Source organism: Bacteroides sp. D22, assembly GCF_000163675.1.
GTDB classification, from domain to species: domain Bacteria; phylum Bacteroidota; class Bacteroidia; order Bacteroidales; family Bacteroidaceae; genus Bacteroides; species Bacteroides xylanisolvens.
The window spans coordinates 19,408-73,807 of record NZ_GG774824.1 but is presented as its reverse complement, the minus strand read 5'-3'; the positions used below and the strand labels follow the sequence as shown (position 1 = coordinate 73,807).

61 protein-coding genes and 1 pseudogene are annotated in these 54,400 nt (G+C 43.3%); 32 read left to right on the top strand and 30 right to left on the bottom strand.

Annotated features, from left to right (window positions below; translation table 11 throughout):
* Nucleotides 1–255: 255 nt before the first annotated feature.
* Nucleotides 256–4,293 (bottom strand): N-6 DNA methylase, encoded by a 4,038-nt coding sequence (locus tag HMPREF0106_RS02965; RefSeq protein ID WP_009041000.1) that lies wholly within the window; start codon nucleotides 4,291–4,293, stop codon nucleotides 256–258.
* A 539-nt stretch (nucleotides 4,294–4,832) separates the two neighbouring features.
* Between HMPREF0106_RS02965 and HMPREF0106_RS02970 the strand changes: the two genes are divergently transcribed.
* From HMPREF0106_RS02970 to HMPREF0106_RS28360, 3 genes are read left to right on the top strand one after another with little or no spacing between them, the layout of a single operon-like run.
* Entirely contained in the window at nucleotides 4,833–5,390 is a 558-nt protein-coding gene (locus HMPREF0106_RS02970) for a Panacea domain-containing protein (RefSeq protein ID WP_004308669.1), read from the top strand.
* Nucleotides 5,391–5,395: 5 nt separating this feature from the next.
* Nucleotides 5,396–5,881: a hypothetical protein gene (locus tag HMPREF0106_RS02975; RefSeq protein ID WP_004308670.1), complete on the top strand. Its 486-nt coding sequence runs from the start codon at nucleotides 5,396–5,398 to the stop codon at nucleotides 5,879–5,881.
* A 19-nt stretch (nucleotides 5,882–5,900) separates the two neighbouring features.
* The gene (locus HMPREF0106_RS28360; RefSeq protein ID WP_004323416.1) at nucleotides 5,901–6,254 is read left to right on the top strand and encodes a hypothetical protein; all 354 of its coding nucleotides are present in this window, start codon (nucleotides 5,901–5,903) and stop codon (nucleotides 6,252–6,254) included.
* Nucleotides 6,255–6,393: 139 nt separating this feature from the next.
* Here HMPREF0106_RS28360 and HMPREF0106_RS02980 read toward each other — a convergent pair whose 3' ends face one another.
* Nucleotides 6,394–6,966 (bottom strand): hypothetical protein, encoded by a 573-nt coding sequence (locus HMPREF0106_RS02980; protein ID WP_008640399.1) that lies wholly within the window; start codon nucleotides 6,964–6,966, stop codon nucleotides 6,394–6,396.
* A gap of 12 nt (nucleotides 6,967–6,978) precedes the next feature.
* Nucleotides 6,979–7,200, bottom strand: coding sequence for a hypothetical protein (locus HMPREF0106_RS02985; RefSeq protein WP_005777269.1), 222 nt, complete (start codon nucleotides 7,198–7,200; stop codon nucleotides 6,979–6,981).
* Between the two features lie 472 nt (nucleotides 7,201–7,672).
* On the opposite strand from HMPREF0106_RS02985, the gene HMPREF0106_RS02990 reads away from it, so the two are divergent.
* Together HMPREF0106_RS02990 and HMPREF0106_RS02995 are read left to right on the top strand one after the other, a co-directional pair.
* The gene (locus HMPREF0106_RS02990; protein WP_008640400.1) at nucleotides 7,673–7,873 is read left to right on the top strand and encodes a hypothetical protein; all 201 of its coding nucleotides are present in this window, start codon (nucleotides 7,673–7,675) and stop codon (nucleotides 7,871–7,873) included.
* 179 nt (nucleotides 7,874–8,052) lie between these two features.
* Nucleotides 8,053–8,538 carry a dihydrofolate reductase family protein gene (locus HMPREF0106_RS02995; RefSeq protein ID WP_004308674.1) on the top strand — a complete coding sequence of 162 codons (486 nt, stop codon included), beginning with the start codon at nucleotides 8,053–8,055 and terminating at the stop codon, nucleotides 8,536–8,538.
* 340 nt (nucleotides 8,539–8,878) lie between these two features.
* Here the strand turns inward: HMPREF0106_RS02995 and HMPREF0106_RS03000 are convergent, their stop codons facing one another.
* The 3 genes from HMPREF0106_RS03000 to HMPREF0106_RS26390 form a co-directional block, all read right to left on the bottom strand.
* Complete coding sequence (locus HMPREF0106_RS03000) at nucleotides 8,879–9,382, bottom strand: SLOG family protein (protein WP_009040999.1); 504 nt, start codon at nucleotides 9,380–9,382, stop codon at nucleotides 8,879–8,881.
* Nucleotide 9,383: 1 nt separating this feature from the next.
* Nucleotides 9,384–9,950, bottom strand: coding sequence for a ribonucleotide-diphosphate reductase subunit alpha (locus tag HMPREF0106_RS03005; RefSeq protein ID WP_008640403.1), 567 nt, complete (start codon nucleotides 9,948–9,950; stop codon nucleotides 9,384–9,386).
* Between the two features lie 460 nt (nucleotides 9,951–10,410).
* On the bottom strand, nucleotides 10,411–10,641 hold the full coding sequence (locus HMPREF0106_RS26390) for a hypothetical protein (RefSeq protein WP_008776190.1): 231 nt from the start codon (nucleotides 10,639–10,641) through the stop codon (nucleotides 10,411–10,413).
* 305 nt (nucleotides 10,642–10,946) lie between these two features.
* Between HMPREF0106_RS26390 and HMPREF0106_RS03010 the strand changes: the two genes are divergently transcribed.
* Nucleotides 10,947–11,783, top strand: coding sequence for a phosphoribosyltransferase family protein (locus HMPREF0106_RS03010; protein WP_004308677.1), 837 nt, complete (start codon nucleotides 10,947–10,949; stop codon nucleotides 11,781–11,783).
* Between the two features lie 32 nt (nucleotides 11,784–11,815).
* Here HMPREF0106_RS03010 and HMPREF0106_RS03015 read toward each other — a convergent pair whose 3' ends face one another.
* Nucleotides 11,816–12,475: a M23 family metallopeptidase gene (locus HMPREF0106_RS03015; RefSeq protein WP_004323419.1), complete on the bottom strand. Its 660-nt coding sequence runs from the start codon at nucleotides 12,473–12,475 to the stop codon at nucleotides 11,816–11,818.
* A 221-nt stretch (nucleotides 12,476–12,696) separates the two neighbouring features.
* Here HMPREF0106_RS03015 and HMPREF0106_RS03020 point away from each other — a divergent pair, with 221 nt between their 5' ends.
* The 16 genes from HMPREF0106_RS03020 (at nucleotide 12,697) to HMPREF0106_RS03085 (ending at nucleotide 28,897) form a co-directional block, all read left to right on the top strand.
* Nucleotides 12,697–13,455, top strand: coding sequence for a DUF4099 domain-containing protein (locus tag HMPREF0106_RS03020; RefSeq protein WP_009040997.1), 759 nt, complete (start codon nucleotides 12,697–12,699; stop codon nucleotides 13,453–13,455).
* A 20-nt stretch (nucleotides 13,456–13,475) separates the two neighbouring features.
* A complete protein-coding gene (locus HMPREF0106_RS03025; protein ID WP_005836766.1) occupies nucleotides 13,476–13,700 on the top strand; it encodes a hypothetical protein in 225 nt (74 codons plus the stop codon).
* Between the two features lie 25 nt (nucleotides 13,701–13,725).
* Entirely contained in the window at nucleotides 13,726–15,294 is a 1,569-nt protein-coding gene (locus HMPREF0106_RS03030) for a hypothetical protein (RefSeq protein ID WP_009040996.1), read from the top strand.
* 4 nt (nucleotides 15,295–15,298) lie between these two features.
* The gene (locus HMPREF0106_RS03035; RefSeq protein ID WP_009040995.1) at nucleotides 15,299–16,990 is read left to right on the top strand and encodes a toprim domain-containing protein; all 1,692 of its coding nucleotides are present in this window, start codon (nucleotides 15,299–15,301) and stop codon (nucleotides 16,988–16,990) included.
* 12 nt (nucleotides 16,991–17,002) lie between these two features.
* The gene (locus HMPREF0106_RS03040; RefSeq protein ID WP_004313632.1) at nucleotides 17,003–17,488 is read left to right on the top strand and encodes a PH domain-containing protein; all 486 of its coding nucleotides are present in this window, start codon (nucleotides 17,003–17,005) and stop codon (nucleotides 17,486–17,488) included.
* Nucleotides 17,469–18,164: a hypothetical protein gene (locus HMPREF0106_RS03045; protein WP_009040994.1), complete on the top strand. Its 696-nt coding sequence runs from the start codon at nucleotides 17,469–17,471 to the stop codon at nucleotides 18,162–18,164. The genes HMPREF0106_RS03040 and HMPREF0106_RS03045 overlap by 20 nt, the downstream gene beginning before the upstream one ends.
* Nucleotides 18,165–18,176: 12 nt before the next feature.
* Nucleotides 18,177–18,863 carry a hypothetical protein gene (locus tag HMPREF0106_RS03050; protein WP_009040993.1) on the top strand — a complete coding sequence of 229 codons (687 nt, stop codon included), beginning with the start codon at nucleotides 18,177–18,179 and terminating at the stop codon, nucleotides 18,861–18,863.
* 12 nt (nucleotides 18,864–18,875) lie between these two features.
* Nucleotides 18,876–19,520 (top strand): hypothetical protein, encoded by a 645-nt coding sequence (locus HMPREF0106_RS03055; RefSeq protein ID WP_009040992.1) that lies wholly within the window; start codon nucleotides 18,876–18,878, stop codon nucleotides 19,518–19,520.
* Nucleotides 19,521–19,546: 26 nt separating this feature from the next.
* Complete coding sequence (locus HMPREF0106_RS03060) at nucleotides 19,547–20,377, top strand: M23 family metallopeptidase (RefSeq protein WP_009040991.1); 831 nt, start codon at nucleotides 19,547–19,549, stop codon at nucleotides 20,375–20,377.
* Between the two features lie 23 nt (nucleotides 20,378–20,400).
* On the top strand, nucleotides 20,401–20,682 hold the full coding sequence (locus HMPREF0106_RS0125225; RefSeq protein ID WP_009017568.1) for a hypothetical protein: 282 nt from the start codon (nucleotides 20,401–20,403) through the stop codon (nucleotides 20,680–20,682).
* Between the two features lie 14 nt (nucleotides 20,683–20,696).
* Complete coding sequence (locus HMPREF0106_RS03065) at nucleotides 20,697–22,487, top strand: hypothetical protein (protein ID WP_009040990.1); 1,791 nt, start codon at nucleotides 20,697–20,699, stop codon at nucleotides 22,485–22,487.
* A 21-nt stretch (nucleotides 22,488–22,508) separates the two neighbouring features.
* Complete coding sequence (locus HMPREF0106_RS03070; RefSeq protein ID WP_009040989.1) at nucleotides 22,509–24,758, top strand: zincin-like metallopeptidase domain-containing protein; 2,250 nt, start codon at nucleotides 22,509–22,511, stop codon at nucleotides 24,756–24,758.
* Between the two features lie 11 nt (nucleotides 24,759–24,769).
* Nucleotides 24,770–26,326, top strand: coding sequence for a glucosaminidase domain-containing protein (locus tag HMPREF0106_RS03075; protein ID WP_004308692.1), 1,557 nt, complete (start codon nucleotides 24,770–24,772; stop codon nucleotides 26,324–26,326).
* A 24-nt stretch (nucleotides 26,327–26,350) separates the two neighbouring features.
* Nucleotides 26,351–26,515: a hypothetical protein gene (locus tag HMPREF0106_RS26860; protein WP_007898907.1), complete on the top strand. Its 165-nt coding sequence runs from the start codon at nucleotides 26,351–26,353 to the stop codon at nucleotides 26,513–26,515.
* Nucleotides 26,516–26,597: 82 nt separating this feature from the next.
* A complete protein-coding gene (locus HMPREF0106_RS03080; RefSeq protein WP_009040988.1) occupies nucleotides 26,598–27,209 on the top strand; it encodes a hypothetical protein in 612 nt (203 codons plus the stop codon).
* Between the two features lie 5 nt (nucleotides 27,210–27,214).
* Complete coding sequence (locus tag HMPREF0106_RS03085; protein ID WP_009040987.1) at nucleotides 27,215–28,897, top strand: zincin-like metallopeptidase domain-containing protein; 1,683 nt, start codon at nucleotides 27,215–27,217, stop codon at nucleotides 28,895–28,897.
* 54 nt (nucleotides 28,898–28,951) lie between these two features.
* On the opposite strand, the gene HMPREF0106_RS03090 is transcribed toward HMPREF0106_RS03085, so the two are convergent.
* The 3 genes from HMPREF0106_RS03090 to HMPREF0106_RS03100 are packed head-to-tail and all read right to left on the bottom strand — an operon-like array spanning nucleotide 28,952 to nucleotide 29,817.
* On the bottom strand, nucleotides 28,952–29,323 hold the full coding sequence (locus HMPREF0106_RS03090) for a hypothetical protein (RefSeq protein ID WP_004308703.1): 372 nt from the start codon (nucleotides 29,321–29,323) through the stop codon (nucleotides 28,952–28,954).
* A gap of 10 nt (nucleotides 29,324–29,333) precedes the next feature.
* Nucleotides 29,334–29,618 carry a hypothetical protein gene (locus HMPREF0106_RS03095; RefSeq protein ID WP_004308705.1) on the bottom strand — a complete coding sequence of 95 codons (285 nt, stop codon included), beginning with the start codon at nucleotides 29,616–29,618 and terminating at the stop codon, nucleotides 29,334–29,336.
* A 4-nt stretch (nucleotides 29,619–29,622) separates the two neighbouring features.
* Nucleotides 29,623–29,817, bottom strand: a complete 195-nt coding sequence (locus HMPREF0106_RS03100) for a hypothetical protein (protein ID WP_004313635.1) — start codon at nucleotides 29,815–29,817, stop codon at nucleotides 29,623–29,625.
* A gap of 939 nt (nucleotides 29,818–30,756) precedes the next feature.
* Between HMPREF0106_RS03100 and HMPREF0106_RS03105 the strand changes: the two genes are divergently transcribed.
* Nucleotides 30,757–31,200 carry a hypothetical protein gene (locus HMPREF0106_RS03105; RefSeq protein WP_005777227.1) on the top strand — a complete coding sequence of 148 codons (444 nt, stop codon included), beginning with the start codon at nucleotides 30,757–30,759 and terminating at the stop codon, nucleotides 31,198–31,200.
* A 192-nt stretch (nucleotides 31,201–31,392) separates the two neighbouring features.
* Here HMPREF0106_RS03105 and HMPREF0106_RS03110 read toward each other — a convergent pair whose 3' ends face one another.
* Entirely contained in the window at nucleotides 31,393–31,878 is a 486-nt protein-coding gene (locus HMPREF0106_RS03110) for a hypothetical protein (RefSeq protein ID WP_005777225.1), read from the bottom strand.
* A 15-nt stretch (nucleotides 31,879–31,893) separates the two neighbouring features.
* Here HMPREF0106_RS03110 and HMPREF0106_RS28355 point away from each other — a divergent pair, with 15 nt between their 5' ends.
* Complete coding sequence (locus HMPREF0106_RS28355; RefSeq protein WP_004323430.1) at nucleotides 31,894–32,133, top strand: hypothetical protein; 240 nt, start codon at nucleotides 31,894–31,896, stop codon at nucleotides 32,131–32,133.
* 201 nt (nucleotides 32,134–32,334) lie between these two features.
* Here the strand turns inward: HMPREF0106_RS28355 and HMPREF0106_RS03115 are convergent, their stop codons facing one another.
* Nucleotides 32,335–32,691: a hypothetical protein gene (locus tag HMPREF0106_RS03115; RefSeq protein WP_004308712.1), complete on the bottom strand. Its 357-nt coding sequence runs from the start codon at nucleotides 32,689–32,691 to the stop codon at nucleotides 32,335–32,337.
* 175 nt (nucleotides 32,692–32,866) lie between these two features.
* Complete coding sequence (locus HMPREF0106_RS03120) at nucleotides 32,867–33,337, bottom strand: hypothetical protein (RefSeq protein ID WP_004308716.1); 471 nt, start codon at nucleotides 33,335–33,337, stop codon at nucleotides 32,867–32,869.
* 469 nt (nucleotides 33,338–33,806) lie between these two features.
* Here HMPREF0106_RS03120 and HMPREF0106_RS0125215 point away from each other — a divergent pair, with 469 nt between their 5' ends.
* The gene (locus HMPREF0106_RS0125215; protein WP_004308720.1) at nucleotides 33,807–33,980 is read left to right on the top strand and encodes a histone H1; all 174 of its coding nucleotides are present in this window, start codon (nucleotides 33,807–33,809) and stop codon (nucleotides 33,978–33,980) included.
* A 129-nt stretch (nucleotides 33,981–34,109) separates the two neighbouring features.
* Here HMPREF0106_RS0125215 and HMPREF0106_RS03125 read toward each other — a convergent pair whose 3' ends face one another.
* From HMPREF0106_RS03125 to HMPREF0106_RS03155, 7 genes are all read right to left on the bottom strand, one after another.
* The gene (locus tag HMPREF0106_RS03125) at nucleotides 34,110–35,552 is read right to left on the bottom strand and encodes an OmpA family protein (RefSeq protein WP_009040985.1); all 1,443 of its coding nucleotides are present in this window, start codon (nucleotides 35,550–35,552) and stop codon (nucleotides 34,110–34,112) included.
* Between the two features lie 53 nt (nucleotides 35,553–35,605).
* On the bottom strand, nucleotides 35,606–37,063 hold the full coding sequence (gene mobV, locus HMPREF0106_RS03130) for a MobV family relaxase (RefSeq protein WP_004323434.1): 1,458 nt from the start codon (nucleotides 37,061–37,063) through the stop codon (nucleotides 35,606–35,608).
* A 206-nt stretch (nucleotides 37,064–37,269) separates the two neighbouring features.
* Nucleotides 37,270–38,130, bottom strand: a complete 861-nt coding sequence (locus tag HMPREF0106_RS03135) for a hypothetical protein (RefSeq protein ID WP_032556764.1) — start codon at nucleotides 38,128–38,130, stop codon at nucleotides 37,270–37,272.
* 24 nt (nucleotides 38,131–38,154) lie between these two features.
* On the bottom strand, nucleotides 38,155–38,712 hold the full coding sequence (locus HMPREF0106_RS03140) for a hypothetical protein (RefSeq protein ID WP_009040983.1): 558 nt from the start codon (nucleotides 38,710–38,712) through the stop codon (nucleotides 38,155–38,157).
* Nucleotides 38,709–39,104: a hypothetical protein gene (locus tag HMPREF0106_RS03145; RefSeq protein ID WP_008640424.1), complete on the bottom strand. Its 396-nt coding sequence runs from the start codon at nucleotides 39,102–39,104 to the stop codon at nucleotides 38,709–38,711. Before HMPREF0106_RS03145 ends, HMPREF0106_RS03140 begins: the two co-directional genes overlap by 4 nt.
* A gap of 10 nt (nucleotides 39,105–39,114) precedes the next feature.
* Entirely contained in the window at nucleotides 39,115–39,561 is a 447-nt protein-coding gene (locus HMPREF0106_RS03150) for a hypothetical protein (protein WP_009293478.1), read from the bottom strand.
* Nucleotides 39,562–39,579: 18 nt separating this feature from the next.
* Complete coding sequence (locus HMPREF0106_RS03155) at nucleotides 39,580–40,629, bottom strand: hypothetical protein (RefSeq protein WP_009040981.1); 1,050 nt, start codon at nucleotides 40,627–40,629, stop codon at nucleotides 39,580–39,582.
* A 235-nt stretch (nucleotides 40,630–40,864) separates the two neighbouring features.
* Between HMPREF0106_RS03155 and HMPREF0106_RS03160 the strand changes: the two genes are divergently transcribed.
* Nucleotides 40,865–41,509 carry a recombinase family protein gene (locus HMPREF0106_RS03160; RefSeq protein WP_007218098.1) on the top strand — a complete coding sequence of 215 codons (645 nt, stop codon included), beginning with the start codon at nucleotides 40,865–40,867 and terminating at the stop codon, nucleotides 41,507–41,509.
* A gap of 369 nt (nucleotides 41,510–41,878) precedes the next feature.
* On the opposite strand, the gene HMPREF0106_RS03165 is transcribed toward HMPREF0106_RS03160, so the two are convergent.
* The 6 genes from HMPREF0106_RS03165 to HMPREF0106_RS03190 all read right to left on the bottom strand — a co-directional run bounded on the left by HMPREF0106_RS03165 (nucleotide 41,879) and on the right by HMPREF0106_RS03190 (nucleotide 46,867).
* Nucleotides 41,879–42,559: a hypothetical protein gene (locus HMPREF0106_RS03165; protein WP_004308730.1), complete on the bottom strand. Its 681-nt coding sequence runs from the start codon at nucleotides 42,557–42,559 to the stop codon at nucleotides 41,879–41,881.
* A gap of 468 nt (nucleotides 42,560–43,027) precedes the next feature.
* On the bottom strand, nucleotides 43,028–43,282 hold the full coding sequence (locus HMPREF0106_RS03170; protein ID WP_008640428.1) for an LPD11 domain-containing protein: 255 nt from the start codon (nucleotides 43,280–43,282) through the stop codon (nucleotides 43,028–43,030).
* A gap of 490 nt (nucleotides 43,283–43,772) precedes the next feature.
* Complete coding sequence (locus HMPREF0106_RS03175; protein WP_009040980.1) at nucleotides 43,773–44,273, bottom strand: DUF4313 domain-containing protein; 501 nt, start codon at nucleotides 44,271–44,273, stop codon at nucleotides 43,773–43,775.
* A 418-nt stretch (nucleotides 44,274–44,691) separates the two neighbouring features.
* Nucleotides 44,692–45,006, bottom strand: coding sequence for a hypothetical protein (locus HMPREF0106_RS03180; RefSeq protein ID WP_007218095.1), 315 nt, complete (start codon nucleotides 45,004–45,006; stop codon nucleotides 44,692–44,694).
* Nucleotides 45,007–45,470: 464 nt separating this feature from the next.
* On the bottom strand, nucleotides 45,471–45,998 hold the full coding sequence (locus HMPREF0106_RS03185; protein WP_004308734.1) for a hypothetical protein: 528 nt from the start codon (nucleotides 45,996–45,998) through the stop codon (nucleotides 45,471–45,473).
* Between the two features lie 488 nt (nucleotides 45,999–46,486).
* Nucleotides 46,487–46,867: a single-stranded DNA-binding protein gene (locus tag HMPREF0106_RS03190; RefSeq protein ID WP_009040978.1), complete on the bottom strand. Its 381-nt coding sequence runs from the start codon at nucleotides 46,865–46,867 to the stop codon at nucleotides 46,487–46,489.
* A gap of 504 nt (nucleotides 46,868–47,371) precedes the next feature.
* On the opposite strand from HMPREF0106_RS03190, the gene HMPREF0106_RS28150 reads away from it, so the two are divergent.
* A complete protein-coding gene (locus HMPREF0106_RS28150) occupies nucleotides 47,372–47,494 on the top strand; it encodes a hypothetical protein (protein ID WP_255344247.1) in 123 nt (40 codons plus the stop codon).
* Between the two features lie 69 nt (nucleotides 47,495–47,563).
* Here the strand turns inward: HMPREF0106_RS28150 and HMPREF0106_RS03195 are convergent, their stop codons facing one another.
* Genes HMPREF0106_RS03195 through HMPREF0106_RS03205 form a run of 4 tightly spaced genes read right to left on the bottom strand, consistent with a single transcriptional unit; the run spans nucleotide 47,564 to nucleotide 48,653 of the window.
* Entirely contained in the window at nucleotides 47,564–47,824 is a 261-nt protein-coding gene (locus tag HMPREF0106_RS03195; protein WP_004308737.1) for a hypothetical protein, read from the bottom strand.
* Nucleotides 47,825–47,838: 14 nt separating this feature from the next.
* Entirely contained in the window at nucleotides 47,839–48,168 is a 330-nt protein-coding gene (locus tag HMPREF0106_RS03200) for a hypothetical protein (protein WP_004323450.1), read from the bottom strand.
* 27 nt (nucleotides 48,169–48,195) lie between these two features.
* Nucleotides 48,196–48,327 (bottom strand): hypothetical protein, encoded by a 132-nt coding sequence (locus HMPREF0106_RS28145; RefSeq protein ID WP_009293506.1) that lies wholly within the window; start codon nucleotides 48,325–48,327, stop codon nucleotides 48,196–48,198.
* 23 nt (nucleotides 48,328–48,350) lie between these two features.
* Nucleotides 48,351–48,653 (bottom strand): hypothetical protein, encoded by a 303-nt coding sequence (locus HMPREF0106_RS03205; protein WP_004323452.1) that lies wholly within the window; start codon nucleotides 48,651–48,653, stop codon nucleotides 48,351–48,353.
* 71 nt (nucleotides 48,654–48,724) lie between these two features.
* On the opposite strand from HMPREF0106_RS03205, the gene HMPREF0106_RS03210 reads away from it, so the two are divergent.
* The 5 genes and pseudogenes from HMPREF0106_RS03210 (at nucleotide 48,725) to HMPREF0106_RS03230 (ending at nucleotide 54,360) form a co-directional block, all read left to right on the top strand.
* Nucleotides 48,725–49,024, top strand: a complete 300-nt coding sequence (locus HMPREF0106_RS03210) for a hypothetical protein (protein ID WP_009040977.1) — start codon at nucleotides 48,725–48,727, stop codon at nucleotides 49,022–49,024.
* A gap of 894 nt (nucleotides 49,025–49,918) precedes the next feature.
* Nucleotides 49,919–50,497: pseudogene (locus tag HMPREF0106_RS03215) on the top strand (helix-turn-helix transcriptional regulator); the annotation flags it as partial.
* A 555-nt stretch (nucleotides 50,498–51,052) separates the two neighbouring features.
* Complete coding sequence (locus tag HMPREF0106_RS03220) at nucleotides 51,053–52,744, top strand: response regulator transcription factor (RefSeq protein WP_009040976.1); 1,692 nt, start codon at nucleotides 51,053–51,055, stop codon at nucleotides 52,742–52,744.
* A 175-nt stretch (nucleotides 52,745–52,919) separates the two neighbouring features.
* Nucleotides 52,920–53,573: a DUF4840 domain-containing protein gene (locus HMPREF0106_RS03225; protein ID WP_008022954.1), complete on the top strand. Its 654-nt coding sequence runs from the start codon at nucleotides 52,920–52,922 to the stop codon at nucleotides 53,571–53,573.
* Nucleotides 53,574–53,667: 94 nt separating this feature from the next.
* Nucleotides 53,668–54,360, top strand: coding sequence for a DNA alkylation repair protein (locus HMPREF0106_RS03230; protein ID WP_004313202.1), 693 nt, complete (start codon nucleotides 53,668–53,670; stop codon nucleotides 54,358–54,360).
* Nucleotides 54,361–54,400: the final 40 nt, after the last annotated feature.

Genomic DNA, 54,400 nt, shown 5'->3' with positions numbered 1-54,400 from the left:
CCAGTATCTTACACTCTTTCGTGACATTACGAAGTTTACTAACAGTTCGCTTGCGCTAACCATACTATCCAGCCTCGCCACTCTACGGTATGATACTAACCGTACTTGACTTCCCCTCACGGTTCTGTCTTGTCTTGCGAAAGTGTACTTCGTCCCGACCGCTTAATACAACATTAAGGTGCATCGGTCGGTAGGCTACCGCTGACGGAACAGCGGGTTAAAGCTGATACCCGTAAGTATCATTCCAACAATTATCTATGCGACTTCATGTCGCACCCAAGGTATTTCAAGGTGATGCACCGCCACAGCCCTTTGTTGGGCGTTCACTCCTGTACCTAACATGGTCGTACTTCCAAAAAGAACTCGCACCTTGCCGTTGTTCATTTCTTCAAACAGCTTTTTTCTTGCCCTCTCGGTAGTGGCGCATTGGATAAACTGTATTTCATCAGCAGGAATACCGAGCCGTACCAACTTTTCTTTGATGTCGGTATATATGTTCCATTCGTTCGGTTTGTATGTACCAAGGTCGCTGAACACGAACTGTGTACCCCGATTACCATTCGAGCGTATATAGTAATCATAGATTGTCCTCGCACAGATAGAAGCCTTGTTATCGGTATCGTCCTTGAACTTGTCACCCAACAAGCGCATATCAAGAGCCATTTTTCGGGCTACATTGGTCGCAACCAACATTTTAGCCTTGTCGAGGTTGTCGGGTTGCGGAACGTCAAGCCCCAAGTCCTTCCACTGGCCGCTACCGGCAAAAGAAACCAAGCGTCCTATCATTTCCTCCTGCTCAATTGTCGGGGGATAAGAGAGGAAACGCACGTTCTTCTCAGGCACATCAAGATTTATCATGTCGGCTGTACGGTAATCCGTAATCTCACGCAGGAACATTGCCAGTTCCGGTACTTTGATGTAAGTACGAAAACGCTCTTTGCGCTTCACCGAGCCTGTCACGTTCAACTCATAATCTGCCGTTTTCTTTGTGAATATGGCTGCCCACGCATCGAAACAGCTAATCCGTTGCCGTTGAAGCTCCTGCGGACGCAAATACTTGAACATCACATATAGTTCGGTCAGTGCATTTACCACCACTGTACCCGACAGAAACGTAGCCCCAAGGTCACGACCTGTACGAAGTTGGATGTCACGAATGGCGAACAAGAGGTTCATTGCCCTTTGAGAGCCTTTGGTGTTGCCGATACCTGCCACACGGTTATGGCGTGTCTGGAACATTAAGTTCTTGAAAATATGGCACTCATCTACAAAAATATGGTCTATTCCCATTGTGTGGAAGTCCACAGCATCGTCTTTCCGATTATTGATTTTCATACGCAGTTCTTGTAATTTAGCCCCAAGGTTCTGTTTGCGCTTTTCTAACCCCTCCTGCATCTTTCCGCTACGGTAACGCATAGTGGACTGCTCCAAAAATTCAAGGTTACGTTCCACATCGACAAGCTCTTCCGTGAATATATCTATCATGGTTTCTTCTGACTGCGGTATCTTGGCGAACTGGTCGTGCGTGAGTATGATGCAGTCCCAGTTGTTGTTCTTGATTTTTGAAAAGACCTCTTGCCTGTTGGCAGGGGTAAAATCGTCCTTGCCCGGATAGAGAACTTTGGCCGTAGGGTATGCCTTACGGAACGTATCGGCGATTTCGTGCACATTGGCTTTCAGCCCGATAATAAGCGGCTTGTGTGCCAATCCGAGACGTTTCATTTCGTAGGCGGCAACACACATTATCATCGTCTTACCTGTGCCTACCTCGTGCCAACAAATACCGCCTCCGTTCTGCTTAATCATCCAGATAGCATCTTTCTGTGAGGGATAGAGGCTATCGTATGGAAATTGCTCGAAAGAGAGCTGCGGAAAGGTTTGTGCCGAACCGTCATAGTGCGGCCTGACATAGCAGTTGAAACGCTCATTATACACTCTCACCAGCTCGTCCCGAACCTCTATCGGCTGCCTGTCAAGCCAGCGGTTGAAACGGTCTCTAATCTCCTGTATCTTGGTGGCTGCCTCCTGTATGGCTTCCTCGTCCGGTACACGCACCTTATCACCATTGCGGTATATCTCTTTCGTGATTTCAGGTACAGTATCATGCAGGGCATGAACAAACAAATCCTCACCGTTATAGTTACGAACGAAATAGGTGTTGTAAGCCACCGGAGAGTAACTTTGCAGACGTACCATGTAGGTGTCGTTCACATCGAAATACATTACGCTTGTCTCGGTCTCGAAAAGTTCAGTTGCAAAATCGGCATATAACTTAGTGTCAATCCAACGCTCGCCCATGTTAATGTCGAGTTCCTCGTAGGGTATCGCTTCGGGTGTCACATCCGCCAAAGCCTTTACAGCAGTTTCCGTCCAATCTTTTTCCCTGTCCGTGAGTTCGGATAAGTAAGAACCTATCTCCTTGCATTTGGCTATGACATTGCCTGAAAGGAACTTGCCTTTGTGCTCCCACTCCCCGATAGCGGGATTGTAAAATATTTCACCTTTGAGGTCGCCGATGATTTCTTCCTCGGCACTATCCGTGGACTGCATCAGGTAGTCCATATTAACCCTGCCGTAGAAATTCAAGCAGCTTGCCAACGCTTCAATCGGTGTCAGCCGTTTGTTCGGGTCTATCTTCTTGAACGCCACAGGTTCACGCATGATGTCGGACTTGACTAAATCCTTTCCAAGCTGCATTTCTATTGTAAAGACTTCCACGCCGAGGCTGTCAAGCATGATAAACTCCTTGTTGTCGTTCTCGTGGAAACAGCCCCATTTGGCAACAAAGGCATCGTATCGAGCGTTCAGCTCTCTACGCAATCCGTTATCCTCTTTTTGTTCTTCCCTTTCTTTGATTGACAGTTCAAAGTATGCTTTGCGTATAGGAAAATAATCTTTCGCCCTATCTGTATTGACCTTACCCTCGTCCACCGGCACAAAATCAATGGCTACCTCTTGATAAAGACTTGATTTTCGATATTGGATAGTACCCACCTGGCCCTCAAACAGTACCATTGCGCCATCTTTCATCCATGCTTCCACCCCATCCGTGTAGGCTCGTTTACCTTTTACTACTTGTTTCATCGCTACATTCCCGAAAAGGGACATTTGCATATGTTCGCTGCCCTGTCCGTTCCCTGTGAAAAGACTTTTGCGGAAATATCGGCCAAAGTCGAGTTTCAGCAGTGCAGCGAGATATTGCGACATGGCATTTTCATTTCCCTGCCATTGGTATTTGCGCACATATTTTCCGTATTGGTTCTGTACAATGCGGCTACCTGTTGCAAGGGTAGTTTTCGGCATGGTAAACAATTTGTTGGCGTATTCGGTCATTGTGCCTATGGCGTCCGCCTTTTCCCTGCCTACTTGTAAAAACAGTTGTTCCCGTTGTGAGAGTACCGTCTTGTGCGTGTGCTTTTGGAATATCAGCAGGTCACTGCCTACCTCTATACCGCTTGTCTGCATGAAAAGCATATCGGGCAGACGGATTGCACTTATCAGGTCTGCATGATTTACAAGATATTCACGTACGAACTTGTTACCGGGCGTGTCGGCTATGCCCCTCGATGTGATGAAAGCCAATAATCCACCCTCATTCAACAACTCCATCGCTTTGACAAAAAAGTAGTTGTGTATGGTCTTGGTGGCCTGTTCGTACATACCGCCTTTCTTCCACAGCTCCGCATCGAATACCCGGAAATTGCCAAACGGGATGTTGGAGGCTATGACATCGAAAGTTGTATGCTCAAAACCTTGTTCTCCAATGGTTTCAAATGCAGCCGTCCGTGTTAGTGTGTTCTCATGGAGCAGGGAAAGTATCATCCCCGAAATGAGATCTTTCTCAATGGCATAGTCATACGTGCCGGACATGGCTATGGGCAGAAAACCGCCTATACCTGCACTCGGTTCGAGAAATGAACGCATTTTGAGGCCGTTTTCGCTGAACGTGGCGTGTATCTGCCGCACCACTGCATCAACAAGGAATTTAGGAGTGTAAAATGCTGTCAGTACAGATGCTTTGATACCCTCTATGACATTGTGTCGCATGGGTTCTGTGAAATGAGGGTAAGCATTGATTAACTCCTGCAATCTTTGTATCGGTTCTTGCATATCACCACTTATGGGCTTGTCCGTACCTATATTCAACACTTCTTTGATACCCCCGAAACCAGAATATCGGGATAAAATTTCTTTTTCTTCCGCAGTGGCCTGCCTGCCTTGAACTTGGATTTTCATTGCCGTTTCTATGGCTTCCACGTTCGCTACCAATGATTTCAATTTGTTGTAACTCATAATTTAACCTTTCTTTTTTTCCCTTTTTTCAGCCTGTTTGCGACCTTTGGGATTTATTTTTCTGCCTCCAAAAGGTGGCGGAAACAATCTGACAAGGCTGATGCGGAAAAATACGCTCGACAGACGGAGAGGAAGATTTTTGCGGCTCACTCGCAGCGGAACGCCGGCATTGGCAAGATTGGAGCAGCCTATTACCTTTGCGGGAAAATAAGTCCACGAGAGGTCGCACGGCAGCAGCAAAACGATAATAAATGACAATCAAATAGAAAGGGATGAATAAAACTGTAAAACAGGGGTGTTAAAACAGGGTAACGGGCAATCGGAACGGATTGCCCGTACTATAATCGGAGGAAAGTGAACTATAAAGGGAGGTGGAATCGGGTGGATTGGCCCATCTCTTGATAATTGCAGTCTATTACTCTCAGAATGACGACTATATTAAATGTCGTAAAAAAATGCAACGGACTATTTTTTTTGTATCATGAGCGTATTATTCAGCAAATTAGTTGTATCTTTGTAATCGCATAGATTTTTTTGAAATGAAAACAGCTATACAGATTGCTAAAATAAGAGCAGTGGTACTCTACATCATGCAGAGTTTCACTCAAGGAGTGGACTATATAAAGTTATTTAAAATACTTTATTTTGCCCAACAGGACCATCTTGTCAAATATGGCAAAGTGATTGTTGAAGACTCTTTCAGAGCATTGAAGCATGGCCCGGTGCCAGCCTATACCTACAAGGCACTGCAAATTGCAGAAGGCAAACCTTTGGATGGGAATTTTGACGAGTTCCTTTCAGACATAGAGGTTCGTGACAAGAAGGTATATACTTCTGCCGTACCCGATATGGACTATATATCAGGTGCCAACAAACGTTGTCTTGACGCTGCTATCGCTAAATATAAGGATACAGACCCTTATGACTTGTCCGATTTGTCGCATGACTCGGCATGGGAAGAAGCGATGACACGCATTCAGGATGATCCTCAAAAAAACTTCATTACCATTATAGATATAGCCCGGGCAGGAAAGGCTACCAAGGACATGGTAGATTATATCCGAGAAAAGCAGATTGTCAAGAACGCTTTATCTTAAATCAAATGGACGACAAAACCGGTGCATTGGAAAAGCTGAAAGCTATAATGGCCAAAGCTGAGCAAGTAGATATGTCATCAGTCAAAATTGGTGACATTATTTATGTCCCCTTGGACGAAGAGGACGGACTGATACTAAAAGACGGATATAAAGACCGCAATAAATATATTGTTATTATCGGCTTTACTCCGGAAGGTGTCGCTATCGGTGCCTTACTGATAAATTCGGAAATAGATTCTTCCAAGAGGTCGGAAGAGCTACTGGACTGCCAATATCCTTTGATGGTTCGGAACTATCGTGATATTCTGGACTATGACAGTTGGCTGGATTGTTCCGATATATTCGAACTTTCAAAATTAAAAATCACGGAAAAGAACGGTAAACTGAAAGGTTGCCTGATTTCCGAAGACAGGGAACGGGTAATGCAGTTTCTAAGAGAGACAGAGGTGTTCGATAATGCAACTAAAAGACGTTATGGCATTATTAAATAATGGCGTTAAATCATAGGGCATGGATAGAATAGGTTTAGATACCAGAATTTCAAGGAAAGAATCGTTTCTATTGGCAAATGACGGTTTGTATTTAGGCAGATTGTCGTTGAACACATCTACTCCTGATTCCATATCCAACAACGAGAATATATACGGTAGTCACTTTTCAAGTATATCTTTCAAGAATCGGTATTCCATATATGGAAGTCCCAGTTCATCGTTAAGTCCATACAATCCGAATACATTAACCCCACCAGTTATTTATTTAAGAGGTGAGAAAATCGGTTGTTTGAGTAAAAATGTGAATCTTACAAATCGTGTAGATCCGGACGTGCTTAATGACTGGATGATAAGTCAGCGATTATTTGATTAGTTTTCCATACAGAAAAATACATAAGTCTCCAATCGTAAATTGGGAACTTATGTATTTAGTAGGTCAAATGCTGATGCCGTCCTTTAAAACGACTGGAGTTATCGTTGTAAGTGATAACTTCTTCAGACATCATTAATCTCTACTTTCCAATCTTATACATATTATCACGGGAGTCAAATCGCACACCGCAAAAAATGTAGTCAGGTGTACGCACTGCCCTTGCTGTGTATATATCCTTGCAGTTGCATTCTTCAAGGTATCCTGCCAAACTATCCACCATAATAGCGCAACTTAACTCCGCTGTTTGATGCTTGAACCGCCTGCCGTTTATTTCGACTAACACATAAGGGACAAAAAAATCAAACGGGCTATTGCTTTCGGGGGATAAGATACCGATGTCTATCAGTCTGACAGGATTTAACTTTTCGTCCTTTGCCTTGTCGTTGTCCTTTTCAATTTGTTCACGTAGCAAGCGGAGATAGCAATCTTTCTTCGCTTCAAAAGTATGTATCGACTTAATCCACTCACGAATCCGTTTCTTAAAGTATGCCATACTATTGGAAACAAAGAGCGTTATCCGTCCGTCTATGACAAAACCGTAATCGGTCATACCACTCCATTTACCCATACATTTATGGCGTACAGGTTCCCATGTCTTGCCTCCTACAAGGGCAACAAATTCATCTACTGCTGCTTTCTCTTTCCTTTTCATTGTATATAGTTTTTAAAATTCAGGAATAGTTGCTTTCTCAATCAAAACGTTGTCGGCATAATACTCAATCGCCCCCGTCGTAACACCAATATCCTGACAAACTGTTCTGAGATAGTTTTGATAGTCGTTTCCAGAAAAGTTCTTACCACATAAGTTTTTGAAAATCATCGGAATGGATATATCGTCTGTACTCGATAGTATCACTTTGCCATTCTGCCTAATCTCTGTTTTCATAATGTTATTTTTTTTATTGTTACTATTTCCCTTTTTTCGGCCTGTTTGCGACCTTTGGGATTTATTTTTCTGCCTCCAAAAGGTGGCGGAAACAATCTGACAAGGCTGATGCGGAAAAATACGCTCGACAGACGGAGAGGAAGATTTTTACGACTCACTCGCAGCGGAACGCCGGCATTGGCAAGATTGGAGCAGCCTATTACCTTTGCGGGAAAATAAGTCCACGAGAGGTCGCACGGCAGCAGCAAAACGATAATAAATGACAATCAAATAGAAAGGGATGAATAAAACTGTAAAACAGGGGTGTTAAAACAGGGTAACGGACAACCGGAACGAATTGCCCGTACTATATCGGAGGAAGGTGAACTATAAAGGGAGGTGGAATCGGATGGATTGGCCCATCTCTTGATAATTGCAGAATGACGACTGCATTAAATCATAGGGAATGAGTAAGTCTTTTTGATAAGACAGAATGCAGTTCGGAACAGGCAATCTGAAAAACAATGGTTTTTGTTTGCTTGTCCGCCAATCTTTCGTTATCTTTGTCAAAATGAAGACAGCAGACGGTACTTTCAGGTACGGTCATTGTCGTGACATGGAAGATTCATACTCGGCTTGGAAACAGGCGGAGATTGATATACATATTATACGTTCACTGAACGTCTTGGAATAGAAAACTAACACTTATCAAAAAGACAAGATGTATAGCAAAATATTCATACTGTATGTTTATACAGCAAGGGTTTGCTTATCTGCCTTTTAGGTATGGCAGTACCTCTATTCCGGAATAGTGTGGGTTCATGCTGTTCTTTAGGGTGCAAGGTGGACATAATTCTTAAAAACACATTGAATATGAAACAGATTTCCTTGCACGTGTACCAGTCCATCGACGGTTGTCCAGCTCCTTCGGACAAGCATTTTGATGCGGCTGTGGATGCCTCCAGTTGTGTGCTGATTGACGAAGAAACTTACCTGCGTATTTATATGAACCATTTGGGTTGGCCGATTACGGCGAAAGAGACTTTGGTTGTGACGAACGGCGGCATCGACCTGACGGAGAATGAACGAGTGAAGTTCATCCAAGGAGATGCAGTGGCAGAACTGAGACAGATGAAGGAAGACGGCGACGGTATGGTGGTGGCTTACGGTGAGGAAATCGGGGCTTTACTCTTGGATAACGGGCTGGCGGACGAAATCACAGTGACAACCGTTCCGGTACTAATCGGCGGCGGCGAAAAGGCATTGGAATGCGGATTGAATGACGGCAGAGCTTGGATTGTGCGGTCAAATAAGGTGCTGGTGGACGGAAAAATGAGGACGGTGTACGGGAAGGTCTAATATGACAAATAGATATTATAGCAAAAGTGCAGCAACCAATTGCTGCACTTTTATTATAAAAGACGTGCCCTAAACATGCTAAATAGGCGAAAAGTAAGGCAAGTATATTACTTTTTAAGCCGAATACTAAAAAAGGTAGAGAAAGATATAAGGAGGATGGAGCCTCCGAAGATATAAAAATACAGCACACCAACTAAACCGGTACATAGGTAAAGCCGGGCAATACATCAGAACTAATAGCGTACTTTGCCATATCACGCTATGGCTGACAAAACAGCCTTTACATGAATGGCAAAGGAGTTAACGCTACGGCTCGGAATATGCGAAAACAAGATGGCTGTTATACGATTGAGCTGCCATAGAGATTTAGAACTTTTAGTCCATTCGCTGTAGCCTTACGATAAGTATAAAACGTACCACCCTTGGGGTTTCCGTCATACCAGGCAATAAGAGACGAACTGTGAAAAACCATATAGTCGTTGCGTCGAAGCAAACAGCCATGGTAGTAGTGTTCGCTCAGGATGATAACATCATCCGAGTTACAGAGAATAGTATCATACCGGGCTTTCATCGCATCGTTCCACCGCTCGGATTGTCCGCGATACGGTACTACGGCAATAACTTGCAGACTTGACAATTCGGACTGCAACGCAAGAGCAACTTCTGCCGCCAGCATATCAAACCCCATGGCACAACCACAGTAAAAATGACGATAACCTCCAGAGTATGCCTTGGTTATCGCTACCTTTAATTGCAGCTTCAGTTGCTTCCTGTATAGGAATGGAATATTGCGGTGTCCACTGAAGCAAACGGACACTGCCTTATCATACTTTGTCTGGGTCATATTATTTCACTTTGTAATGGGTTCTTGCGAGGAATATACCTCCGAGTACATTAGCACCAAGGCTTTCAAGCTGATTGGCATAGGTAGCATAACTCAGCCCTTTGGTTATCACATCATCAAAGACTACCACAGACCTGCCGTTGAAAAAAGCCGAATCAAACTCAATGACGTTTACCTTACGGACTTCTTTCTCTGCCTTACGGTTTTCGTGAATGGTTAGCCTCTCACCACCCACTGATACATGGTCATAACCATTGATAGCTCCCGTCAGTTCGCATACTCTTTGGCAGAATGCTTTGTAACGTATCTCGTTCTTCTTATCGGTGGATGCCGGTACGGGAGAAAATACAATGTTGGTACATGATGTTCCATAACGTCCGGTCATGTTGGCTGCCGTGCGTTGAGCAACCTCTTCGTATGCCCGTCCATCCTTGAAATCAAAGACTAACTTGCGGTCTGCTATCTCACGCTCACTCACATTGCGTATGCGTGCAGGAAAATACTTACAGAACCATGCCTGTGGCTTGTCCAACTGTTTTTGAAGTTCTATGTCTATCGTCTTTGCCATAACTCTGATAATTTTTCTTTTTCCCTCTTTTTGAAGGCTGTTCAGCCTGCTGAGGGATATTTTCTGCCATCAACTGCCGCCCAAGAATACCGATAAGACAAAACGGGGACAAGAAATACGCTCTGACGTGTCAGAGGAAGATTTTTCGTTCCAGCGATAGTGGCGATTTGATGTTTGGTAAAAGGCGGCTTACTTTGCGGAAAATATGACTACGGCAGAGCTAACCGACAAACAGAATATGCTTTCTTACTACAGGCGGTTGTCATATAGACATGTAGAATAGGTGCAAGATTTATAAAAGGAATGGGTGGGCAGTGGAGCGTCTGTGGCTTGCCGGTCCAAACTTCCCGATGAAGTGACCGTACAACTTAGTCTCAAATCTGGCGAAGCGTAAGCCTTGGCAGTTTGTGACCGAGGTGTACGGTCTTTTCATGTTTGGCTTCCGTAAAGAGTCTTTCACTCACCCCATAGCAGCTCTGCTGCCATAAGGTGAGTGAATGTCTCTTGCGGACAAGTCCTGTGACGCTCCGCTGATGGTGTGGGGCGAAGCTATAAAAACAAACAGACGGCATTGCCGGTTACAAAAGAACAGATAGCAGAGGTCGCTGCAAGGACAACAGGTTGGCTTGATTGACACTTGTGGCAAATGTGCCATCGTCCTTGCTTTATCCCAAAGACTGGTACACAGCATATAGCAGACTTGTATGCCATTTGCCGTGTACCGGTCAGGGCGAACATCTTCTATAAAAGTTGAGCATGTACAATTAAAAGAGGAAATTGTATGGGTAAGACTTTATGATATAAAAGTGATATGGCTTATAAATTATCGGTGCTATTTTAGATTAGTGCCACGATTTTGCTAACTTTGCAAGTGAGTGAAAACGAATTTGATATAAGTAATGAAGCCATAACCCCCATATCCGATTATGTCGAAATACACCGTAATGTTGTAAATTACCAGATTGAAACGGGCCGCTTCATTCAAATAAAAATACGATGAATGCAAGACTATTGTTCATACTCCTGCTTTTCACAATTGGGGCATTGTGGTATATTATCGGCTACTGGCGACGAAAAGCAGGAGAAGCGGCATTCGCCGCCGCACGGTTGACCGAAAAGAGCGAGGAACGTGAACGTTACTGCCGTCTGGCGGTAATGGCCGGTCATCGGGAAGCCTGCCGTATGTTCTGTCTCTTGCATCCCGAACGGTTTGATGGCCATTCTCCCCATAAGCCGTTCAAGTTACGAGGCATCCGAATCTCCTTTTACGGATATTACTATCCGTCACGATACAATGCGCTGCTCAATGATGAACAGAGGGCTTTCTGCCATTCCATCTACCAGTTCAAACAAGGAGATATACACGGAATCGAGTTCTTTAAAACGTGTATGAATGCCTTGCAACTGAAAAAGAGACCTTACCATATAATGTTCATGCCGTGTAGCAACTGGATAAAATACGGTCAACGGTTCAAACGGCTCGACTGGTACATCGGAAAGCACCGACAGGATTTAACTTCAGGACTGTACGACGTTGATATTTGCGATGCACGAGAAAGCCTGCATGAGGCCAAAGGTGGAGAGAAGCGTATCCTCGAACGAAACTACCTCATTACCGGAAAAATCAAAGGGAAAGAGATTATCATCATAGATGATGTGCTGACAACCGGGCAAAGCGTGGTGGATTACAAGGAAGAGATAGAACGGTGCGGTGGCAAAGTAGTGGCGGCTATCTTCTATGGCAAGACGCTCTCCATGCCTTCGATGCTCCTTGTACAAATACACGTCTGGGGCAACCATATTGCCCATATTATTGAACGGATGACAAAGTAACCGGAACGTTTTCAGCCCTTTTCACTTCTCTTTTACAAACCTGCCAATGCTGATATACACTCCTGCCGGATGGATTGGATATAATCGAGTATAAGCGAGGGGCTGATACTCCTGCCATTGAGTTTGCAGGTGATATGCAGGTGTTCGCCGGTGCTGCGTCCTGTGGAGCCGGTAATGCCAACCACATCACGAGGATGAACTATTGCCCCTTTGACGATAAGAATTTTAGAGAGATGACAATAACTGACGGTGTACCTACCATGCCGCAAGGTTACATACTTGCCGGAAGTCTTGTCCTGTCCGACCTTCACGACCACACCCTCCATCATGGCCATCACCTTGTCGCCACGTGCGCGCAAGTCCAGTCCGCCATGAAATTTACTCTTTCCCGTAAACGGGTCCTTACGGTAGCCATAAGGCGAAGTGACCTTGATATAACGTAACGGGTAACTTACACTCAAGTAACGATCCATCCACTTTTTCTTATCCATATCTGCGGATACCGGGATACCTGTTGAAACTTCCTGTACGGAAATCTCGCTTTCGGATGCCGGTTCCGCTTGGTCTAACCCCATATCCAATACCTCCATCTTGTAGCGTGTTGGGGTAACGGCAACGGTATTGAATTGTGCTTTGGCTGGCGTGATACATAATGAGACACCCGTCATCATCAATAATAAAATCTTTCTCATGGCAGCAAAGTTAGCACGCTCTTCTTATGGTCTGTCCATTGCCGACTGTTTTCTCTCCAAATATAACTATTTAATCAATTTTGAATATGATTATTTGCGAAAAATCATATTCAAAACATTAAAAATATCACTTTATAATCACTTATAAAGAAATGTTTTAGTCATCAGATAAGAAATCGCTCTATATTTGCTGAGTATAATTTTATAACATCGTTCAGAATATGAAAAAAGAACAATTTGAGTTCAACGAACTGCCTTATCCGACATTGGCCCGCTTTGGGCTTACCCAAGAAATGATTGAAGATTTGCCCCTGTGTATCCTGAAAGAAATCGGGAAAGGCGGCTACTCGCCGGTACTGCCCATGCGTGTCACTAACGAGAATGGCGAAGTAATCGAGAGTCGCAGTCGGTTTGCCTTTATCCGTATGGATAGCGGCGAGGTGGATGTGGTCTTTTATCCCACACTGAAGTCGTCACCACTGGAATGCTACAACGAGGAGCAGCAAAAACAGTTGCTTGACGGCAAATCCATCATTGCAGACGTGGCTATGGCGGACGGACGACGCAGTAAAGCTTTCGTGCAAATCGACGAGGAGACAAAACAGGTGATGTATGTTCCGACACCCATCATCGCCCGTAACCTGAAAGTGCTGGCAGAGGTAATGCACTTAGGTACAGTAGAAGTAAACGGAATGCAGCATGGTGAGCCTCTGACGGTGGCAGTGGATGGCGAACCTGTCACGGTAGGCATCGACCTTCACAACAAGACAGGCATCCGTTTCTGCGCAGGTGACGCGCAGAAATGGAAAGAGCAACCCAAGCGTGAATGGGATAAGTACACCTTCGGTTGCTACGGTTGCTGGGTGATGGATGATGACGGCATTCTCGACTACGTTCCAGAGGAGGAATACACCGAAGAACTGTGGAACGAACAGAAGAAAAGCGGTGAGCGTAACCGAATGGCAGGTATTCACAAATAAAACCTATTTAATATAAGCGTATGGCACAACAGAAATATTATCCCGAAGAGATTCTCGTCGAGAAGATGCAGAGCGGCGAATACGGCTGGCTCGATTACATCAACCATTTTTCTGCCGAGTGGCAGGAGGAGTACGCCCATTACTGTGAGGAAAAAGGACTCACGGTCTGCGAAGATTCTGCCGCCGGGTTTGTCCGTTTCAAAGACGAACAATTGGAAGCGGCTATGAAATACGGCAACGCATAACAAGTAACCATCATAACATCAGACTATGACGATACGAACAAACACTAATCCTCGGCAGATGGACTTGCAACCCGAAATGCGCAATCTACTGATGCGTAACGGACTTCAAGCCCATGTCGCATTTGACGGAGGCGGCTACCGGCTGATTGTGCAAGGGCATGATTCACCGTTATTGGTCTATCCTATAACAGAACGACAGATGTTGGCTCTGACGGACTGGGGAACGAATACGGCCAACAAGAAAGCCTACAACATACTCACGAGTATCATAGGAAAAGACTTCTATATGCCGAAAAATTTCGTCCATGCCCGCAATGCCAACGGTCGCGTGGCGATGGGGCTACATGGCTACCGCATCGGTATCGGTGAGTACGGACACATGGGGCGACTGGGTATGCCCCCTCCATTCCTTGGTTGGACACCACGCGAACAGTGGGGTTTCCACCTACGCAGAGTTGGTGGGCAGCTTTTCTTTCCGGGGCCATCCATCGTACCCGAACGCCCAGACGGGCGCATGAAGCCCGGCGAACTGCAATCGGGTGGCTACGGCTTTTACTACAAAGGCGGTCAACAGGAGCAACCCATTGTACAGCAAGATGTATTGAAGAACTTGCAGGAGGTCATTACACCGCTTGTCAGCCGTCCGCGCAGCAAGGAACCGGCACAAGCATACAAGGAGTTGATTGCTTCACCAGTCTATTTTTCCAACGAGAAATGGTCGGAGTGCCTTACTTCGCACGGTCTTATCGTGGATATGGAACGGAGGACACTGACCGTACAATCGGAAAGTGTCAATGCCGATATGGTCTATGACCTGACGGAAGAAGAAGTGAAAAAACTGGCTACCGCATCCATCGAGGAACAACCTGTGGAGAAACGGCTGGATCTGCTGAACGGCATTATCGGAGCGGACTTTGCCGATAAAGTAACGATGGAACAGCTCAACAGCGAACAACACATCAGTATCGGCCTGCATCCCGAAGTGCGGCATGAACTGGAAGAACGGCAGCGGCAGGAACAAGAATTATTCATGCAGCAAGAAACTCCGATGCGGCAGGAATACATACAGGGCAGTATCGGTGCAGCCGTGGACGGGCGTGACCTGCAACTACTCAACGAAAGCAAAGGCTGGTATCGTGAGGAGAAACATGGCCGGGAAGTAGAGGTCAGTGACATTGCCGTGCAACCGGCACAGACGGAGGGTAAATACAAGATGTCCGCTGTTATTGACGGACAGGTCATCAGCCACGAAATCAGCCAGAAAGACTACGACAAGTTTCTTGCTGTGGATGATTACCACCGGATGAAACTTTTTTCGAAGATTTTCAACGAGGTGGATATGAAGACACGTCCTGAAGCGAACAAGGGGCTTGGCGTGAAGATATTCGCTGCCCTTACCGCCGGTGCGGTGGTGGCATCGGAAGTCGCACATGGCTTCCATCACCACTACTCTCCGGAGTTCTATGGCGAACGTTTCAGCGGACCGCCACATCCATACTTCAAGCCCGGCGTAGATACACCGAGAGATGTGGCCATCCGTAATTTCGAGGCACAGATGAATCAAGATATTAATGAAATGAGAAGAGGGAGGTAAACCTATGAGAGACGGAGACCTTACATACGATGACTTTCTGCAACGACTAAACATCCAGGACGTATTGATTGATGCAGGGTATCACCTGAACCGTCGTGACGGTCTGCGCTATCCCTCGTATGTTCGTTTGGACAGCGACGGCAGACGTATCCGTGGTGACAAATTTATTGTGACACAACAAGGAAAATGCTGTTTCCACGCACAACAACAGAAAGTTTATAACATCATTTCCTTCATCAAGGAGCATCCGCACTTTTTCACGGAGTACCATGCGGGTATGTCTCCGGACAGACTGGTGAATCTTGTCTGTAACAGATTACTGAACATTCCTGTCACTGAACGGAAAACCCGAATAGTGAACCCTAAACGAGATGTAAAGCCATTTGACATAGCGGATTACGACATTCATAAGTTCAATCCGCAGAATCGGGAAACGCAGAAAAAATTTTATCCTTATTTTAAAAGCCGAGGTATCGACCTTTATACACAATATGCCTTCCATCGGCATTTTTATCTGGCTACGAAACATCGGGAGGACGGTGCGACCTACACGAACCTGTCCTTTCCACTAACCCTGCCCAAAGGCGACGGAGCGATTGTGGGACTTGAAGAACGAGGACGTGCCCGTATGGACGGGAGCGGCAGCTACAAAGGCAAAGCCGCAGGGAGCAATTCAAGCGAGGGACTGTGGATTGCCAGCCCTGCCCGCACTTCTCTCACCTCCGCCAAACATATCTATTGGTTCGAAAGTGCTTATGATGCGATGGCATATTACCAACTTCATCAGGCACAGAACAAGGATCTGCGAAAGGCGGTATTCATCTCTACCGGAGGGGCACCGAGCCAGCAGCAATTCAAAGGAGCGATAAAAGCAACTCCCCATGCCTCACATCATCTTTGCTTCGATCATGACCGTGCCGGACAAGTCTATGCTATCCACTTTGCTCTCACTCATGCAGGCTGGAACTTCTCCACCTGTCTGTCACAAACCGGCAGACTGATTGTACAGAACAACAGCGAAGACTATTCACAGTATGAAATAGAACTTGAACCATTCAATTTTGAAAAGATTACAGCCATTCTGGGTATAAATGATGCAAAACAAAATTTGAAGAATGGGGAGCGTGACGACATGGGAATTGGTGACGGCTATCTACAGGAAATGAAAATGGTTTGTATGGATGAGTACGAAATGGCTCGTGACGAAGGTTCTGCCAGTGAGGAAGAATTAGAGAAAATGAGAAGCAATCTGGAAGCCATCGAAAAAGCGATTGATGCTTCCATTTCCGGTCCGGAAGCTACAGGATGCATCTTGTATGAATCTGCCGCAGAGGGTTATAAGGATTGGAACGACCAGCTACTCGGCAAACGGATAAAACCAGAGAAGGACAACCTTGACGATTGGGAGATCAGCGGTAAAGCCACGCTGAATCATGCCTTGTCCGATTTGCCCGAAGTCAATCCGGAACATATCCGAAACGGATTATACGACGAAGCAGACCATGAGGCTGTGCGAAAGCGTCTTGAACGTGCGGACAGAGTAATATTCTCCTTTGAAACCAATGACCAAGGAATGTCAGATAAGGGTTTTCAGGAAATGTACAAGATACGGGAAGAACTTGCCCGGTTGGAAGTGGATATAACCAATTCTCTTTCCGGAATGAGAGAAGACTTTCATTCCCGTTTTCACCGATAATCCATAAAACCTATGCAGAGAACTTGTCACAAAACCATTGTCATCCATCCACATACCGGGCAATTTGTCATCAACGAGCTGCCCACTCTCGTGCTGTGCGGCACTGTATGGGTGTACGGAGGCATGGAAGGGCTGCCATTGACAGCTATTGCCACAGTAATTGCCTTGATACTCTCGTTACTGTTACTCTACCGTTATCTCTACCTGCGGCGAATCCGTTATTGCATCGGCACGGAACAACTTGTCAGTGAATACGGTATTATCCGTCGCAAAGTGGATTATATGGAGCTATATCGTATCGTGGATTTTCAAGAGCACCAAAGCCTGCTGCAACAATTTTGTGGGCTGAAAACCGTACGTATCCTTTCAATGGACAGAAACACGCCCCGTCTTGACCTGATCGGTATCTTCCATAGGGACGACCTCGTGTCAATTATCCGTGAACGGGTAGAAACTAACAAACGAAAAAAGGGAATATATGAAATCACGAATCATTAGTCTGGGGCTGGTTGTCTCGCTGGTATGCCTGCTTCCACAGGTGGCAGAAGCCCAAATTGCGGCTTCCAATCCGTTGGAATGGACTGCATTGGCCGAAGGTAACGAACTGATAAACGGGCAGATTGAAAAACAAATAAAGGGACAGACACAAACAGCCTTGCTCCAAAACAGCATCGCTACCGAGTTCAACCAAATCCACAAGTGGGAGAAGCAGTACAACAGTTACCTCAAGACAGCAAGCGGTTACGCTTCATCACTGAAAGCCTGTACGCATCTCTACAATGACGGTGTGCGGATTTTCCTCACGCTGGGGAAATTAGGCAAGGCCATCCAAAACAATCCGCAGGGCATTGTGGCCAGTATGAACATGAACAACCTCTATATAGAAACAGCAACGGAACTTGTCTCTGTTTTTACATTGCTGAATGACGCTGTGGCCAAAGGTAGCAACGAAAACATGCTTACGGGGGCAGAACGCAGCAAGACGCTATGGGCGTTGAACGACCAACTATCGGATTTTAGCCGGAAGTTGCATCTGCTCTATTTGAGCATACGGTACTATACTTTCAATGATGTGTGGAACAACGTAACGGCAGGAATGCTTGACCGTGACAACGGTGAGGCAGCTCGTATGGCTCTGTCCCATTGGCACAGGGCGGCAGTTCTCGTCCGATAAAATATATCAGTTATGAAATGGACAATTTGGATAAGTATATTACTGCTGTGTCTTATCGGTATCGGTGAGGTACAAGCGCAGAATGACCCTGTACTGGCCGGAATGATTGCAGTATATACCGAAAAGGCAGAGAAGGAGCTGAAGAATCAGGAAAAGGTCATGCTGATGCAGACCACCGGACATATTTGGACAAAAGAAGAAGTGCAGGCGACAACAGACCTGCAACGAGAGTTTAATAACTATCTAAACTCTTTCCGGTCAATAGTCTGCTATGCGGCGCAAACTTATGGGTTCTATTATGAGGTATCGAGGCTGACAGACAATATGGGCGACTTCACCAAACAATTGAAGCGAAGTCCAGCCAATACGCTTGCCGTAGCCCTATCCACACAGCGCAACAAGATTTATAGGGAACTGATGATGAACAGTGTAGAAATTGTGAACGATATACGCACAGCGTGCCTTTCGGAGAACAAGATGACGGAAAAAGAGCGTATGGAAATTGTCTTTGGCATCCGTCCAAAGCTCAAAACAATGAACACAAAGCTGCAACGACTGACCAAAGCGGTAAAGTACACGACAATGGGCGACATTTGGCGGGAAATCGACGAGGGTGCACATCCCGAAGCCGATAAACGTAGTATCGTGGACGCAGCCAAGCGACGTTGGCGACAGATTGGAAAGAATGTAAGACCTTAAAAATGTAATGATATGGGAATTTGGGATTCAATATTAAAATATGGCGGCAAAGCAGCAAAAGCTACCGGAAGAAGTATGGGACATGCTGCACTGCATCCTTCACAAACCTTACGGGGCACAGGACAAGCCGTCAAGACCGCAGCCATCGGCGGTGCAGTCGGTTATGTGGGTTGGGAGAAACTAACCACAGATAAGAGCGTGGTACATATCGTAAGCGATGCGGTCATAGGGAAATCGGCTACGGATACCCTTGCAGATGCAGCGGACGGTGTGCGAGAACTGACAAGCAAAGCCGGAGAAGCAGTCGGTTCCGTCAGCGGTACGGTAGCCGGCATAGACTCAAAACTGGGTGGAGTATCGAATTTTCTACGGCAAGTCTCCAATGGCGGAGTTTCCGATATGTTCGGTAACTTTTTCCGTAATCTCGGACAGGGTAACGTGTCGGGATTGAGTATAGCGGGACTGGTCGCAGCAGCATTTCTTATATTCGGACGCTTCGGCTGGCTGGGCAAGATTGCCGGTGCATTTCTCGGCATGATGCTTATCGGCAACAATGCCGGTATTTTCCGCACACCTGATACGAGAAGCATACAACGAATACAGACACCCGCTCTTCCCGTTGAAGAACAGACGAATAACGGAGGGATGAAAAGATAAGAATACGAATCAAATATAATCACATAATGAAATATACAGAAGAAATGATCCTGCAATCCGAAAGTGGATACTGTATGCCTTTTGAAGAACGGAAGGGCAAGGATGTGAAACTATCGCTCGGCTACGGCGAACAAACCGATCCGGCAACGGGCAAAACATATTTTCATCATGGCATCGACTTCGATGTACGGTGTTACACGCTGGCGGCTGTTGCCAGCGGTATTGTGTCAGGTATAGGCAATGACCCTACACTCGGCATCTGCCAAACTATACGCTATGGGGAGTATGAAGTGACCTATGGGCATTTGTCAAATGTCTTCGCCCAGTTCGGACAGCGTGTCAAGGCCGGACAGACTGTAGCTTTAAGCGGTGACAAGCTGCATATCGGGATACGCTTCAAGGGTGAGGAACTGAATCCGCTGGAATTTCTAACCATGCTGTATGGGAATATCCAAGCATTGTGTCATGCTGATGGAGGCGAAGCGGCAACATCTCCCAACATGGAGATGGCACTGACCACCGATTACGAGCAGGACAGACAGGAAATAGAGGAATTGATGCTACGTTTCCTGCCCTACTACATGGAAGACTTACAGCGTGGTGCATACCGACTTCCTCCACATACGGAGCAGTCACTCCGCCATGTCTTTACAATGGGAGCAGTCAAAGAATACTTCTATGAAAATATGCCAAGTATATCCAACCCACTCGGACTGGGACATAAAGCAATGCCGCTTGCTTGTAAGGTGCAGAACCTACTCATTGCGGACTTCCTGCATTACCTTGCCCTACGGCATGGCGTGTACTTATCGACGATGGGCGATGATGTAAAAAAAAACTCTACGACGAAGCCCTGACCCATAGTGGTATCATTGACCCACTGGCAGAATTAGACATAGACATCCAGAGCTTTGACATACCGAGAGCAGTCACGGTATATCCTGACCGGGCCGGTGTGCGCTGGTGGACGAAAGCATGGTTCAATAACCGGGAAGAGGGCGAAGCATCGGTGGAGATTGAGCGAGAACAAGCGATACGCTTCATTCACGACAACATCGAGAAGGATGTATGGCTGGAAGAGTTTTATCCCAAACAGATGGAAATTTACCACAACGCCATCGAGCAGACAAAAGAGCAATTATTAATGAATAGAATAGGATAAACATATAATACACTATGGACGGAATCAAGCATAGCGGACGATTTGCAGAAATGGAACGCCTCGTGAACGACTATTTCAACTGCCATATCGCACCCATCATGTCAAAAACGCGGACTGACCTCATACGGAATCAGGGAGAGGAAATGAAAGAATATTCTACCTCTTTAGGTGGTATTCTCAGTATGATGGCATCTTCGGCACAACCAATGAGCGACCCCTATCAAGCACTCAAGGTCACAGGCGAATGGAACTCCAAAACAACAGAGGACTATATCGAGATGTGCAAGACGGAGATTACCGGTTCCGAGGAAATGCAGCAAGACCTTGCGTATATGGCCGGGCAGTGGCGGGATACCGTCGTGCAGGAAATCGGAAGGGCACGTTACAATGAGTTGTCAGAACAGCTCGGTTGTGACCTCGCCTATGCCTATATGGACCACCGGATAGAGGAACTGATGATTGACCGGTTGGTGAAAGAACGTATGCCCAAGTCTTCCGCTGACTACATTATCCGAAAGGCTGCCGAATCGAGTCTGCTGGGATTATCGCAGACGTTAAGCCGTTCACCGCTGACCGATGAAATAGAGGCACGAGGCGAAGCAGCTTACCGCCCGAACAGATGGGAAAAAGGTACGGGATGGATGTTGGGCACAGCCGCAGATACCCTGATGATGGGTGGTATTGGTTCATGGACGGCACTGGCAAAGTTTACCGGTGCAGATGTGGCTATTGCAGCCATCACCAATCATTTTGAAGGCAAGAAGCCTGATACCCTTTCAGTAGAACAGTGCATCAGTAAAGGAGTGTTCGGCAGAGACAGAAACGTATTCGACGATTTTCGCAAAGAGGCAGCCCAAATACAAATCAAAGAGAACACGGCGATTGGTACAGACAACAAGCAACTGAAAAAGAAAATCCCTGTCATGGACTTTGGCTTCATGGAATGGACACAAAACCAGAATAGCGGTTTATTGTGGCCGAATGTACAGAGCAAGGAAGAACAGAAACATGAGGAACGGTACAAGGGTGTGCCGATTGTTGTTGCTCCCGGACAGGAAGAAGCCTACTTGCAGTCTTTGGAACAACGTGACAAAGCGAAAATGGTCAGGACAGAACAGGATGAAATTATGAAAGAAGAGAAGCATGAAACTGTTGTTCCTGCCAATGATGTGGAACAACATGTACAAACGATACAAAGTGCGCAAGTAGCACAGGGAAACGGAAACGGTTGGGGCGGACTGCTTGGTATGCTGGGACTGGATGGCATAGGTAATATCACAGGCAATCTCGGTTATGTAATGGCCATGCTCCCTGATGTTCTACTGGGAATATTCACAGGCAAGACAGAATCATTGCATTTGGGAGACAATATGTTACCGATAGCGAGCATTGTGGCGGGTATGTTTGTGCGTAACCCGTTGCTGAAAATGCTCCTGATAGGCCTGGGAGGTATGAACTTGTTGAATAAGGCAGGACACGAAGCCTTGAAAGAACGAACAGAGGGAAAACTGAACGTAACAAATGAGAACAATGTGCAGTACCGATGCTATACAAATGAAACTCTGAACCCACGTATAGTAAACCCTGTATTGCAAGATAGTACGTTGATTGCCACGATAGACCGAGTACCGTGTACCATCCAGTTGTCACCGATTGTAGCAGAAGCCTACCGTACCGGGGCATTGCCTTTGAACACGCTGGCAAATGCTGTCCTTGCCAAGAACGACCAGCTTCGCCAGGCTGCCGCACGGAATTATGAGGACGGAAAACTGGAAACCATCGTGCGCCCACGGGGTATTCAATAATCCTATAATCAAATAAACGATATGAAAGAAAAATCGCAAATCGAAAAGAAAGCCGAGGAAAAACAAATCACCTTGCTTTCTACGGCTTTGAGTGAAGCCTCGAATGCCGGTGGACACTGGCTCAACGCATCAGGAAAGGGATACCCGCGCCTCTATCCAAAGGGTGTTTCTGTCAGCGCATTCAATGCACTATTCATGACGCTGCATTCTGATAAAAATGGATGCAAAACCAACCAGTTCACGCTATTCAGCGATGCCAAGGCACAAGGAGCCTCGGTGCGTGAGAATGAGCAAGGCGTTCCATTTTTGTTTTATAATTGGAACAAGTACGTTCACCGCAATAATCCAGAACAGGTTATCAGTCGTGATGACTACATGAAACTGTATGAAGAGGAACAAAAATTATATAAAGGTGTACATAACCGTGAAATTCGCACCTTGTTCAACATTGACCAGACGACACTGCCCTACGTGGATAAGGAGCGATACGAAACGACGTTGCGGCGGTATGGAAGTGCAGTGGAAAGAGGATATACGGAAGCTGACAACCGACGGTTGCATATTCAATTCAACGACTTCCTACTGAGGATGCGAGACAACCTTGTGCCTGTTCGTTTGGATGGAAGCGGTGTACCCCACTACGAAACAGATAAGGATGCGGTCTATATGCCGCGACAAAGAGAGTTCAGACATTATCACGACTATATACAGGAAGCCTTGCGGCAAATCGTGAGTGCTACCGGACACCAACAACGGTTAGCGCGTGAAGGTATGGTGATGAAGAACGGTGTGGCTCCTTCGGAGGATGCTGTCAGACAGGAACGGTTGGTAGTGGAACTGGCTTCAGGGATTAAAATGTTGGAACTGGGGTTGCCAGCACGGTTGTCTGAAGAAAGTCTGAAGACAGTGGAATACTGGTGCCGGGAGCTGAAAGAGAACCCGAACTTGATGGACGCTCTCGAAAGTGACGTAAACAATGCCATCGAAGTAATCAATAAAGCGGAACGGGGCGAGAAAATCGAATACGCCACCATGCGCAACCGGCGGGACACTTCAACCATGCAGGAGCAAATGCCCAAACATTATTTTGTGTCGAACGAGATTCGGCAGCATCCGGATAAAGAAACGAAAAAAATTGTGCTTGTTATTGACCCACAGGCAAAAACCGCAGATGTAATTCTTCCAGCAGGGGCTTCTACAGAGGTAGATAACGAGATACCGGGAATGAACAAGGGACGTATCATGCGAGCGTTGCAGAAAGATGGAATCGAGCAGGTACGCTTCTACAATACGGATGGTGCATTAGGTTATCGACCCGATGACAGTTATTTTGCCGAGAAGATGATTATGCTGGCCCGGCTGAAGAATTGGGCAATGGAGAAGCTCTCCACACTGGACGTGGCGTCAGCGGTCAAACAGGCGAATGAGATCGGATTTGACCACGTAGAGATGATTCAAGATGATAAGAAACGATGGGCACTTTATATCAAACCCGAAAATAAGAGCGGATATAGCATCTATCCTGATAAAGAAGATATAAACCGCTTCTTTTCAACACTCAAGCAAGCAATGGATAACATCGGTAAGGTTCGGATGGAACTGGCGCACAAGTATTATGCGCTGGCCGAGGTCAAACCTGACCTGAAGGTGGATTTGTTCAGCAGCGAAATGCCGGAAATAGACTTGAACCGTATTCAGCGTGTTTCGGTTTTCAAAACCAAACAAGACGGCATACAATGCGTCGCAACTATTGATGGGCAGAAACAGCCTGCCCGAAGTGTCACTCCGCAACAGTGGCAGCGGATGTGGATAGCGGAAGAGCGTGACAGCTACAAACGTCATTTGGCAGCTACCTTATTCGCAGACGTACTACAAAAAGGACAATCGCAGGAGGCACACACCGGAGAGAAACAACAGAAAGAAGCAGAGTTGTGGCCGATAGAAACGGTAGCGCAGGAACGGACGGAATCAGACAACAAGGGTATTTCACAGGAACGGCAGTTGTGGGACAAACTTAAAGCGAATCATCCCGATGCCTTGCAACTGCTTCGCACGAAAGATGGTTATCGGCTCTATAACGAAGATGCGGTACAGGGTGCAAAGATATTGGGCATAACCCTAAAAGAGTATCCGGAAGGGGACATTACGGCTTCAACGGAATTTTCAACGGAGCAGCTCGACAACTATCTGTCTAAGCTCGTCCGTGCCGGGGCACGGGTTGCTATAAGTGACATGGAGGAACAAGAAACACACAGAGGTTTTCATAGATAAGGAGTAAGGAAATGAGCAAGAACCAACAATACGCAATGAAATATGCAGAGTATGCTATGGAGCAGATGCGCCGGTACGGAATCCCCGCATCCGTGACGTTGGCACAAGGCATACTGGAAAGTTCCAACGGGCAAAGCCGTTTGGCGCAGAATGAGAACAATCATTTTGGCATCAAGGCTACGCCTGCATGGATTGCCGAAGGAGGAAGGTATGGTATATATACTGACGATAAGCCGAATGAGAAGTTTTGCAGTTATGACAGTGTGGGTGATTCATACGAACACCACTCCCGTTTTTTAAAAGAAAACAGCCGCTATGCCCAATGTTTTGCACTTTCGCCCGACGATTACAAGGGTTGGACACAAAATATCGAACAGGCCGGTTATGCCACAGGCGGAGAATATGCCGAGAGTCTGCAACGGATTATAGAGCAAAATGGCTTACAGCAGTATGACAAACTGGTGATGCAGGAAATGGAGACACAGGGTAAGCGGTTCGGTACGGAACATAATCCTCTCCGAACGTCTGAAAATTCAGAGTATGGTGCGAAGTACTCATTCCCGGTAGAGCGTGAAGAGTTTCTTTTTGTTACCTCGCCTTTCGGTATGCGGCAAGATCCGATGGACAACACGAAACAACAGATGCACAAGGGAATTGATATCCGTTGCAATGGCGATGCGGTACTGGCTACTGAGAACAACGGGAAGGTGGTGGCTGTGAATCAGAATAAGAACACGCCCGGTGGGAAATCGCTGACTGTGGAATATACCCGAACGGATGGCAGCAAGGTACAATGTACTTATATGCACCTTAAGGAGGTTACTGTAAAGGTCGGTGATGTAGTACAAGCCGGTGGGAAGCTCGGCACATCGGGCAACACAGGTACACGTACAACGGGCGAACATCTACATTTCGGCGTGACAAACTTCTATGCAGACGGAACAAAGCGTGACATCGACCCTGCGGCTTATCTGACTGAAATCGCCCAGAAAGGTAATATCAAATTGGAAGTGTTGCACAACGGGAACAGCCTGCTCACCCGATATAAAGGAACAGAAGAGAATGCCGCCGGCAAAAACCTTTCGCCCGACGGATGGATGAAGAAGTTGCTTTCGTCAGAGGATAGCGGTGTGGGAATGTCAGGATGCAATGACCCTATAGTAGAGATGGCGATGACAGCCTTTAGTTCCCTTATGCTATTGGCCGTACAAATCGACAACAAGAACGAGGAGGAGCAAAAGACTGCCATATCCAAACAAATGGATAGTGGACGCATCAATCTGAAATCATTATTACCGGGCATGAAAAACTGCGAACTGGCAATCAGTGAAAATGGAAAGGCTATTCTGCGAGTGAACAATGGAGAACTGCGTATGTCACGTGAGTTGACTACTGCGGAGTTAAGCCGTCTGTCGGCAACACTGAATAACAATACTCTCACAGAAGAAGCCAAAAGGATACGTGTAACCGGTATGCTGAATACGGTTATCCTCTCGGAAGCGGCTTCACAGAATTTTGAACAAGGGATGTCCCAACAGCAGGGACAGACAGAGAACCTAAAAAGATAGAGGCGTGGCGATATGGTAAAATGCGTGATGATACAGCTATGCAGATGTCTGTTCGGACTGTCCTACCTTGCCTTGTATGTCCTGCTCTGCTACCAACTCTTCGGCTGGGTAGCAACGCTCATTATCGTGAGCGTTCAACTGTTCCTTGCCGGATGGCTGATCTGGGCAATGATACGAGCACCCGATTAAGAGCAATGATTTAGCAGTTCAACAACAAATCATGGCAACACAGTTGTCGGGTGATTATGTATCACATTAAAAGACAATAGAAATGATAAAATGTAATGTTACGGTATGTGGCGTTATCGGACGTGATGCGTCGATACGCACCAATAAGGAAGGGAAAACGTTCCTGGTTTTTCCTCTTCGAGTAATGATCCCTGACACTGACGGGAAGACTATGCCTATTGAGGTGGATGTCAGCAAAGATACTGCCGGAAAGGAGGTTTCCAAATATCGAAATGGTTCCCGCATCGAGGTTTCGGGGACAATGTATCTCAAACACCGTGGTGACAAACTTTATTTCAATCTTTTTATTAACGAAATTCGTACAGCTACGGCAGATGCGAAAGATACGGTCAAGGGCGAATTGGTATTTCGAGGTAAGGTCGGGCAGCATATCGAGGAAAAAAGGGATAAGAAAGACCAGCCTTACACAATGTTCTCGGCATTCAGTACGGAGAAAGTAGAGGATGGATTTGAATACCAATGGGTACGTTTTTTCTGTTTTGGCAAAGAACGCGAAGCATGGTTACAGCCGGGCGTGCGAGTGGATGCCAAAGGTGAAATAGCCCTTTCGGCATATAACGGGAAGCTGAATGTTTCATGCAAGGTGGAAGAACTTGTACAGTATGTAGCAGATTCGTCTAATTCCAATCAGTAAAGGATATGGCCGGATATAAAAAACAGCACACGGACGGGCCGAACAGCGAAGATAAAGCATTAGACCTCTTCGCTGAAATGATGATTGAGAAAATCGAGAGTATCCGTAAGGATTGGAGAAAGCCATGGTTCACGGAAGGAGCGTTACAATGGCCCTGCAATCTTTCCGGACGCGAGTATAATGGCATGAATGCCATTATGTTGCTTATACATTGTGAAAAGGAAGGTTACAAGATTCCACGCTTCTGCACTTTTGAGTGTGTACAACGACTCAACAAATCCGATAAGGACAATCAGGAGAAACCTCGTGTTTCTGTACTTCGTGGAGAGAAATCATTCCCAATCATGCTGACTACATTTACCTGCATACACAAGGATTCTGGTGAGAAGATTAAGTATGATGACTACAAAAAACTATCTGATAACGAGAAGAAGGAATACAATGTTTATCCTAAGATGCAGGTATTCCGAGTCTTTAACGTGTCACAGACCAACTTGCAGGAGGCAAGACCGGAGCTGTGGCAAAAACTCGAAAAGGAGTATTCGCTACCGAAGATTGAGAACGGAGAGTATTTCAGCTTCGCTCCCGTCGATGCGCTGATAAAGGACAATCTGTGGATTTGTCCGATCAAACCACAGCATCAGGATAACGCTTACTACTCTATATCGAGAAATGAAATCGTTGTGCCGGAAAAGGAACAGTTCAAATCTGGAGAGGCGTTCTATGGAACACTATTCCATGAGATGACACACTCGACCGGTGCGGAAGGAGTTCTCGACCGTATCAAGCCGACAACTTTCGGCTCGGCAGAGTATGCGCGCGAAGAATTGGTAGCCGAGTTAGGTAGCGCATTGGTTGCCCAACGTTACGGCATGACGAAACATATAAAAGAGGACAGTTGTGCCTACCTCAAAGGATGGCTCGACGAATTGAAGGAATCGCCACAATTCATCAAGACAACTCTGTTGGATGTGAAAAGAGCGGCTTCTCTGATTACCCAAAAGGTGGATAAGATTGCACTGGAATTGGAGCAGAACATTGATGAAGAGCAAACAGTAGCACCGAAAGAAAAAGTGTATTATTCTTCCGTGGCCTATCTTCAGCTTACCGATGACACGATGCGGTTGGACGCATTCAAGGATAAGGGGGACTACGAAGGACTGCTGACTCTCGCCAAGGAGTATTATGACGGTAACGGCATTAACGAAGAATATACTTATTCTTCTCCCATACAGAACCGAGGAGACAATCTTTTGATTGAGGACAAGGATTTTGCTGTGGTGTACAATGGGAGTGTCGGGGGAACTTATGAAGTGATGCTGAAATTCACGGAAAAGGAAGTACGCGACCATATCAGGCGTTATGGTATCGAACATGCTGGAGATACGTTAAAAGGGGTAGCCAAGGAGATGGCTGCGGAACAATTCGCTATCATGACACAACAAAAGATTCCTGCATTTGAAATGCCGAATGGTGATGTGCTGTATGTCAGCTATAATAAAGAATCCGACATGATAGATATCGGGCCGGTTACTAATGCGGGACTTGTCGCACAACATCGTTTCCCATACGACCATAATGCTTCGTTGGATGCCAACCTGCAAACCGTGAACGAAAAGCTGAATAATATGGAGGAATACCGGGAAGAGCTACAAGAAGCAGAGTACAGCGGCGGAATGCGCCGATAAAACGGAAAAAGATGCGGAGCTGTTTGCTCCGTACCTTTTCTTGAATTTATTTTATTACTCTAACAAATTATCTATCATAGACTGTAAATTTGTTATATCGCAATACTGATTATGTCCCCCTCTGTAATCTTTCGCGTGTTGGGCTGTCCGGATTAAGAAAGAATCGAGTTCTATTTTTACACCGCTACCCATTCGGGACAAACCGGAAGAGTGACTGATGTAAACGAATTTACCGTTACGTTCTATGAAACAAGAGGTATTATAATGCCCCTTTAAGTTGAATGTTACTTTTGCGCCAACGGCTGTTGCGTACTTGGAAATCTCACGTACTAAGGCCGTTTGGAAACTGCGGTATTTTTTTGAAACATAGACTCCTGCATCTGCAAGGATTGCGTTCTGCCATTTGGTATAAAAATTCTGTGCCATATTTTTAATATTAATTCTGTAAATAATTCTCCCAATTCTCTTTGTCAATAGTTAATTTGTTCATTTCCCAATCGTATTCCACTTCCGGCATATCAGAATAAGGGAAATACACAGTGTAGCCTATCTGTCCATAAGAACAATGTAGCGGTATAACGCAAATCTCCTGACCACAATAAGGCTGTGGCGTACAATATTTCTTCCAATCAAAACGACCTGCTGCTATATTGCAGCAAAGTAATTTTAGAGTTACTATACCTTTCCAACTCTGAAAATCTTTTTTATAACCTTTTTTCATACTACTAATGTGCTATATTATAATAAACTTCGGGTTCACTTGACACGTTGTAAATCCAGCTTCCGCAACGTACCAATAGAGCATTCTTGCCATAATAGAGTTTCTTCATTCCGGTTATACTTCCTGTTATGTGAAAGTTAGGGAAACGACTGATGTCTATTTTCTGTGCATCGCATCTGTAGAGTGTTTTAGTTCTCATTGCATTTATTTTTTTAAGTTGTTTTTTATTTCCCTCTTCTTTAAGCCTTCCGACTTTACCCAAGAGGTTGTTTCATGTGCATTTTCAACGGTGGATGCAAGAACTATGAGCAAGTAACCGGAATGAAATTTTATGAATACCGGAATCTGTGATTGCGGAAGGTTACGTCAAATTTCATTTCAGGTAGCAACAGCGGTACTTGAACATCGTTTGCCACCGTACCTTTGCGCACGAAACAAACAATGGTGCATGTCGGGACTGTGAGAATGTAATACAATTAGAACAGGTAATATAGAATCGGTAAAAGAGGCTGTGAATTGGTAACAGAGGTTCGGCAGAACATGGTCTATAAAAGTAACCGGACTGTTATATAGGAAGATGATAACCACCCGCTTGAGTTGCGGGTGGCTTTAAAAATCGTAGTGGGATGCGGAACTTATGACGGTGGTGGATATATTACAACCTCGGATGATGGGCTTAATTGGTCATCTCCAGAACAGTTAGATGCTACTAACACTTTTTATGGGGTTTGTGCAATATAAAATACTTAATCGAATTATGTATGCAAAATTTTAGTAGGGTATGCTGGGAAACTGGCATACCCTAATTTTGTCCTATAAGTCTTGTTATTATAATAAAAGAGTAAAAGGAAAATAATAAACCGGAAAGACTTAACTGATAAAAAGAAGCTATTACCGTTTACCAACAAGAAGAACACCGGAGCCAGAATAGTAAAAAAATGTTTTTAATCGTGTGATTCTATTTCAGCAAGTAGAATAGGTGTTTGATAAACTGTTCGGTTATAATCATCGGCAAATCGAATCATTCTTCAAAATAAAAACAAGCGCATACTCCATTTTTTACTTCAAAATATGCATCTATAGTATTTTTATTGAAACAAATTCATTACCTTTGTATAATTCATTAAAACAAAACATTATGGAAAACAGAAAATTATTTCAAAAAGTAGAAATTTTATGTGAGTGCTGCGGTAAAAATTTACTTGAAAAAGATTCTATGGGAATTTTTGTTACATGGTTAGCAAATCAAAAATCATCAAATGGAAAAGATGTTTATCAAAAAGCATATTATTGTTGCAAAGGAAAGTGTGATGATATATTGAAAAAGAAATCTCTTTCAGAAGGGTTAAACTATGATAGATGGGAGGATATTTCTTCTTTCACAAATCCAATTGGGTTTATAAAAAAGAACCAACAGTGGATGAAATCACTCCAAGAAGGCGAACAAATATCAGATGAAGCATATGGTAAATTGTCAACACTATTCTGGGCGAGTTTTCTGGAAATTTCCAGAGATTTAACCCTTGAAGAGGAAGAAAAAGCTCGAAGATATATGCAAGAAGGGCTTGTGGATTTTCTATAAATATTCCGTGATACCAGTGTAAAGGCAAAACGCGTGCAATTGTATTGTTTGTCATGAGAATAATAAGCTGATGTGGCTTTAACAATGCCAATCTGCTAAGTCGCAGATTGGCACATTAAAGTCCAACCAGTCATTATACACAATCGTTGGTACAATAAAGTATATAGTTGCGTAAAAATTTTATATGGAATATCAGAAGTGATAGTCGATGACTCCTCCAATATAAAGTATCGTTCCCGGTTCAAGCGTACAGACAAACTCCATAAATGCAAAAGATTTTTCGGCAAATGATTGGTATCCATCTCCGTCCAAATAGAAATGATACGCAATATCCAATGGATTTTCCAATGCCTTTTCAAGTTGATAAACAGGACCTACAAACTCCAACATGTTTTCGGTTGTAATAGCTTCAGCTTTCTTACGGATGTTAGTCACAAAATTCTCTTTCCATTGTTCCACACCACCAATGTAGCGCATGGTGTCGTCGCCTACAAGTTCGAACATGCCTTTTGGTAGAGCAGTATTGACCAAATAACGAATATCTTCCTTACGTTTTTCGTCATCTATCTCCGCACAATAGTCATAGAAACTGCCATCTCCCTGCTGGAGAGTGTCTTCATTCAGATAGTTTTCTTTTTCTATCCACATTTTAGAAATCTGAAAAATTCGGCTGTGCATAATTTTGAAATTTAAATGATTAAACTTTATTCCCTTTACTTGAAGCTCTTCCGGCTTCTTGTCAGGAATGATTTTTATGCGAAATTGACAGCAAGGAAAGGATGGATAAGGCAAGTAAACAGTGGATGGAATGAAGTGGAATACCCAAATCTTCGATATGCGGAAGGCTGCCACAAGTATCCGGGAACTGTTAGCGCAGCGTTACTTGACGACCATTCTAAAGCTGTATCTTTGCATACAAAATCTCTCAGATAAGAACTGCCGATGTGCGATATAAAGAATATCCGGATTGGAAGAATATAAAAGACTGGAGAAGCACTCTGAGACTGTATAAAAGGACTGAAGGCGACAAAGTCTCCCCAATCTGCATGGCAAATCAGAGAAGCTTATCGGATAATGATAGTTCGCTGCACGCTGTCAGCATACCGTCATTTCGTTTTCTGCATCGGATTAGTCTTAGCCTGCGGCATATTCATAGATGTTACAGAAAGAATTGTCGTTTTCATCTTTCCGTTGTTCGGCAATAGCAAGAATTTCTGTTATTGATTCGACAGACTGACCGCTTATCACCTCAAACCACTTGAATACTTCTGTCTGGTTGACAAAATATTCCTTGTACCATTTGTCGTCTGGAGTACATAGGTCTGCAATGTACTTTTCGGGAAAGTATTTACTCTCTTGGTCATTTGTCCAGTACTCCGCCAGACCCGACTCTTCCGATTGATAGAAATAACATAGTGTTGGGAATTTCTCACATACCAGTTCAAGTGTTTCATCACACGGGAACCAAGCTGTTTCCGTTGTGAATTTCAAGAATGTCAGGCCAATAAATGTGTTATACTGTTTAGAAACGGAGTACGACGAGTAAAAAAGGAATAGGACCGGTTGTGGGAGTTCGGTGGAGCATGGCTATAAGAGTAATCGGGCTGAATATACAATACAAGGAAATGCTATCCACCCGCTTTGGCTACAGGTGGATATGTTATTGTCATTCCGCACCTCTCATGATGGTGAGTTGGTCGGGACGGTTAGGAAACCAATAAGAATCACTGTCAATATATACACATCTGCCACTATTACAGAGATTCCCAAAAGCTAAGACCTCACAAGGTCCAAATATCACTCCATAATCGTTTGTAAACGCCACCATATCTCCCACACTCAAGTCGTTTTCCGTATCCATCACCTTGGAAAGGTGGTCGTAAAACTCAATACCTTCAGCTTCACGTTCTGTTTTCCAACGCAAAAAGTCTTCTTTATGACTTCTACCGGTATGTATCGGTGATAATTCAGAAGGAAAAACCTCCGCTTCCGAAGTATCAGATGCAATCAAAATAACGCTATCCTCTTCAATGTTTTCCGGAATAGAAGCCACTTGGTAAACCCCATTAGACAGACCACTATCTGGGTCATGCCAATAAAGAAGATTACCCAACTTGATAAAATCGTATTTTCCCATATTCTTTGATTTATTATTTCCCTTTGCTTGAAGCTCTTTCGGCTTCTTGCCGGGGATTGATTTTTATGCAGGATTAACAGTGGAATAAGGGCGATAAGACAAGTAAACAGTAAATGGAATGGAACGGAATACCCAACCTTCGAATGTAAGAGCAGAAGCAGGCTTGTCCTTTTATACCTTGCAATGAGAAGGGGACTGAAAGTCAATCTTTGATTTGAGGAAGGCTGCCGTAAAATATCCAGGAACCGTTAGCATAGCGGTGCTTGACAATCGTCCGGACGCTGTACCTTTGCATATAAAATCTCTTCGGCCAGATTTGCCGATGGTGCGATAAGGGAATACTCAGAATGGAAAAACATAAAAAGGGGTATCATATTATAGGCGAAATATATAACAGAGCTAATATAAGTCCTAAAAAAATATTTTTGCTATCTTTGCCAGCGTATTATATAATATTAAGAACATAACAATGGAAAAAACATTTACACAAATCTGTGAATTGTTCGATCAATTCTCAAAAGATGCCAACCTCCAGATGGAGAAAGGCAACAAAGCTGCCGGAACTCGTGCCCGCAAAGTATCACTTGAACTTGAAAAACTTCTCAAACAGTTCAGAAAAGAGTCACTCGAAGCATCGAAATAATTTTCATTCTGGTTCTGACAGTAGGAAAATGGCGAACTTCACGTGTACCATATCGAAAAAGCCTCTTCGCTTCACAGCGGAGAGGCTTCATTGATTATGACAAAGTTAAACATCAATTATGCGAAATTTCTATTTCGCTTTTGGAAAAAACAACTCCACTTTCGTATGTCTGTTGGCTTCCACGGGCGTATAGTCGGCAATTCCACCTTTGCTAACTCTGATAATCCGCTTGGCTGGTATTCCACGTTGTTCCAGTTCTGCGGTAATAAAACCTGCTCTCGATATACTCAAAGAATCATTGATACTTGATGTTCCTGTAGAACTGTCAGCAGCACCAGTTACCCTCACGGATAAACTGTATTTCTTAGCTACACGAGCCAGTTCGTCAAGATTAAGCCTCTGTGAGGTATCCGTCAGATGTGTCGTATTGAGAGCAAAAAAGAAATAGATGGGTGTACCGATGCACTCTCCATCAGCGTATGAAAGAACCGTGGAATCCATAGCGAGGGTGTCCTGATGGGCGGACTGCACATTTCGGGAAGCCGTGTAATTATATGATGGCTTTCCATTCTCTGTCTGAAGAATAGTCGTGTCAAGAGGTGACGACCCGTCCCAATAGCTATGCTTCAATCTTGCACGAAGCGAGTTCAAACCGCTATAATTATTTATAGGATATCTGCATCCGGTTATATCGTCGTTGTCAAAGATATGGCTATATGTATCGAGTAGTCCTTCGATTTCCAGAATTTTCTTTAATTCCACGAGTGTTCGCTTATCTTGATTGTGACGTCCCACATAACGACTGTTCTCCTCCGAAAGGAAGTTGCCATAATCGACAAGCAGTTCGTTCCGATGGATGTATGGTGCCGTATCCACCGCGCGCTTCCAGCCGACCTTACCGAGATGAAAGGTGAATCCGGCAGTCAGCGAAAGCATGTGATCGCCCAGACGGTTTGGATAGCCATATCCGTCGAAATCCTGGAATGTAGTTGTGTTAGAGAGTTCCAGCATAGCACTAACCCGTTTGGAAATACGGTATTGTGTTAGTATGCCGTAAGAAAGCGCAAAGGGATTGTTCCCGTTGGTGGCGTTATGTAGCAGACCGACACCCATAAAGGGTGCAAGCCTCCAACGTACCTGTTCCTGTCGGGCATATCTGCGTCCAAGGAGATTCCACAGGAGATCTGCATGGATATAATGGTAGTCCTGCGTAGATAATTGTGCATCCTTAAACTGCAAGCCACTATAATTTACCCTTGCGCCGACCAAAGGAGTAAACCATTTGCCGACGGCGAGGCTGTACGAAGGTTTCACTCGTCCAAAAAGGTCTTCACAACCGAGAGGTGTACCAAGAAAAACTGTCGCACCTCCGGATATGCTAACAAACCAGTTGCCGGTTCGAGATGCCGGAAGTAGCACCCCGTTGAGATAGACGGGCTGCATCGGTTGAAGCAATTCCGCTACTTCATAATGAATAGTGTGTCGTACAGTGTCCTTCTGTACGGGTTGTACACTTGCTTGTGCCTGCAACGTGCAGAGCAAAGCGAAGATGAAAATAATTTGTTTCGTCATATTCCAATGATTTCATTAGTTATACTTTTAATCTGGTGTAAGGCGTATGCCATTTACCGTTTAGATTTCTTGCCGATAGTCGAGCGCATCATGCGGCTCGCCATCCTCATACAGCGAAGTGCCCATGCTCGATTGTCCTCGTCCTCGTCACGTCCCCATTTGAGGTCACTCCCTCCGCCTCCACCACCATGTGATTCGGCAAATGTAGTGGCATCATCTACCATTCCGAGAAATAGCATTGTCGCACAGTGCATGATTTCCGTACCCCGCTCGGCGATAGACTGTACCAGTGAACCGTCAAAGAGCTGCCGTTCTGAAACATTCATTTGTGCCGATGCGTTACGATACTCGCTGATTACACTCTCCAGTAGGACGTCTTTAAACAAGCTATCCACTTTGGAATGTACATCACGGGAATATTGATAGGCCTCCTCTTTGAGTTCTTCGGTACGTTCTTCAATGGCTCCCATATCCTTTTTCAGTTCGATGAGTTGCCGGTCAGCCGTCTGCAACTTTTCCTGCTTGTCTGCCAGTTGTCTGATGATTCCTTGCAGCTCTTTTTCCAACATTTGTATTTGGATTGCCAATTCTGCCGCATTGCCTTTGTTTTCTTTTAAATTGTACTCGGCTGCCGATAACAAGGTTTCTTTTTCAGTTTTCTGCTTTTCAAGATTGCTAACCATTGTCGTAAGCCCTTTGACTCTGCGTTCTGCCAACCGGATGTCTGATTGAAGTTCACCCAATACCTGTTGATGGAGTTTGATATTATCCTCGATTGTTGTACACTCTTCAGACAACATTCGGCGGTATTCCTCAGTCGTTCTGTGCCGTGCACCCGTTTCGGATATGCTTGTTCCTCTTGACATTCCCCACTTTGTATTGACTTCTGCGAAAAAGTCCGTATGAAGTTGTTTCATTCTTGCACTATATTCAAACTTATCCTTACCGGCGAAGATTTCCTTGTACGCAAAGCGACTATCCTTGATTGGCAGAAGCGTACAGTGGATATGCGGGTTCAATTCATCCAGATGTACAATGAATGCAGCGATGTTCTGCTCACCATATCTGCCACAAACGAATGAATAAACATCCTTGGCCCAGCGTTCAATGTCACGCTTCCGTTCGATGCGGGTATTGTCCGCACCTTTTTCAAAGTCCACCTGTTGCGTACCGAAAGCAAGTTCCTGCATTCGCTGCCGTGAACCGCCGAAGATGATATTTACCACCGTGCGGTATTTTGGTTCGAGCAGCCCCTCATTAGGATCTTTGATTCCACGGTGACTTAATATGTCCGCCATCCGTTTGGGAATGCTACGGCTTGTGTCGATGGGATGTATTTTACCTCCGGGCGCAATCTCGAAGTTCAGCCGTTTACGCGTAGGATCATAATTTCCCTTACTCATAGCGTACTTCTCTGCCTTTTCACTACGGTCACGCAGATGTTCATTACTTTGGGCGGTGGTAATCCCTTTCGACACCTGCACGTCGAGTACCTGTTTTTGATTTGCCATACGTTTTTCATATTGTTTCGGACAATCTACCGTGTCCCAGCTTGCTGCTTGTTCGGACACCCTTCCCACCAACGTCAGGCAGGTGGGGTATTAGGCTCCCCCTTCCCTTTGTTCGTGGCAGGCGGGCAAGCCCGGATGCCTTCTATAACTGGCAGGGGGGCTTCACTGGATACAAAAGTGGATTGTTGCGGTTATACATTCTGTTTTCAACCTCCAATCTGATACGTTGCCTCCTGTGCCTTTGCCGCAAATGCCAGAAAAGGCTTAAAAAGCGTTTTAAGGAACTCCCTGTCATCTTCATCATAATCGGAATTTTCATCCCTATCTACATCAAGAATAAGCCCGGCAATACCTTTCGAAGTTGCAATAAGTCCTGTCCAGTCCCCATACAATTCCAATCGGAAGTAGTCCATAAACTCTGCACTGTCATCGAATCTCGACTTACGCAGTGCCCGTTGTATAGCGGCAAATGTAATGCACTCCAAAGCTACCATACGAATCTTGACAGCTCGTTCATCATCATCCGCTGCCGGATTGATGCGAATGATACTGTCCGGAGATGGGCAGCTATCGCATATGCCAGCTTCATCCATTGCCCGACGAACAAGTTGCTCACACTTGATTCCGATCTCGTCAAGGGACACTTTGCCGATTATCCAATCGGACAATGCCTCACGTAGCTGTTCTGCAAGGTTCAACTTCTTCTGTCCATTGCAAGACTCCGTGGATTGGCTGGTTTGCACAGTCATGGTAATGATGACGCTTTTGGAAAGCCGGATGCGATTCAACAAGCCGAACTCTTCCATTACATCCAAAAAAGAACGGACAGTAGCCCTATGCCAATGCCATTCCGATGAAAGGTCAGAAACAGTCACGTGGCACTGGTTGGGTTGAAGTTCGTAGCCTTTGTTCCTTAAAAAAGGGGAAACAAAACCTGCCAAAGATTTATCCAATAAATCACAGAAGGCTTCTGTCTTTGTTTTTCGTTCACCGACTTTCTCCTTGAGGTAGTCAAATACTTCTCTGTCTGCCAATATAGGGACAGCTATTTTCTGCTTGGTTTTCATTTTCATTTCATTTTTTAATTATTACTATTGTGCGGATATATCAGTGTTGCCGCTATCCGCATCTTGCGGCAATATCGCGTGATGATGGTCATAATAACTTTCGGCTAATAGTCTGGGGAATTTCATCCATTCAGAGATTATGCCTATGTCCTGAAATTCGGTCATAACCCGAACAGAGGGATAGAACAGGGCAGCCAAAAGAAGATAGGCGGCAGTTACCGCCGTTGTGTACAAGTGTGGAACAAAACTGATGGCCAAAGCCACCAATGAGAGTATGACAAACATACATGGTCGGTCACATAAACCTCTTAACAATCTGTCCGCTCTCCTAAATGAATATATAGTGACACAGATAGCAGTTGAAAGAAAAACACCGAACTCGCCAACATGTCCGCTGATGTAAACATAGTGGAAGAGCAATAGCAGAATCAATACGACCTGTACATATAGTTTACGAGCCTTTACACTGTGCATCATAGCATCGTAGAACCTTACCATAAAAGAACGGTGGCTTTTGTACAATGCTAATGGCAATACGAAAAGCGTTATACAGAAGATAAGTTGTAGTATATTCCAAATCATAAATAATAGGGTTTCTCGCGTATTTGAATGGGGGATATCATCAACTCTAATTGGACAATATTGTGGGTGGCCAATAGGATGATAACTTCGGCGTCCCTCGGTGAAAGGTATATCGCTGCTTTCTTAATACGTTGCTTGAACGTATGCTCCTGCTTACGGTAGGCTGCCAATGCCTTATCCAGTTTATGTTCCGGAATTGTCCATGTCATGCCTTTGGCGTATGAGCCTTTGTCTTTGTAAGCCCGCAGTACCAACGTGCGGGAAACAATGTAATTGATATATCCGTTTCTTGACAAAGCATACTCCTTATAGAAATTGTCATCAACAACCTCTATCCATGTCCGGTATTCCCTAATCCAATAAACCATTTGTCGGTATAGTGTGTCCCGCATAACATGACCATTAAAGGAAATCCAACAAGAGATCGTCTTTGTTCTTCTTATACTTGAATGTGCCACTTTTGGAATGAAGATCCAAATCAAGGCACAGCTCGCCGTACATCTGCTCAAGAGAATCATAGATGGTGACAAGAATGCTATTTACCTTACCGTCTGCATCTGTCTTGCAATTCATCTTGAACATCTGTCCAAATGCCGGGTTGGAGTATGCACAGGTGCTATGCCCGAATTTGTCAGCGTGCGTGGGGATGTGGTGGTAGAGAGTTATAAGCTCCATATCGTCCTCAAACAGATCCATCACTTCCTCCAAATCGTAAGGGTCGCGTAGCGGGAAGCTCAGTAGGGCGTAGTCACCGTAGAATTGTGCTTCCTCCATTGTCGTCACATCGAGTAGTTGCGGTAGTTGCAGAGGGACAAATGTCATAAAGTCATTGAAAAAATGTCGTAACATATTCATTTTTTTATATTGTTAGAGCGTCTGTATGAAAACATCCATAAGCATTCCTGGCAGTTCAGTCAGTTGACCACTTTCCGATTGCAGGATTCGGCTCAAGGTTTTGAACGCCACAGGTGTCTGTGCCGCCATCCTGTCAAGTTGTTTCCGTTCTTTATCGGAAAGCAATGTCATAGAGAATCCGTCCAGTGAAGTATAAGGGTGGATAAGCATCCATATATAAGCATGTGCTTGCGAAGAAGTCTTGATTTTTTTGTTCCGAACATCTTCTATACAAATCTGCATATTTTGTATTTGGCGACGATTGGTGCGCATTGTCAAATAAAGCATAGCCTCCCGATAGGTAATCTCCTTTCTCTCAGCGGCAAAGAATATCTGCGAACAACACTGTTCAGTACCACGTGTGATGTCAGCCATACTCTCACCTTCGAAATCGTGCAAGTGAGAGAGGAACGCACGGAATATAGCATCTTCTTTAGTGATATAAGTAATCAGTTCATTGCGGCTATGTATGCCGTTACGGATAGTTCGAGTCAGTAACATGCGGTAAGCCGCAAGGATTTCCTCTTTGTTACCCTTATGAAGCGGAAGATTATCCAGTGAGTTGAAAAACGGGCGGATTTCTCCAGCGGCATGATGCAGTTCCTCATCATTGTTATAAGGTGAGAACTCTCCTTTGAGAGCCAAAAGTTCCTGATAAGTACGCGTCTTTGAGAGGGCTAAGCGTGAGAACTCAGTGCGGATAGAATCATGCAGTCTGATACACTCTTCACGCTGATTGGAATGGGGGTGGCTGAGCGTATCATTCCGGAGATACCTAAAAACAGAGTCTTTTACAGTTTGCCATTGTAGGATATGCTTGGTCAATACTTGAAATGAGGAATCTTTCTGACGTCGTATATTGTATAAGTACTCCCTGTATATTCCGGCAGGATCGTTCGTAGCTTCAGACAATGATTTGCCATTTCTATCGCTGCATGATATCAGGCCCAATATGGCCAATGAAACGATACATCTTCCAGTCAAAAATGATGGAGTCTTGTAGTATGATTTTAAAATTTTCATATTTAACAATTCATATTTAACGATGCAAATCTATATATTATTTTTATTGTAAAAGCTCTTTTATATCGCATTTAGTATAATTTTTGGTATCATATTAATAATATGATTATCAATGAAAACAAGTGCAAGAAAAAAAGCTAAAAAAAGGATTCAGCGAGATTTTTACCACGATATGATTTTAGATTAAAATGAAAGTGCTATATTTGCACTTGTTATCAAAACAATGTATATTAAAATGGCAAAAGTTGGCTATATATTCAAGGAAAATAATGACAGTTTTGATGCTGAGAGAGAATGGATGCAGCGATACGGTTGTGTACAAATCGTAGAGGAAACAGTTGAACATGAAACATTGAGACCTATGTGGAAACAGCTTATGGCGAATCTTCAAAGGGGCGATGAAATAGTCATATCCAAATTCAGCAATGCTGCACGCGGTTTAAGAGAACTGGCCGCGTTCATCGAACTATGCCGTATCAAAATTGTACGTGTCATATCCATTCATGACAGAGTTGATACTCGCGGTGAATTATTCCCCGGTACGACAGCAGCCGATGTGTTGTGGATAATAGGGGCATTTCCGGAAGAAATTGCCGCACTACGAAAATATTCCGCTCATGTCGAGAAGTTACGCCAGAATATCAAAGCCCCGGCTGTGCCGAAGGTATTACCTAAAGCTGAACGAGATAAGACAATCGTGGATATGTATATCAACGGGCATTCTTTCGATGACATTTGGGCTGCAAGCGGTTTTAGCAGCAAAAGTTCTATTTGGCGCATACTCAATAAATATGGCGTAAAACTTGATCGTGGCCAAACCAGCGGTCCGCGTGTCAAACAGAACCCGAAAGAGGACGGAACAAATGAAGGTGGCTCCTGATAGAATTTTCAGATAATCAGGATCGTATATTTGTTTTTCGGTTATTATTTTGTATTTTTATTATTGTTAAAACTATAAAAGTAAGACTTATGGGAGATATTATAATTGTATTGCTGGTATTCTGGGTTGTCGGCAAGCTCTTGAAGGGCGTGTTTGGCGGTTTCAGTAAAAGCAGCTTCAAAGATGATAAGTAGGCCAGCCAAGGGATGGGATAAATACGGTCAAAAAAGACTGGTTCAAGAGGCGTGAAATTGTAAGAAGGAAGTGGAATGGAATAAATATAAACGGAGCTTCCGGCAACAGGAATCCAGGATATATCGGTTGAGATATACCCTGAATACATGTCGGATATTGTCTGTCCGGAGATGTTTAGGCTTTCCACCTATACCCCTCGTCTGTCAGTTCCAAGTATTCCTCTAATCCCGGTTTTACGAAAAAGACAATTTCAAAGGCTTCGTTACTTCCGTTATCGGGGAATGTCATGTCGGTTTCTCCATTTCGGATAGTCCCTTTGCCCACGTTGGAACCAAGGTCTTCATCCGCATAGGCATATTGAAACTCGACGTCCGGAAATATCTCGGAGAGTGTTTGGATAAGCAGAGGCACACCTTCCCAAGCCGTATCAAACCAAAGCACGTTCGGTTCTTCAAAATTCTGATTAAAGGCATTCCATTTTGTACCCCAGTTGGCAATAGACCATTCATACCAAGTAGGATAACCGTATTTTCCCCAGTTTCTCAGATATGTCATTCCAAGTTGTAATGCTTCTTCCCTGACTTTTTCCTCCTGAATTTCCATCCATTGAATGACTTTCAGGTCGTCCTGTGAATTGAACGGTTTACGTTGCTGTGCTATGATATACTGCATACCAAATTCCCCAGAAGTGGACGCTTCTATCAGTAAGTCCTTTGGCATAGGGATAATGTTGTTGAAGTCAATATAGCAAGGCGTACTGTCTTCATCAGTTTTTCCTTTTAAGAAATCCATCACATTTTGTACTGTTTCTCTGTCTGCGTTTATTTCTAAACGGTTTGTTACATAATTAGGCATGATTTTAATGCTTAAAGAATTGGTTATTATTAACTTTTTTCCCTATTGTCGGTTCTTTACTGATTGAACCGTTTTGGGATTTATGGATGCGGTAAACGGATGTCGATACAGCTTCATACGGCAACTTTTCTTGCCAAATTACTCTTGCCCAGGAAGGAAGAATTTTGTAAGAAATACACTTCAAGTAGCAGGATCAAGCGCGATAGCCGACCTTTGCATCTGATAAAACCAAACCGGTGATAGGATGAAGAATAGATGGGAGATAAAATGAAAAATAATTAATATAAAAGAAGAATGCTATTCCTTTTGCAGAAATATAAAAAAGGAATAGAATGATATAATTATAAAAGAGGGGCTATTATTACCCTCTCAATTATAAGAGGGTATGTTCTCAAACTCCGCCCCTTATTTGTAATACTGTAATACCGCAACACCTCCGTTAAAGGTCATTACGGTATTTTTTTTGAATTATTCTTGTGTTACTTCCATAGCATTGCTGTATTCTTTGATTTGCTCCATTGTCAGCCATTCGGGTTTTTCGTTTTCTCGGAAGCTGTCGTGAATTTTCGTCATGTATTCAATTTGTGTCTTTTCAGAACCAGCCCACAAACGACGAGAACTTTTGTTTCCAAAGCCAAGATAATATTCACAGTCGGCTTGCAAACGCCCCAATAACATATACCTGAATTTTAAATCGTGCTGTAATACTTCTTCTATTGTCATACTCGTTGTCGTTTTTAATTAAGTTTTTTATTTTCCCTTTTTTCAAGTCTTTTGACTTTGCCGGAAGGGTTGTTTTTCATGTGCGTCCCAAACGACGAAGCAGGAACGCAGTGCAAGGAATCGGAAATGAAATTTTATGAATACCGAAATCTATGATTTAGGAAGATTACGTCAAATTTCATTTCGGATAGCGTAGCGATACTTGGATAGCGTTCGTTCGCCGTAATTTTGCACACGAAAACAAGACCGGGCGAAAGTCTGGATAACGACAGGAAACATCAACATTCATTACATAAGGGCTGTAAAAGAGAAGCAGGCTGTTACGCTTCTATAAAAGGGAAACAAGGAAATTAAAAAAGTGGGCACGGAGCAATCTGTAAAAAAGGGGGATGCCACCTGTCTTCGGGCAAAAGAAGATACCATACCGATAGGATTTAACCGATACGGTATCTCTTTGGTAGTCATCAGTACCATACTTTCAAAAAACCATTTAAAAACATTCGATATTCGCCTCTTGGAAAATCTGCGGGGCGTGCTGATAAAGCAAAGGAAGATTCAATACCGCCATTGGATATTCCACAAATCCGCTTCTACGCTTGTAACCTGAATAGGTCGCTAAATTATTTGTCTCCAGAAACTCCATTGCATCCGGATAATGATTCACATCAATAAATGTACGGTCTGGCAAATCGAGTGCATCCATGTTCTCCAAATTGACGGATAGCACGATATACTCTGTTTCATCTTCCACACTTTGCAAAGTAAGTGCTAACCAGCCATTGCCATAAAATTGAGGCATGAGATAAAAGCGTTCTCCACGAAACTCGTATTCTTTCCGCGTTAGGGAGCTGTCCGGCTCTACCAAGCGAAAATCATCCTCTCCAGAAACAAATTCTGTTGATGGGTCGCTGACATCCACATACGTTCCATTTACATTGTGACACAAATACTCTGCATTTTCTGAACGAACAATCACAAATTGAATTTCCATACTTTTAAAATTTAGCTATTAAACATCATGTTCTTTTTTTCCCTTTTTTCGGAAGCCTTTAGGCTTCTCCAGTCGGGATTTGATTTTTACGTGCATTCAAGATTGCCTTTAAGGAAAAGCAGGCAAGGAATTTGGACAGAATTTTTACAGTTGCGGTATGGGGCGTATACGACATTTGAGCGATTGAAAATCGGGAAAGCTACTGAAAAATTGTGTTCAAATAGCGTAGCGGTACTTGAATGTTTTTCCGTGGCAATACCTTTGCACAGGAAAAAACAAGTCCTGACTGGTAGCAGCCTGAAACGAAATAATTTCGTTTTATACAAGGGTAAAACGGAGTGATAAAAAAGGGAATGACCACAAAGAGCAGCCGACAAAAGCCGGCTTTCTTTTGTTCCTGTGGGAGTAGCTGGGACATTTAATCCGTTACATCATAATAATAGCTTAGCTCGTCATCTTTCAGATACTCCATTGCATATTGACTGGCTTGTGCCCAAAGGGTATTATACAATGTCGCAATTTCCGGCCTTGTTTCATAATACTGCCATATCTTATGGTTAAGCACTAAAACCAGTTCCGTGAGATACTTGTAGTTCTCTTTCCACTCCTCAAAAGCACGGTTGAAAGTGTCCTGTATCGCCGAAAGACCAAATCGGTCAGCAATGGAAAAATCATTCCAAAAGGTTGTTTGCAATTCATAACCGTTCTCTAACATAAATTCTCTGAATGTCATAATGCCTCAAATTTTAAGATTAATATTTTATTTATTTCCCTTCGATACTTCCTGTACCGAAAGGTTGATTATTTTTCTGCCCACGGGATTGGCGGCCAGAACGGGCAAGGAGGATGCGGAAAATACACTCTTCGATATTTCGGAGAGGAAGATTTTACGGCAGCAAGTGTCAGCGGTCCTTGACAGGACGGACAGCCGGCAATCGAATTTTGCAGGGAAATAACCAGGCTTGCGGGATAGAAATATAGGGGGTAGCTGGATGGGGCTATAAAGGAGGGCCGGAGTCTAAAAAAGGAAACTGGCACAAGCGGCCACCTACAACAGTTGGGCGGGAACATTCATAAATGTGTAAAAAGGAATAGTTTCCCACCACATTTTATGCAGAATATATACGGCATAAAACACAAGTGCGTAACAGCCTCTTGAGAAAGCGTTACGGCATTTGTTTAAGTACAGGTTACAGGCTATTTTACCTGAACGAGGTTGTCCTGTAGAGTTTTCCAGCCATACACTGCGGCCACATAGGGGTGGAGGGAACGTGTAACTTGGCGAAAACCATTCTCGTCAATTTCATAGTTGTAGATTTTTGCGGCAATCCGTTCTGCGTCGTCACGATTTTCAGCGACACGGTACAAAACATAATTCGTGCCATCATGGTGCGACATACGGCCTCGTATATCGTAGCCGTCACCGTACCACTCTGCATCATACTGTGTAGATTGTAATATCCCGGCAATGTTGTCACCCAAAATTTGATAGCCTTGTTTGCGTCCGTTCCACAATCCTAAATCTCCAAATGCAATAATGACTCCATTGACATCCTTGTTTAGGTTCTGCCGCTCATCCCCCAATTCATTATACACTTCGTCCGACCACTCTTCATCGCTGACCTTGTAGGCATCATCGTCCAGTTCTTCTCGCTTGAAATTTTGATAATACTCTCTTGCTGTTTCATCCAATAGAGCATCACTTGACCAAATTATTTGTTTCATACATTCTAATTTTTTATTTTCCCTTCCCTTCAGAGGCTTTTACCTCGTCCGGTGGGATTTGATTTTACGTGCAAACCACAAGGCGGAAGAAGGGAACAATGCAAGGAGGAAGCGGCATCCGAAGGATTTCATTTGAACGGCATTGACTGCAAATGAAACGCGCCTTGCGGGTTCACGTCCGACTTAACTTCGCACTGTAAAATTAATGGACGGCGGACGTAACCTCACTTTTGGGAAGAATATATGGTTATAAGAGGGACTGGAAAGCTGCTCAGAGGTATGGAATTGAGAGAGTCTTCTTTTTTCTATTGAAAATCGTAATCTGCCTGTTCATCAAGTAGAGCTAAATATAACAGTATTACCGGGTGAAGATTTCATTTGGAGCTTGGCATCGCAACAGCCACTTATAAAAGTATGATGCGTATTAATCCGGTCATGAGCAAAACAAAAGCGACCAAAAGGTCGCTTTGTTCATGATAAGGCAAGAATTATTTTTTGCCTTTTTTCACGGGCTTTACCGGCTTTTCAGGAACATCCTCCTTTTCGATAGGAGGATAAAACTTGACAGCCACCATAACAACACGATTGTGCTTTACACCGACCTTGTCGGTCCACTCTTCAGGCTTAAAGTAGCCTTCAATGGTGAGCATCGTACCTTTGGTCAGTTGGTCGAATGACCCAGTATTCTCGTTTTTACGCCAAGCCTCAATATTCATAAAGGCTGAAATGCGGTTGGTTTCCTCGGCATTCCTTTCCTGACAGCTTACGGCCAATGGGAAACGTGCGACACTGCTGTTGGTGAACTCTCGGATTTCAGCGTCTTTACCTAAGAATCCGGTTACTGTGAAATTGTTTTCAATCTTTTTCATGTTGAATTGCTTTTAGAAGTTATTAAATCAATTTTTACACTGCCTAAAAAGTAGATGTCGTTTAAGGGATGCACCAAGGATAGCGCGTCAATACGCTTTATTTTTAGCCACAGGTAAAATCGAAGGCTCGATAAAGGAAGATTGAAGCGGCTACGCCATTGGTCAAGACAACCATGTCGTTCCCGTCGGCATACTATCTTTGCAGAGGAAAAATGATGATTGCTTCGATAAAAAGCGATTATGGAAAATGGGAAACAAGTAAACCGGTAATGATAAGGAAAAAGAGCAAATCCAAATGTCGGCACAAAGGCGAGACATCCGTCCGAAAGTCAGTGAAGAATAGCAAAGCCAAAGCGAGACATGCCTGGCTTGAATTGAGACTGTAACAAACAGAATACCATCCAATCAGAAAAAAGGCCACTGCATAAGGAATGTGTCAGCCAAGAGTGGACAGAAGCGTAGGTAGCCATCCTTGGAGGATAGTGATATCCGCATCGAAAAAAAATGGAACTGGAAGGAAAAACGGCAGGAAGAACCAGACTTTTCACAAAGTGGTTTCCAATTCGCTTTGTGCAAATGGCTGGTTTCTACAAAAGGGAGTGGCGCAGCCAAAAGAAAAAGTTATAAAAGGAAAATGGAAGTAAGGCTGAAATGGGTGATTCCATTCCAGCCAGTCGATGATATTTGTCCAAGGTGTCATTGAAATTCAACCATCATAATACGATGCTCGAATATTTTGGTTTTGTCGCTGGGACGTCGCTGGCAAACCCAAAGGTGTCGTGCACCGTAACCGTATGTGAAATATTCATCAAGTGGAGTTTTTTTCTCCAACTGTCTCATGCTTTCACGCAATTCCGCCTCATTGCCAGAAAAAAGAATCGTGTTAATGATTCGGAAATAAAGTTCAGTTACCTCGTCACAATAGGGGCAAAAGCTGTGTTCAATTGTTACTTTCATGCTTCTTTTGATTTTTATTGTACTTCGATTATATCTTCAATTCGACCATATAGGACAGAACGTAGTGCGGTTTTGTCAATGGCATAATATTCGGCAATATGTCCGTGTTGTTTCACGAAATACCGTTTGAGAACATCGGAGAAGTCAAAACGGTAGCCCATTAAAGCGATACCTCTTTTGAAATGGCAGCACTCTTTCACATTGCGGGTGAGCCAGTTCTTTTCTTCCCGACTCAACTTGTCGCCATTATCAAGACGTTCCCGTAATTTGTAAACCTTGCTATCTTTCAGTTTTTCCAATTCGGGCACATCCCATTGGACGAATTTCATTGCTATCTGTGTCATGGTTTCTATGTTGTAAAATTGTAAAAATTACTTCATCACAGTATTTAATAATCTCTCTTTGCCACAGATGAAACGAACAGTGATTTTGTTGTCGAAATCACCGACAATCGTTCCATCCGTGTGTCTCTTATAGAATAAGCAAAGTGTAGGATAGACCATAATTTTACTTTATCTTCTTCTACTCATTCAGTTACTAATTTGACCTTCCATTCTCCCTGAGAGAATATTCTAAAGCTCACGTACTCGTCTTCAAATTCATAGGTTAGAATCTTGATATAGACTTTATCTTTGTCCTCCAACGATTCTACCAATTTTTTGATTTCTTCTTCTGGATACACCCAACGAGAGGAAAATTCTGCATCTACACTATCACCATATCGATTGGTAAATTCGCTGAAAGTGTCATCCAAGAAAGCCTCTATTTTGTCGAGGTCTGTTTTATTTTCCGTTCTTGCGTGGAAAATGTTGGTTGCATAATTTGCCATAAATACCAAGTTTTAAGTTTGTTACTTTCCCTCCTGTAGCATTTCACTTACTTTCGGGCTTGATTGAAATTATGTCGCTTCAACAGATGGCATGGCTATGTATGCAGGGTTTCACTACAAAATACTACCTCTGCGAAGCGGAGCGTGGAGATTTTGTAGTGAACCTTCAGGTTACAACCTTGCATACAATAAAGACATGGCAAATACCTTTGCGACACAATTCCCATCGGGCAGACCGAAAGTTGATATGCGAGCATGTGGGAGTTTGCTCGGTACGGATGTGTGTAAAAGGTGGCTATGAAGTAAAAGAGTATCGCAGCGAAAAGAGAAAAGAGGCAAGAGCTTATCTTCTCTTTTGGCTGTATGGGTAGAATGGGAAAATCACAAAAAGTAATATGAAAATCCAGTTTGGTTTAGTTTGTTAGCCTTATATATGCTAAACTAAATTAAACTAAATATAGGCAGGCATTTTTGGCTGCCTGTACAAAAAAGATTATCTTTGCTACAAGCAATACAACTTCAAGAGATAATAATTTGTATTCTCTTTATGAGCTGCAAATAATTTGTTAGTTAAAGTTAGGAGCAAATTCTTCGAATGATGAGAGCAGATAAAATTGCTCGGAATGCACTCTGAAAGCAAACAAACGAAAAGAAAGAAACAGAGTGCAAATAGAAAAATGAGAAATCACTTTAATTCCTATTTTTGTTCCTTATTTGTTTCTCCATTAAAATTACCTTTCTTGTAACATATTGATTATAAAATATTTAAGTGTACATTTTTAAGATGATTAAGAATGTTACCAATATTTCACACTCCATTTTAACAATTAGAATTCATCCACAAATCACACACTCTAAATCATCAGCACCCATATACAGCAGAATATATAACAATAAAATATTTTATACAACTTTTATTTGTGATTAGTCATAGAAAACATGTATATTAGCAGTAAGCCTAACATTTACACAAATAAATCAATTGATTTATTATTACTTTTTAGTACCTTTACTTCATAAATACAATTTCCTATCCATAAGAAGGAAAGACATTTATATTAGTTGATTATTTGTATATGATAAAACACAAGCAAACAGCTATTGAGATATGTTCCGATAGCACTCTATTTAAACCCAGACCGCCCCCTCTTCAAATATTCACATATTAGACTGATTCATCATGCCTGAAAACAAAAAGAATAAATCAAATTAATCATCGTTACTTGGAGGGAAAGCCTTCCTTATCATAAAATTTAAAACATTAATCAAGATTAAAAACCTCCTGTGACACTTCTATTATCCCGATTATCCTATATGGCTCTCCTATTGATATGAACCAAGACTATAAAAGAAATGCTTCTTTAGCCGATACATTCTTGTATATGCCATTCAATATCGAAAACTTAAAAATCGAGATATCTGTTCTTATCAAAAACTACCGCTTTCTTAGAAAGTCATTCTTACAGAAAATATTCGGAGAAAAGTTTCTGGAAACAGATATCGAAGAAATGCCGGAAGAGGATAACTACCAACTCATCAACAAGGTAAAGAAATTCATATTGGACAACTTGGATAACGAATCACTAAAGATAAGCCATATTGCCAGTGAAACGGGCATGAGCCGGACTAAGTTTTTCATTAAATGGAAATTCCTGACAGGGGAAGCTCCCATAGAATTCATGACCAGGATTCGTATGGAAAAAGCACGCGAACTATTGGAAAGCGGAAAATATCGCATACAGGAGATACCTGAAATGGTCGGACTAAAAGATGTAAAGAACTTCCGCAATAAATACAAGAAACACTTCGGCATAGCGCCAAGTGAAACATTAAGAAATATTTAAAAGCGGGAAAATTCAATATTACTATTGTCTTAATAAAAAAGAGATGTATTTAATGGAAAAATGGTATATCTCTTTTGCAAGTATACCGACGAGCAAAACATAATTGCCAACAAATCACAACTCAATCATACCATTCATCGCATCATTAATACCAAATAGAAACATCCCAACATTCAAAACTGACAACAGTATCTACTTATTAAAACTTATCATTATTTTTACTTCGTAGAAATATACCAATCATTCCTTCTTATAAAAAAACCTAACCTCCATTATCTTTCCAGTTTATATATTATGAGGAAATACAGAATGGTATTAAATGAGACATTCCTCAATAATACCCAATATACAATACGCTCCCCTACACATCTACAGGAGACAAAATAATATTCAACCAATAAAACTAATTAATTATTGTTACTTAGAGGATATTCACCGTTTCTTCCCCCCCCCAAAAAAAATGATGTTAAATATTAGGATAGTGAATTTCCTCTTTTTTCTGAAATGAAAGAAATGGGTCTATTTCATCTGAGTGACGTCACTAAAAAATATAATATGAAATACTTATTACAAACGTCACCCCTCGTTTACAGTGCCATAGCAATACTCATTCTTTATCAATTAAACTTTACCTCAATACTCCTAGCAGGAGGTATTTCTATTTATTGGATTATAACACATATCATTACGATACAGAAAGAAAGAAATCTTCTAAAAGAAGGGAGTCAATATTTTATAGACTCTTTCGAGAGCATTCGTGCTCCGCTTACATTAGTTCATACTCCATTGAAAATAGCATATAATGACGTTTCCCCCGAAAATATCAGAAAAGAGCTATCACTAGCTATCCAAAACATAGATTGCCTCAACATACATTTAACCAGATTGATGGATTTAAAGCAATTGTTTGCAAACACTGAAAAGCTGAATTCCTCGGAATATGAACTGGGAGCATTTATCAAAAACAGAATTACTTCTTTAAAAACACATGCTGCCAACAATTTGGTAGGGCTGAACATTAAAACAGACTTTAATTATGCCAGCGTCTGGTTCGACCAAAGCAAAATATCTCCGGTGATCGACAAATTTATAAAATATGCCATAGACCATACCGAACAAAAAAAAACTATTACCCTGCTAATCACCTCTAATCCTGAATACTGGCAAATAAAAATAACTGATTTCGAAAATAAGAAAATACTTCAATGTTATAAATGTAAAAATTGGCAACTATTCAAACGAAAAGAAGAACTCGAATACAATTTTGCAAAAAATATATTCTGCAAAAGGTTGATAAAGATGTGCAATGGAAAGATTCTGATTAACCATTCCAGCCACACTATTGCTCTAAAATTCCCTTCAAAAGATTCGCCGGAAAATGTTCACCAACATACCGCCATACAAATCGAGTCAAATCCGGCAGAAGAAAGAACAGATACTTTATTCGGCAAGGATTCACAAAAGAGAAATTCCACTAAACCGTTGGTCGTCCTCGCTGACAGCAATAAAGAATTCAGGTTGTACCTGGAAGAACGTTTATCAAAGGATTTTATCGTAAAAAGTTTCGAGAATGGTTTGGACGCTTTAGAATGTATAAAAGAGGAATATCCGGATTTAGTGATTTGCGACATTATGCTCCATGGAATGTACGGCAATGAACTATCATCGAGACTAAAAACATCAGGAGAAACATCCGTTATCCCTATTATCCTCTATGGCTTACATATAGATACAGGACAACGCAGCAAAAGGGAAAGCTCCCTGGCTGACATATTCTTATATATACCTTTTCACGTCGAAGATTTAAAAACAGAAATGAATGTCCTTATCAGAAACAACCGTTTCCTCAGAAAATCATTCTTAGAAAGAATATTTGGAAAGAAGTTTCTGGAAGTTGAGGAAGACAAAATTTCAGATGAGGAAAATTACGGCCTTATCAATCAGGTAAAGGAGTTTATTCTAAAAAATATAGATAAGGAAAATCTGACAATAGATGAAATCGCCTCAGAACTATATATGAGTAGAACCGCTTTCTTTACGAAATGGAAAGCACTGACAGGAGAAGCGCCCAAGTACTTGATTTACCGGATTCGTATGGAAAAAGCACGTGAGCTATTGGAAAGCGGGAAATACTCCGTCAATGTTCTTCCCGAAATGATCGGATTGAAGAGCCTCAAAAACTTCCGTCATAAATACAAAGAGTATTTTGGAATAACGCCAAGCGAGTCTATCATGAAAAAACAATAAAACAAATACGAAGCTATATATCCGAAGATCCCACCAACAGGGATCTTCACTATAACACTTGCATAAAGAAGCCTTTCTTTTTTTACTTCTTCATGCAGTATTGTATTAATCGTAGCATTTACACTATGTACGTACACCTTAATTTTGAAATTAATAATCTAATTATTTAAACAGTATGAAAACTTTAACTAAAATGAAAAAAGTTTGTTGTTTTAATCGCTTTGTCTTATTGGCAATGACACTGAGCATGGTCACTTCTTTTACTGCATGTAGCAGTGACGACGATTCGGACATTCCCGTATATTCCCTTAAAGATGTTGATGGCAATTATTCCGGCACAATGCTGACGGAATCCACCCCCGTCAGTCCCCAGGCAAATGCAGAAGAGGGGGAAGAACCGGCAGGAGCCGAAGTTACTGCCGAAGTAAAAGACAATCAGATTATGATTAAGAAACTTCCGGTTGACGACCTGATTAAAAGCATCGTCGGTGAAGAAAATGCAGGAGCTATCATCGAAAATTTGGGTGATATTAACTACAACATTCCTTATACACCGACCTTTGATGAAGGTAAATCTAACATCTTACTTCAACTAAAACCTGAACCACTGGAAATTAAATACACCGAACCGATTCAAGTACAAGAAGAAGGACAAGAACCGGCTGAAAATCTTATAACAGTAACTATTGAAGCTGAAAAGAATGGCGTTTATGCTTATGACGGCAAAAAACTGGCATTCGTTATCAAAGCAACTGGAGTAAAAGTCGGAGATGTAAATTTCCCCAATTTCCCCGTTACAACATTCACTTTCAGCATGGTCAAGAAGTAATACAAACCTTTCGCTGAAAAAAAGAAAATGGAGCATGCCTGCGCGCAAGACATGCTCTTTTTTTATACCTTTGTGAAGAAACCAACTATACAAAATGACTACAACAGAAAACATTCGAAAAGAATTGCAGGATTTGGTAGATTCCAAGTATCAGGAATTTCATTCTGCCCTGGTTCCCGGAATCGGGAATATTCTTGGTGTACGTATTCCGCAACTACGAATATTGGCTAAAGAAATCGCAAAGAGAGATAACTGGCGTATGTTTGTGGAAGCAACCGATACTAAGTTTTATGAAGAGACAATGCTTCAGGGAATGGTTATCGGATTAGCTAAAATGGAACTGGACGAACGAATGAAACACATAAGCATGTTCGTTCCACGTATCGACAACTGGGCTGTATGTGATATCTTTTGTGGCGAACTGAAGACTGCCGTGAAGAAAGGAAAAGAAACTGTATGGCAGTTTATCCAGCCTTACCTCATATCTCCCAAAGAGTTCGAAATCCGCTTCGGGATTGTGATGCTTTTCCATTATGTAGACGAAGAACATATCGACGCATTACTGGCATACGCAGACACTTTCAGCCACGATGCTTATTATGCACGTATGGCTATGGCCTGGATGATATCCATCTGTTTCATCAAATTCCCCGAAAAGACAATGGAGTACCTTAAACAGAGCAAGCTGGATAACTGGACTTATAATAAATCATTGCAGAAAACTATCGAATCTCTCCGTGTAGACAAGGAAACTAAAGATATACTTCGCGGTATAAAACGGAGGTAATGACACAATAAAAAATAAAGCTCGGTAACTGTTCTGCTTA

Bases quoted from the DNA above. Each gene is read 5' to 3' on its own strand.
- HMPREF0106_RS28360 (WP_004323416.1), top strand. From the start codon at position 5,901: ATGGATAGAATAGGTTTAGATACCAGAATTTCAAGGAAAGAATCGTTT.
- HMPREF0106_RS03125 (WP_009040985.1), bottom strand. From the start codon at position 35,552: ATGACGAAACAAATTATTTTCATCTTCGCTTTGCTCTGCACGTTGCAG.
- HMPREF0106_RS03095 (WP_004308705.1), bottom strand. From the start codon at position 29,618: ATGAAAAAAGGTTATAAAAAAGATTTTCAGAGTTGGAAAGGTATAGTA.
- HMPREF0106_RS03085 (WP_009040987.1), top strand. From the start codon at position 27,215: ATGGCCGGATATAAAAAACAGCACACGGACGGGCCGAACAGCGAAGAT.
- HMPREF0106_RS03070 (WP_009040989.1), top strand. From the start codon at position 22,509: ATGAAAGAAAAATCGCAAATCGAAAAGAAAGCCGAGGAAAAACAAATC.
- HMPREF0106_RS03210 (WP_009040977.1), top strand. From the start codon at position 48,725: ATGTCGCTTCAACAGATGGCATGGCTATGTATGCAGGGTTTCACTACA.
- HMPREF0106_RS03145 (WP_008640424.1), bottom strand. From the start codon at position 39,104: ATGCGGGACACACTATACCGACAAATGGTTTATTGGATTAGGGAATAC.
- HMPREF0106_RS03195 (WP_004308737.1), bottom strand. From the start codon at position 47,824: ATGAAAGTAACAATTGAACACAGCTTTTGCCCCTATTGTGACGAGGTA.
- HMPREF0106_RS03015 (WP_004323419.1), bottom strand. From the start codon at position 12,475: ATGAGAAAGATTTTATTATTGATGATGACGGGTGTCTCATTATGTATC.
- HMPREF0106_RS03120 (WP_004308716.1), bottom strand. From the start codon at position 33,337: ATGGGAAAATACGATTTTATCAAGTTGGGTAATCTTCTTTATTGGCAT.
- HMPREF0106_RS02980 (WP_008640399.1), bottom strand. From the start codon at position 6,966: ATGAAAAGGAAAGAGAAAGCAGCAGTAGATGAATTTGTTGCCCTTGTA.
- HMPREF0106_RS03135 (WP_032556764.1), bottom strand. From the start codon at position 38,130: ATGAAAACCAAGCAGAAAATAGCTGTCCCTATATTGGCAGACAGAGAA.
- HMPREF0106_RS02970 (WP_004308669.1), top strand. From the start codon at position 4,833: ATGAAAACAGCTATACAGATTGCTAAAATAAGAGCAGTGGTACTCTAC.
- HMPREF0106_RS03105 (WP_005777227.1), top strand. From the start codon at position 30,757: ATGGAAAACAGAAAATTATTTCAAAAAGTAGAAATTTTATGTGAGTGC.
- HMPREF0106_RS03005 (WP_008640403.1), bottom strand. From the start codon at position 9,950: ATGGCAAAGACGATAGACATAGAACTTCAAAAACAGTTGGACAAGCCA.
- HMPREF0106_RS03205 (WP_004323452.1), bottom strand. From the start codon at position 48,653: ATGGCAAATTATGCAACCAACATTTTCCACGCAAGAACGGAAAATAAA.
- HMPREF0106_RS03045 (WP_009040994.1), top strand. From the start codon at position 17,469: ATGAAATCACGAATCATTAGTCTGGGGCTGGTTGTCTCGCTGGTATGC.
- HMPREF0106_RS02975 (WP_004308670.1), top strand. From the start codon at position 5,396: ATGGACGACAAAACCGGTGCATTGGAAAAGCTGAAAGCTATAATGGCC.
- HMPREF0106_RS02985 (WP_005777269.1), bottom strand. From the start codon at position 7,200: ATGAAAACAGAGATTAGGCAGAATGGCAAAGTGATACTATCGAGTACA.
- HMPREF0106_RS03010 (WP_004308677.1), top strand. From the start codon at position 10,947: ATGAATGCAAGACTATTGTTCATACTCCTGCTTTTCACAATTGGGGCA.
- HMPREF0106_RS03110 (WP_005777225.1), bottom strand. From the start codon at position 31,878: ATGCACAGCCGAATTTTTCAGATTTCTAAAATGTGGATAGAAAAAGAA.
- HMPREF0106_RS03160 (WP_007218098.1), top strand. From the start codon at position 40,865: ATGGCAAAAGTTGGCTATATATTCAAGGAAAATAATGACAGTTTTGAT.
- HMPREF0106_RS02990 (WP_008640400.1), top strand. From the start codon at position 7,673: ATGCAGTTCGGAACAGGCAATCTGAAAAACAATGGTTTTTGTTTGCTT.
- HMPREF0106_RS03050 (WP_009040993.1), top strand. From the start codon at position 18,177: ATGAAATGGACAATTTGGATAAGTATATTACTGCTGTGTCTTATCGGT.
- HMPREF0106_RS03200 (WP_004323450.1), bottom strand. From the start codon at position 48,168: ATGACACAGATAGCAATGAAATTCGTCCAATGGGATGTGCCCGAATTG.
- HMPREF0106_RS03155 (WP_009040981.1), bottom strand. From the start codon at position 40,629: ATGAAAATTTTAAAATCATACTACAAGACTCCATCATTTTTGACTGGA.
- HMPREF0106_RS0125215 (WP_004308720.1), top strand. From the start codon at position 33,807: ATGGAAAAAACATTTACACAAATCTGTGAATTGTTCGATCAATTCTCA.
- HMPREF0106_RS26390 (WP_008776190.1), bottom strand. From the start codon at position 10,641: ATGCTGTGTACCAGTCTTTGGGATAAAGCAAGGACGATGGCACATTTG.
- HMPREF0106_RS03230 (WP_004313202.1), top strand. From the start codon at position 53,668: ATGACTACAACAGAAAACATTCGAAAAGAATTGCAGGATTTGGTAGAT.
- HMPREF0106_RS02995 (WP_004308674.1), top strand. From the start codon at position 8,053: ATGAAACAGATTTCCTTGCACGTGTACCAGTCCATCGACGGTTGTCCA.
- HMPREF0106_RS03190 (WP_009040978.1), bottom strand. From the start codon at position 46,867: ATGAAAAAGATTGAAAACAATTTCACAGTAACCGGATTCTTAGGTAAA.
- HMPREF0106_RS03075 (WP_004308692.1), top strand. From the start codon at position 24,770: ATGAGCAAGAACCAACAATACGCAATGAAATATGCAGAGTATGCTATG.
- HMPREF0106_RS03185 (WP_004308734.1), bottom strand. From the start codon at position 45,998: ATGAAACAAATAATTTGGTCAAGTGATGCTCTATTGGATGAAACAGCA.
- HMPREF0106_RS03030 (WP_009040996.1), top strand. From the start codon at position 13,726: ATGACGATACGAACAAACACTAATCCTCGGCAGATGGACTTGCAACCC.
- HMPREF0106_RS03180 (WP_007218095.1), bottom strand. From the start codon at position 45,006: ATGACATTCAGAGAATTTATGTTAGAGAACGGTTATGAATTGCAAACA.
- HMPREF0106_RS28145 (WP_009293506.1), bottom strand. From the start codon at position 48,327: ATGGTCTATCCTACACTTTGCTTATTCTATAAGAGACACACGGATGGA.
- HMPREF0106_RS03055 (WP_009040992.1), top strand. From the start codon at position 18,876: ATGGGAATTTGGGATTCAATATTAAAATATGGCGGCAAAGCAGCAAAA.
- HMPREF0106_RS03225 (WP_008022954.1), top strand. From the start codon at position 52,920: ATGAAAACTTTAACTAAAATGAAAAAAGTTTGTTGTTTTAATCGCTTT.
- mobV (WP_004323434.1), bottom strand. From the start codon at position 37,063: ATGGCAAATCAAAAACAGGTACTCGACGTGCAGGTGTCGAAAGGGATT.
- HMPREF0106_RS28355 (WP_004323430.1), top strand. From the start codon at position 31,894: ATGATTAAACTTTATTCCCTTTACTTGAAGCTCTTCCGGCTTCTTGTC.
- HMPREF0106_RS03150 (WP_009293478.1), bottom strand. From the start codon at position 39,561: ATGTTACGACATTTTTTCAATGACTTTATGACATTTGTCCCTCTGCAA.
- HMPREF0106_RS03080 (WP_009040988.1), top strand. From the start codon at position 26,598: ATGATAAAATGTAATGTTACGGTATGTGGCGTTATCGGACGTGATGCG.
- HMPREF0106_RS03020 (WP_009040997.1), top strand. From the start codon at position 12,697: ATGAAAAAAGAACAATTTGAGTTCAACGAACTGCCTTATCCGACATTG.
- HMPREF0106_RS03040 (WP_004313632.1), top strand. From the start codon at position 17,003: ATGCAGAGAACTTGTCACAAAACCATTGTCATCCATCCACATACCGGG.
- HMPREF0106_RS03175 (WP_009040980.1), bottom strand. From the start codon at position 44,273: ATGGAAATTCAATTTGTGATTGTTCGTTCAGAAAATGCAGAGTATTTG.
- HMPREF0106_RS03140 (WP_009040983.1), bottom strand. From the start codon at position 38,712: ATGATTTGGAATATACTACAACTTATCTTCTGTATAACGCTTTTCGTA.
- HMPREF0106_RS02965 (WP_009041000.1), bottom strand. From the start codon at position 4,293: ATGAGTTACAACAAATTGAAATCATTGGTAGCGAACGTGGAAGCCATA.
- HMPREF0106_RS03065 (WP_009040990.1), top strand. From the start codon at position 20,697: ATGGACGGAATCAAGCATAGCGGACGATTTGCAGAAATGGAACGCCTC.
- HMPREF0106_RS03165 (WP_004308730.1), bottom strand. From the start codon at position 42,559: ATGCCTAATTATGTAACAAACCGTTTAGAAATAAACGCAGACAGAGAA.
- HMPREF0106_RS03100 (WP_004313635.1), bottom strand. From the start codon at position 29,817: ATGAGAACTAAAACACTCTACAGATGCGATGCACAGAAAATAGACATC.
- HMPREF0106_RS03000 (WP_009040999.1), bottom strand. From the start codon at position 9,382: ATGACCCAGACAAAGTATGATAAGGCAGTGTCCGTTTGCTTCAGTGGA.
- HMPREF0106_RS03060 (WP_009040991.1), top strand. From the start codon at position 19,547: ATGAAATATACAGAAGAAATGATCCTGCAATCCGAAAGTGGATACTGT.
- HMPREF0106_RS03220 (WP_009040976.1), top strand. From the start codon at position 51,053: ATGAAATACTTATTACAAACGTCACCCCTCGTTTACAGTGCCATAGCA.
- HMPREF0106_RS03025 (WP_005836766.1), top strand. From the start codon at position 13,476: ATGGCACAACAGAAATATTATCCCGAAGAGATTCTCGTCGAGAAGATG.
- HMPREF0106_RS03035 (WP_009040995.1), top strand. From the start codon at position 15,299: ATGAGAGACGGAGACCTTACATACGATGACTTTCTGCAACGACTAAAC.
- HMPREF0106_RS03170 (WP_008640428.1), bottom strand. From the start codon at position 43,282: ATGACAATAGAAGAAGTATTACAGCACGATTTAAAATTCAGGTATATG.
- HMPREF0106_RS28150 (WP_255344247.1), top strand. From the start codon at position 47,372: ATGGAACTGGAAGGAAAAACGGCAGGAAGAACCAGACTTTTCACAAAG.
- HMPREF0106_RS03090 (WP_004308703.1), bottom strand. From the start codon at position 29,323: ATGGCACAGAATTTTTATACCAAATGGCAGAACGCAATCCTTGCAGAT.